Here is a 55,874-nt window from a genome sequence, read left to right as displayed (position 1 = left end):
TTCCGTGTGCTTGACCAAGGGCGTGGGATTGATTCAGGACGAGCATTTAGCAGTGTTCAGCTTGATGCATTTCAAGGACATTCGAGAATTTTAAGACGTAGCGGCGGCGGTTCAGATACAGTGCATGGTCAGGTTGGTGTGGCTCAAGGTGGTAGTTATAACGTGCCTATGGCACAAGGTACTGGAGATGCGTGGAAACCTGGTGAATATAACGATGATGGTCACGGAACTCCACGTGTGGGCTATGAAACTCGCCCACGAAACTTAGCCTTCCCAATTCTTGTAGAGGTATAACCCATGAAATACTGGACAGTTGATAAAGAGACTCGTGAAGTGGTTGGGTCGGGTGACACTGACAAATGGAACATGCCTCGACATGTTTTACTGGTTGAGCCGCTACCTGAGAAAGAAGGTTATGCCATTATTGCAAAATCTGATTTAAGTGGAACCGAATACGTCGTAGACCACCGTGGCAAAGTCATTTACAACAAAGCTAAACCGACGGAATCAAAACAAGTGAAAGATTTGGGCGAGATTGAAGATGGATGGACGCTAACCAAACCACCACACCAATACGTCACTTGGAACGAAGAACTAGATGATTGGCAAACCGATACCCAAGCCAAATACGAAGCCGAAGTTCAACAGGTAGCCAACACTCGCGAAAGTCTCTATGTGCAGATAGTTGATCGCCTTAACAACGAAGCAAAAATGATTCGCCGCGTAGAAGGTGATGAGGTAAAGGCGGCTGAATATGAAGCGCAGGCAGATGCGGCCTACCTGAAAATCCGTGAAGATTACCCTTGGCCTGAAGCGCCTTTAACATAACGAACTTTCTTCCTGGTTAATTCAAAACCCTCAACCTCGCTTCGGCGGGGTTTTTTATTGGAGCTGATTCATGGCTACGAAAAAGCAAGCCGTAAAGCAGGATTACCCCATTCTAAAACCGCTTCGTTTGAACGGACGATGGTGGACTCCTGAGCAAGACAAAACCATTTCTCTTCTGCCAAACCAAGCTTCCATGTTGTTGCTTAACGGCAAGATTGGGAAGCCAACGACCACGGCAGTAAGCATGGCTACTGCCACTAAGAAAGAGGGCTAATAATGCTCGTCCCAATTGAAGATTTTGAACTCAATGGTGTAACCGTTGATACCATCGAGCCTTTGCCGAGTATGGGGCCGCTTGCGTCGCACGTGATTCATCTAACGGGTACCGCAACCAATAAGCACGCAGGTTTGCCATACAACGAACCCACACGCTTGTACAAAATTTCTGATGCAATGCTGATGCTGGATACAACCGGTGATCGTGCAGGTACGCTTCCTTACGTGGTTCGCTATCTAATGGAATTCGTCAAGTGCGTGGTTTATGTCACGGTAGTAGAAGAAGGGGCAGATGCTGCTGAAACCGAAGCCAACGTGGTCGGTGGTACCGATGCAGCAACAGGCGCGGTCACCGGTTTACAAACTATCAAGGCTTGCCCTGAGACACCAACGATTGTAGCCGCTCCCGGCTTTAGTTCTAAACCCATTGGTCAGTCACTTTCGTTGATTGGCCGTGATATTCGTTGCCGCCCGGTTCTGGATGGTCCTAACACCAACGATATGGCAGCAGCTGAATTTTCAGGTGAGTTTGGCGCCGAAGGTACCGGAGAAGATAAGCTGGCGATCATCGATCCTTGGTTCCTGAAAACCTATGACGGTGTTCAACTGCTAATGCCTGCGTCCATCGCTTTGGTCGCGGCCATGGCTTCAGTTGAGGGTTACGAAAGCCCTCAGAATATCGGTGTTTCCTGCGATGAAACTTCGCGCAACGTTTCCTATAAAATCAACGATTCCACTACTCAGGCCAACTTCCTGAACAAGCACGGGGTTGTCACCATTGCCCGTACTCGCATGGGTGGTTATTCGATCATCGGTAACCGTACCAACACCGGGCGATTCATTAGCCATGTCGGGCTCGAAGATTTAATGGCGCGTAAACTGGAAGAAACCAGTCAGCCGCTAATGGGCAAACAGCTCACTGAAGACTTTATGAACCAGGTCATTGACCGCCTGACCAACTGGGGGCAAAACCTCGTCGCTCAGGGGGTGATCCCGGTGTTCAAAGCATTCCTGCACCCAAGTAAAAACAACCTTGAGAACTACACCTCTGGGCGTTGGTACCTGTGTGTGAACTACGGTCGTTATTCTCCTAACGAACACATGGTGTACGAAATGAGCGTAGACAACGGCTTGATTGAAGCGTGGCTAGAGGAGGTCGTCAATGGCTGATCGTATTCGCTTGCGTATTGCGGCATTGGTTGAAGCGGTGCCGCTGATGAATGAAATCATCGACTTCACGCCGCCAGAAATTAACGGCAAGGTGGTTTCAAACGAAGGTGGCCTTGTGGGTTCTGAAGATGTGGTGGGCTTTGAAGCGTTAAAGTGGACGTTAAAAGTGCGAGGCAATCACCTGTTGCTGCAGAACGCGTTGGGTAAGTACTTTATGGACAACGCCCAAATTAACGTCACTGAGAACGGTAAAGATACGTTAACCAATGCCTATGCAGAGGTGTATTCCTTATACGGCCCGATCACCAGTATCAAGAAAGACCCATTGAAGATGGGTGAGAAGCCTTCGGTCACCATTGAAGGTACCTGTAAAGCGTACAAGCTGATTGATACCGGGGTCACCGTTCACGATATCAACACCGAAACGGGTAAAACCGTTGTTGGTGGTGTGGATCTCACAGGCCTGTAACTCTGTAAGTTAATTTTGCCCCTGACTGGAAACAGCAGGGGCTTTTTTGTGGAAGTAAGAAAATGAATCCAGTCAGCGTATTAAAATTTTTCAGCACCAACGCTAAGAAAAGCGAACAGTTGGAAGCGGAACTCGTTGAGCTGCGCCGTGAATTTAAACGAGTAACAACCGATACCAGTGAAGAACAGCTCAAAATCATGCAGCGCAAGATTGATGTGATGGACAAAGAAGCCAATGAGCTGCGCACTGTAAAACTCAAAATCATTACCACTTCGGCTTTCAAAGCGTTGCCGCATATCAAACTTACCCAAATGACTGCGAAGCAAGAATTTGAGCAGCGTAAAGCGTTGATTCTGCATTGTGCAGAGATCACTGAAGAGAAGTTTAACACGCTGCATTCGCCGGACTTCTTAAAGCTGTATGAAGACATTTGCGATCTGATTTTAAAAGCCAGTGATGAGATTAAGGGCGAAAAACTCAGCGGCGATAAGTTTGAATTTGCCTTGCTGCATCCCTTCGAAAACGAAGCAGGCCAGAAGTTTGAGCGCATTAAATTTCAGGTGCCGAAAGTGGCGCACTCTCAAGCCTTAGCCGACATCGAAGATGAAGAAGAACGTGAAGATTTCATGTTCCGCGTTGTCACTGGCTTAACGAAAGAAGATTTCAACTTCCTGTCTCTGAATGATTACCTGGCGCTAAAACCGCAGGTGGGCGCTTTTTTTCAACAATCGGCGGGATACTTTCGCCCAACGATGTTGAATCTCTAATCGATCTTATTCCCATGCACCGAAATACGTCTGAAGCGGAGCTCTTACGCTGGCGGCAGGATGTGGCGGTGCATCGTTATGAGTTGATTTTGTCAAAACTCGGAGCGCGTAATGGCAGATAAGATCAGCTTAGTTCTCGATACCACAGTGAAAGGTCTCGAAGACATTGTTTCTACGACTTCCGCAGCCGAACGTTTAACCGCTGCGATTGTGAAACAACGCGGAGAGGTTATTTCTCTAAACTCTCAGCTCAAAAAAGTAGAGGGATACCAATCTGCGATTAAGCGCATGGAGAAGCTGCGCGAGCAGTCGAAAAATGCAGAGCAGAGTGTTGCAAACTTAGGGCAACAACTTGAAGAGAACAAGCAACAGGCGACCGCTTTAAAAGTCGCTTACAGCCAAACACAATCTGAGATTAAAGGGCTGAACAATCAGCTGAAGAAGGCTTCTGGTGACGGTGCCGAACAACTGCAGCTTCAACTGCAAAAGGCCCGGTTACGTCTTGATTCTCTGAATACTGAAATGCATCAAAGCAAGGTGCGCACGTCTGATCTTAACACTGCCTATAAAAAGGCGAGCCAGCGAGTTACCGATCTCAGCGACAAGCAGACCAAACAGCGTGACAAGCTGCGGAGTCTTGCTTCAGAGCTGAAAGAATCTGGCGTTAACACTCGACGATTGAGTGATGAGCAGAAACGTTTAGAGAAGCAGTCGGAAAAAGCTACTGCAGCGATCGCCAAACAAAATGCGCGCATGAAAGAGATGCAGACGATTCAGTCCCGCATCGACTCACGTAACGCAAAGCTAAGCGAAATCGGCAGTCAGGCGACGTCCTTAGCCATTGCCTCGGCTCCAATGGTCGCTTCTGTCTGGACTGCGGTTAAGAATGAATCGTCCTTTGCTGACGTTAAAAAGGTAGTCGACATGTCGCCAGAAGAGGCGGCGCAGTTGCGTGAGTGGTCGCTAAAAACCCAGGCTTCTAAAGCGGGTGGTGGCCTCAACGCCAATGACATTAACGCCATGTTGGCAGCTGGCGGTCAAAGCGGTATTTCAGACCTGAACGAACTGAAGCGTTTTGTGTTGGATTCGGCCGAGATGGGCGTGGCTTTCGATATGGAGGCTGGCGCCGCTGGCGAAACATTAGCAACCTTCAAAGCGGCTTTGGGGTTGGATCATGAAGGCGCTGTGGGGCTTGCTGGCTTAGCTAACTATCTTTCGAACAACTCCAATGCAAAAGCGAAAGACATTGCGGGTGTGATGGCCCGGCAGGGCGCCAGTGCTCAGTTAGCGGGTTTTTCTACCAATGATGCAGCCGCTTTATCTGCTGCGATGTTGGCGGCAGGTATGGGCGAAGAACGCTCAGCGACTGCGCTCAAAAACATCTCTGGTCGATTAACACTTGGCGGTGCGGCAACAGGGGCACAAAAAGCCGCGTTGGGCTCAATCGGGTTTGATGCTGAAAGCTTGGCTTCAGACATGCAATACAATGCGTCGGGCACGTTCTTAGAAGTATTGGAAGCCATAAAGCAGGCTCCACTTGCAGAACAGAGCGCCCTGATTACGCAGATTTTCGGTGAAGAGTCGAAAGGTGCAGTTGCTTCGTTGGTGAAGAACACGCAGTTGTTCCAAAAGACGTTGAAACTCGCGAGTGAAGATCAGGCTGTTCATACCAAGTCACTAAAAGATGAGTTTGATAGCCGAGTGGCTACGACTGAAAACGGTCTGCAGTTGTTTATGAACAAGCTAAACCGTCTAAGTGTCATTGTTGGTAATGCGCTATTGCCTGCTTTGAACTGGGTGTTAGAACCGCTTGGTTCTATGGTTGATGGTATTGCTGATTTTGCAGCAGCTAACCAAGGTTTAACTGCAGCCGTTGGGGTGGGTATCGTTGGGTTTATCGCTCTGAAAGGGGCGATTCTGGCAGGTAAAGCGGCTTCTTTGATCTTCGGTAACACTATCGACAAGGGCACGCTGTTTCGTAAAGGCTTAAACCGTGAAACCAATGAAAGCGGTCGGGCTGCTCAGTTCGCGGCTAAACAGTTTAGCCGGCTAAATGACACCCTTTGGAATTCAGGGCGTGGTGGTTCTGGTCGTGGCGGTCGAAGTGGGGGAAATCGTTCTACTCGTAGCCGATCACCAAGAACACGTTCACGTAACCCGTTAGCCCGGGCTTATAGCTTCGCTTCTTCGGCGTTTACTCATAACCGCGGTGCGTTGCCACTGGCCTTAGGTGGTGGAGCTCTGGCGATGAGCCCCGCGATGGCAATGGCTCAGGATGCGTTAGATCTTGGCGGTGATCTTGCTGAAGGCATTGGTAAGGGCGGCTTGAATAAATTTATACGCCCACTGTCGATGGCTATTTCTGGCGTCAATATTGCGCAGGCATTATCTGATGGCGATACCAAAGGCGCGATTACGGAAGGTGGCGGTTTGCTGGGCGGAATGGGAGGCGCAAGCCTTGGTGCCATGTTAGGCACTGCCGTTCTACCTGGTATTGGCACAGTGATTGGTGGTTTAGCCGGTTCACTGCTTGGTGACTTAGGCGGTGAAATGTTCGGTGGCTGGCTTGGCGACAAGTTGACGAACCCACCCGATAAGCTGATGGCTTCTAGTGAAGTGAAAGAGAAGATTGAAGAGCGCGAGAAGAAAGAATCCATTGCTCGTTCGCTTCCTCCTATTCAAATTTCCACTCCGATATACCCAAGCGCAGGCATGGACGAGAAACAACTGGCTCAACTCGTCAACCAAGAAGTTACCCTGGCACTTGAACGTGCATTCGGTATGTCTGGACTTGCGATCAACGACTCCCTTTCTGTTTCATCCATTGATAGAGGTTAAGTATGTATCACCTGGTGATTGGTGAATTTGTGTTTGCGGTGGGGGATAAAACCCCCATTAGCAAAATGGAACGTGTTACTCAGGGCGCATACGCAGAAGTGGCGGTGATCAACGGCAGTAAGTCCGAATTTGTTGGGCAACCGTTCGATACCATCGACTTAACCATGGATTGGACCAAATACAGCGCTGCCGAAAAGGTGGATGACTTGCGCGCTTTGGTACTCAAACCGCAACAGGTGAGTGACGGGCAGGGATACAACTTAGGAAAGTGGACGATAAAGCAGATCAAAGAGGGTAAATCCGCCCTTGTTCACGATGGTCGTGCCATGGTGACTCAAGTTTCAATGCAATTAGTGAGATTTCAATAGTGCGAGTAAATGCGAAGGCCGGTGATCTGGTTGTCGATTTGCTGTTTAAACACACCAAACAAGATGACGACCAGATAGAAGCCGAATTCTACAACTTAAACCCCCATGTACGCGGAGCCGTTTTCTCAGAAGACTGCTCCGTTTTCATTCCAGAACGCACAACAAACCAAACGGCACGAAACGTAGTAAGGAGTTGGAGCTAATGCAATTAAGAATTGAAGGCAAACACGCTGCAATGATGATGGAGTTGCTGAAGAGCTGGCAACTGACCGACGGCAACGGCATCGAGAACGATAGCCTTTCTATGACTCTGTTCTCTGAGAATGTGGAGGGCATTCCCGCCAAAGGTGAAAAATATCAGGTCTATATTGGCAATACTTATCGCGACGAGTTTCAGATCTCCAAGCGTTCAATCAGCCTGCGTCCGAGTGAAGTACGTTTGGTGCTGTGTGTCGCGCCATTCAACATATTGGATTCAACCGGATACCGTGAGCGCAAATCGTCTAGTTGGGACAATGCAACGATTAGCCAAATTGTCTCCGATTGCGTTGCTCCTCACGGGTTTACCGTTTTTGTCCATCCTGAATTACAAAATATTCAGATCGAGCATATCGACCGCACGGAGGAAAGTACCGCTGCCTTCATCTACCGTTTGGCCAAAATGTACGATGCGGTAGCAAAGATTGTGGATGGCACGTATGTGATAGCACCTAAAGGAAAGGCAAAGAGTGCCACGGGGAAAGAGATAGAAACCATTACGCTGTCACTTTCTGGTAACCAAGCCAATGACATCACCAATGTCGAGATTGACCTTGATGGCCGTGACGATTTCTTAGGTGTGAAGGGTTATTACCTTTCCACTGATTCGGGTGAGCGTGTTGCCGTAGTGGTTGGGAGTTCTCCATGCAAAGTGATTCGCAATGAATTCAGCACTCAACCCGAAGCTGAGCAGGCTTGTTCTACAGAGTTACGACGGATTCAGCGTGAAGGGCAACGAGTGACCATTTCCGCGCTGCCCAATGAAAAGGCCTTCGCGGAAGGCTTGGTGGTGATTGATAACACGTTCCCAAGTGCGTTTCGTGGCACCAGTTCCATTGATTCGGTGTGCTTTTCTGGCCGTGGTCGTCAGGTGAGCACTATGACTATTCAAGCAACGTTAACGGAGGAATGATGGGTATTCGTTTAAATCAAAAGGCACTGATTTCTCAAACCATCAAGTGCAAAATCTCAGACGCAAAGATCCGACAATATGCCAAAGACCCAAGAGTACAAAGGCTGAAAGATGAGCGTTTTTCTTTATATTTCATGTACAGAAAAGATCGCAGTAAAGGGAGTTGGCAGCTTATTTCATATAAAAATGGTTGTCAGATGAGCCAAGTGTTTGCGAGTTATCCTCAAACGTCAGCACAAAAAGCAACACAACTGGTTAAGCTAAACGTCGAAACAGGCGCTTCGTTGATTGAGAACGACTATTTCCCATCAGTTAATCATCTTTTGGAATGGCACATCAAACGTCAAGAAACACTTAACAAGTTGGCTAATAGCCGAATTATTGCTTTAAAAAGTATGTTTGACTCTCATTTGTGCCGATGCTTTGAAGGGCTCAGTGTAGATAAAGTTAATCATTCCGAAATCGATGAACGGTTAATTGTTCCGATGTTTGGTGCAAACTATTCGTTGAGCTACGTTCGTAGCATGTTCCAGTTCGTCAAAGTCGCTTTCCGTTCTGCTTATGAAGTGAAAAAGCTCAGTACGAACCCGATGAACGATATGAAATGGACCAACTTCATTAAGCAACCCATCAAGCCAAAACCACCCAAATTATTGCCACTGAATACGTTGTCAACGTTAGAGCAAATTGGCGCTTCTCAGCCGATGCATCATGCCTTGTGCACAATGATGCTTTATCACGGTACTCGTATAGGAGAAACACGGTTAGCCAAATGGCGGCATATTAACTTGGAAACCAAGCAGTGGCATATCCCTGCACGCAACACCAAGTCGAAGAAAGACATTGTGTATCCGCTTTCGGATGAAATGGTTGAATATTTGACATCATACAAACAGTGGCAATTGGGCCAATATTACAAAGGCAACAACGTCTTCCCTCTGACCAAGCGTGATAAGTCGCCAATTCATGCTGCATTAGCCAGCCAGATGGTTCGTGAAGTCAGTAAGAGTGAATGGTCGGCACACGATCTTAGAAAGCTAGCACGCACAATATGGGCTGACTTAGGCGTGGATTACCTGGTTGCGGAGTCGCTGCTCAACCACGCTAAAGACAAATTGGATGTGGTTTATATCCACTCTCATGTTGAATTGCAGAAGAAAGACGCCTTAAACACCTACCATCAATGGCTAAAAAATTGCTGGCGAACCTGTCAAGCACCTGCAAGTTTATCTTCGATCTTTCAGTAAAAAGATCTTCTAAATCAGATCGTAATTTCATTCTCATTGGGTATTAAAGAGGAGTAGCAAATCATGGGATTTTTGCACAAAAACACCCCAATCAACGAAGCGCTAGTAGCAGCCGCGCGTCTTGTTCCTCACCAAGTTGCACTGGTGAAACTAAGCAAAACTCAGCTGAAAGTTCTTAACTCGATCATAGAAGGGGAGAAAGTGACGGCGGCCCAAATCTCACAGCGTTGTGATTTATCTGAGAGTTGGGCGAGTACGCTGCTGAAGCGACTTTATGAAAAGCACTACCTCCAAAGAACTGGAGGGGGGCGTCAATGTGGGGGAGTGGAGTTTAGTTATCAGATGAGCTTTAAATAGCAAAATTCAATCTCAGCATTTCAACTAAGTGTCCTTCTAAGACCTCCTGAGCATTTAATAAATCAGGATTCTCTTGGAGGAACATGTAGTGATCCCAAGTGAAGGTTAGTGAATAACCTAGTTCGTTTAGCAGTAATTGAATATGGTCCTTTGCTTTGTTCGGTTCGTAATTTTTAATAAAGCCTTGGATGATAACCAAACGGTGTTGAACATAACTCTGAGTTAATTTTGATGACATAACCTAAATCCAATTTTAGTGAAAGTCTCATTCTATCAGGTGATTAGGTTCTTTTTAACCTTATCGAAGTGCAAACGAGGGCAACTCGCGCGAAATAAAAATTTTTCGGGTCTCTAAGGCACCACCACTATTGATTAAACAACTCTTCTCCTTATAGTGCTCTGTATAAACGTGATGCGTAACGCTATATGAATTAAGAGATTGTCATGGGAAAATATAAAATATTATGGTTGATGTGTGCTGCTGTTGCATTTGTTCAGATAGCTTTAGGTGTGGTTATTCACTATGAGTTGCCTGGTTGGGATGAAAGAAATGCATTTGGCGGCATGTTCGGTGCTGTCAACACTCTATTTTCTGGTTTTGCATTTTGTGGGGTGATTTATGCAATCATACTGCAGAGAAAAGAACTTGAACTTCAAAGAGAAGAATTAAAAGCTACGCGTGAAGAGCTATCTCTTCATCGGGGTGAATTGGCGCGGTCATCGTCAGCTCAAGTAGAACAAGCCGAATTGATGTATCGTGCTGCAAAAATAAATGCGACTAGTACTAGGTTACAGATTGCATCTACTATGTACATTAATCAACGAGATATCCCAAAGGGTTCATTGAATGGCTATGGGGACACTAGTTATAACTCACGAGATGAATTAAGAAATGCTTATAAAGAGTTGCTAGAACTTAGTAAATATTAATTGTAATCATACACCCCAAGCCACAGCTTGGGGTTTCTCTTTCCCGTCCTACCTACGCATAACAACAGCATGCTCTGCAAACATAGCTAATTGAGATAGGGCGGTATCGGCAACGTCCTTTAACTGGCTTACCGAAAAGTAACCAGGTTCTTGAAGTAATTTAGGGATGTCTTCTGTACGGAATACCACACTATCTTCAGGAATGGGCTGTGCAGAAACCACACGGCCATTCTCCATTACCATAAGCATGCGCATTCTGCTTGGTGGCATCACCGGCGTTTCGTGTTGCTTTGTCCAGTATTTCCACAACACATCATCACATTCGTTTTGGTATTGAATCACTTTGTCGCGAATATCTTCACGAACGCGGTTAGGTTGGAGTGTTTGAAGCCAGCCGAAGAGCTTACGAAGAGGGATGCAAACTGAATCGTTGTGCAGATCAATTGAGGGTATGTTCATTATGAACACTCCCCATCGTTCTGGGTTAGATCTTAGTTTTCTTGCTTGTGTTCCCCAACTCATCCCCATACCTTCGACTATGTGCTTCATCGGTGTGTATGGTTCACCATTGTGTTCAACGATAAATAGACTTGAGCCATGAAATGGGACTTTGATTTGATTAGACATAAGTATGTCCTCGTAGCAATAGAGACGTTACCACCACGCTAAGGGACCAAACTTAGGGTGGTGAACTGAACCGGGTTGGTCCTACCGCTTGCTACGCCGCGGCCAGTTATTTAAAACTGCCCGATCCAGCCCACCATAATTCAGATGTGCAGAATCACACGCACAAAAAAACCAGCAAAAAGAGGCTGGCGACTGTACGTCGTAGCAATGAAACTTAAAACGGGGGACCAATCCCGTCATTGGATTTTGCCAATGAGTCTGCATTATTGTCTTTCTTTATTTCTAAATCAAGGATAGCTCTCTTCATAGAGCAAAATCAGCTTAAAAAGAAAGCTTTTTAGGCGAGAAAAACCTCTACGAGTCAGCTCATAAAATGATATCTACATCAAGTACTTAATTGAATTTTTGGTATATTGTTTCATAAAGTCCAAATTAATAGACGTAGTAATTTGAAGGAAGGAACGTGTATGACTGAATTAAATCGTAGAATTGTACATGCCTTGTATTTAGATGACTGGCAGTACGAAGGTGGTAATCGAGCCACGTTGCTAAGGAGCTCTGTACGAGTAAAACCTGATGAATATGAAGTTGAAATGAGAGATCATATTTTCTGTCCAGAGTGTTTTACGAATTTAATACGTGTCCCTCAGGATAAAGACCATACAACATCTAGTATGGAGGCTCATTTTCGTCATCTTGGTCGATATAGTGGCGTTAAATGCCACTTAAGATCTGGTAAAAAAGCCCCCGGCAAAAAGTACACTAGTTTCGAATCAGTTACTCAAGCAATAGATAATGAAGAGTTGGTTATTGTTAATGGATTTATGAAAGACAAGCCAGAACAGCGTCCAGTTGGTACTCCTACTCCATTTGATGAAGCACAGATTGAAGACGTTGATGGTCCTGAGGCTGAAGTACCCCTTGGTGTTCACGATGGTGAGACATTTAAAGTGCCTAGTAAAATCACTTCTCTGAGAGGGATCTGTCGGGACTTTGATAAAAACTATTATAGATACTATTTTTTACCAGGATATCAACATGCAATAGCCTTAACCTCATTGTTGCACAATGTCGCAGATGTGACCGAAGAAGATACTAAACCTAAATTGTATTTTGCGAAGTTAAGGAATTCCATTCATCACGGTAATCCACCAAAAGATAATAATATTCGAATGACCTATTTAGACAAATCTCCGGCCGTTAAAGACTTCTGTATTAAAACGCCACACTGGTTACAGCATGAACATGGAATAGGGGATAATACAGAAGGGCGTTATGTTCTTATTTACGGAAAGGTTACAGAGAACGGTATAGGTCTGTGTTTTGAAGATTTAGGGTGGGGAGAACTAGCCCTAGTTCCGGAGAAATACAACTACCTAATAGACGATGTGTATGCTGCTGCTCATGCAAACGACTAAGAACTTGCGAATATTTACGTGAGAATATCGTTAACTCTTTAGGTGAGCATCAGGAAACATTCAACGATGAAAACGTTATTGGAGAAAACATCTTGATATTTGGTGAAATTGAATCTTTCTTTTCATTAATCGAAAGGATCTACAAACCATTCAAGTCGAAAAAAGAGCAGGAACCATTACAAACAGAATTGTTGTCCACTCGTTTGGTCAAGGCGTTTGAAGCTCATGGCGTGCATAGGAATCAAATTCCTAAAGTTCTGGGGTTTGAGTTAACTGTTAATGATGTTTTTTCAGACGAAAAGTTTCTGAGTGTTTTGACTGAAGAGGTTCTTGATTCCGCGTGTAACTTACTAGGAATAAAGCGTGATTGGTTAGATGGTGCATCTAAAAAAATTTATGAAACATACGATTTCTACAAGCACCCATATGACTTTATTGACTTTATTCATCAGTTAATCGAGCGCTCTGGTACAGACAAGATAGATGGAGTTCTGTTAACAGTCCGTAATAGCGACCGACGGAGCGAAACGTTGCTAATTATTCAAGAAGTAATCGGGCACATTAACGACAAGCCATTCTATCGTTACTACTTATGCAACAACTGGGTGTTTTCATATTGGAAATCCAGAGCGTATTTAACCGCTTGTGTAGCAGTTTGTTGGAAAAACAAAATACACGTTTCTGGAAAGTATGTAACTTCTTCATTTATCGAAAAGTATGCCTATGGATGTAATTTGCTCGCGTTTGGTTCTGAAGGAATATATGAAATCAATGGAAACTCTTGGTACGCGGAAGATCTTGCGCTAGAGCCTGAAGCATATTTAGATGGTGTTGACCCAGAGCTTGAAAACTATGGGCTGAAATCAGCGCTGTCGTTGTGGCTACAGTTAAATAAGCAAGGGCTAATGGATTGTGGGCTTCCTGGTATTCAAGCTTCTAAGAAGTTTGAGCAAGCATTGAACTGCAAAGTCTAGCTGACGTGATTCATCCAGTCCTTGACGATAGTGTTTCGGTGTAAAATGTGGTTTAGTCAGTTCAACTGATATGAAATTTTGAGGGATTATGAAGTTATCAGGCTTTGCTTTTTCTGGGTATCGTAGTTTTGGTGGTGGAAAAGTTGTTATAGCGCCACTGAAAAAAATTAATTTTCTTATTGGCGCAAATAACTCTGGTAAGTCTAATGTCATGCGCTTGCTAAATGAGCAGTCGAAAATTTTTTCCGAGCATAAACACAATTTATCTTCTCTTGATGTTCCCTTGCTGGGAGAGTCCAAACTATCTATCTCAGTAGCAATTCATGAAAGCCAGATTGATGAACTCGCAAAAAATATTTTCCCTCAAAAAAAAATAGACTATGAGTTCTTATTTAATTTTAGATGGTTAATTAATAATTGCTTTATAAGAAATAACTCTGATGGGTTAGTTTGGTTTAATGTCGGTTTAAATGACAGTGTTAGTAGAAACGATATTTTATCTAATGAAGAGGCTGGCAAGATTGCAAAAACTGCAGGAATTGATTGGTCGGACCTAACACAACAATTTAATGCTGGATACTATGGTTACGATGATCTAGATATGAAAGATGTCCTTGAAAATATCGCTTTATGGCAACCAAAATTCAACTTAAAAACTGAACTGATACCCGCTATTCGTAAAATCGGGGCCTCAAGGACTAGTCCTACAGATTTTAGTGGTGAAGGTATAATAGAACGTTTGGCGAAGTTAGAACGACCTGTCATAACAGCGCAGAAGGACAAAGAAAAATTTCTGAGAATAAATAGCTTTTTGAAATCAGTGCTAGAAAACGCTAGTGCCCAAATTGAAATACCTCATGATTTTTCGATGGTCATCGTACACATGGACGGGAAGTCACTACCTCTTGAAAGCCTTGGCACTGGTGTACATGAAGTGATAATCCTTGCTGCTGCGGCGACATTGCTCGAAGACACGATAGTATGTATTGAAGAGCCTGAGCTTCATTTACATCCTATCCTCCAGAGAAAGCTTATTGATTACTTGTCTGAAAATACAAGTAATCAATACTTCATTACTACTCACTCTGCTCATTTGCTTGATGCCACGGAAGCGCAGATATTCCATGTGACTATGAAAGAAGGTATTTCAAGCGTTTCTACGGTTAATAATACAAAAGAACGTTCTAACCTATGTGCAGAATTAGGCTATAAAGCTTCTGATATTCTTCAAGCAAATTGTGTTATTTGGGTAGAAGGACCATCAGATAGGACATACCTGAACTATTGGATAGATGCGAAAGATAAAGAACTAAAAGAGGGCATACACTATTCAATCATGTTTTATGGTGGGCGGCTGGCAAGCCATATTAGCGGCTTTGACCCAGAGGAGTTAGAGGAACATGAGAAAGAACTAATCTCTTTACGGCAATTAAACCGAAATAGTGTAATCATGATTGATAGTGATAAAGAATCATCGCATAAACGTATCAACCAAACAAAGACTCGTTTACAACAGGAGTTTGATAAAGGTCCTGGTTTTGCGTGGATTACCGCAGGGCGTGAAGTTGAAAACTATTTAGATGAAGACAAAGTTGAAGCCGCTGTTCTTGCTATCCACTCTGGTACCGCTAAGGAGCTTGTTGCTAAAGGTAAGTGGGAAAATCTTTTAAACTATCGACGAAATAAGCCTTTGAAGAAAGCCGGTACTAAGGCGATTGATATTAATGTTGCTAGTAAAGTAAAGATTGCTAATTACTACACTGAGAACAACGCTGCAGATTTATCCAAATATGATTTAGATGAACGAATTAGTAGTCTGGCCATGTTTATCCGTAAATCGAATGGCTTATAAATTGGCTAGCACTGTATGCTTAGTGCTGACGAATTGGCACTCAACTCGTTCTTCCTAACCATAATCGCTAAAGCTTCATGAAAACTAGCTAAAAGATGTGTCCTATTTGCGTCTCATATCTTAAGTTTTTAACTATAAAGTTATATTTATCATGCAGTTAAATTTGTTTGCTCATAACCAAAGAAGAAATAAGTTGGCTGGTGTTGCTGCTGCATGTCTCTTTACCAAGTCGCTGATTTAAAAATTATTGAGCGGTTATTAGAACATCCCGTACCGGACATGGCAATCTCCAAACCTCGCCGCAGGCCATGTTCGCTCAGTGATTCAGCAAATAATGCTTGAGCAGAAGAACCGTTTTAGTCCGCATGGATATTGGCCATGGTCAGGAACAAATTTAAACCCGCCGTACTTTATGTTATTTCATGGTTTATGAGCCCGACAGGGTGACTTATATGAAAACATTTGAAATTAGTCGAATACATACGTCAGCCGGAATATTCAGGCTTTCTGGTTATGTGTGCATCTCGGGTGACAGGGTGACGCTGGAATATCGCACTGCTGAGTTTATGGGGACCGACGGTTGGTGTGAGCTCGATATTGAATCCGAACATGCGCGCTCAATACTGGCGGCCATTCAGCCGGAACTGATCGAACATTTAGCCTGAAGCATAGTGGGAATGCGGAGCCGACGATCAAAAAAAGCCGACATCTGAGCGTCGGCTTTTCGTGACTAAGTGTTGGTACTTATGCAGTCGCTTCCTTAGCAGCTTCAGCAGTGTTGTCTGCTGTTTCATTGAGCAGACGGCTGGTGATCGTGCCCGCGGTCATCGCGCCGGATACATTCAGCGCGGTACGCGCCATATCGATCAATGGCTCGATAGAGATCAGCAGCGCCGCGATGGTCACTGGCAGGCCCATGGCAGGCAGAACAATCAGTGCTGCGAAGGTTGCACCGCCACCCACACCAGCAATGCCGAATGAGCTGATGGTGATGATCGCAATCAGCGACAGAATGAACTGAATATCCAGCGGGTTAATGCCCATGGTTGGGGCCACCATCACTGCCAACATTGCAGGATAGATACCTGCACAACCGTTCTGACCAATCGTTGCACCAAAGGATGCGGACAGGTTCGCGATCGCTGGTGACACGTTCAGTTTGGTAATTTGCGCTTCCACGTTCAGTGGAATAGTGGCCGCAGAGCTGCGTGAAGTGAATGCGAATGTCAGCACTGGCCATACTTTCTGGAAGTAAGTTTTTGGATTCACACCCACAAATGACACCAGTACGCCGTGTACGACAAACATCAGTGCAATCGCGATGTAGGAAGCAACGATGAAGCCCAGCAAGTTCAGAATATCAGCGGCGCTTGATGTTGCGACAACTTTTGCCATCAGTGCTGCGATACCGTAAGGAGTCAGCGCCATGATCATTTTAACCAGGCGCATCACGATAGATTGAATTGCTTCCACGAAAGTGCGGATTGGCGCTTCCAGTTGTTCCTTTTCGATCATCACTTTACGAGCCGCAATACCGACCAATACACCGAAGATAACCACCGCGATGATTGACGTTGAACGTGCGCCAGTCAGATCAGCAAACGGGTTGGTTGGAATAAAGCTCAGCAACATTTGTGGAATAGTCAAATCTGCTACGGTTGAAGCGCGGCTCTCAAGTACAGCAATACGTGCCGTTTCACGAGCGCCTTCAGTCAGGCCAGCAGCCGTAAGGCCAAATGCCTGCGTGATCAGAATACCGATCAGTGCGGCAATCGCGGTAGTAAACAGCAGAATGAAAATTGTCAGACCAGAGATTTTGCCCAGTGAACCGTTTTTATCCAGTTTCACCACTGCAGAAATCATAGATACCAGCACCAGTGGCATGATGACCATTTTCAACAGGCCAACGTAACCGTTACCTACAATGGCAACCCATGACAGCGTTTCTTTGATCACATTGCTGCCTTCACCAAAGATCAGTTGAAGGGCCAGACCAAACGCGCTACCCAGCACCAGGCCAAGCAGAACAAGACGAGAAAGGGTGTAGGCTTTTTTCTGTTGTCCAAACAGGAAGAACAGAATGCCGACAAATACCGCGATCGACGCGATAGCTGCAACTGACATAATTTAGAATCCTTAAAACGGGTGTATACCGACCTGAAGAGAAATCCTCAGCGATATTGAAAAGTAGGAACGTATCTAGCGCGCACCATAACGTTTCATATGCGGAATAGAAAATATAAAAACAGCATTATTTAGAACGAAACGTTATGAATGTAGGGAGTTGTACAAATAATTAGCGATCAGATGGTGAAATATTCGTTTCAGTGATATTTCTGCAGCATTCGCTTCATATCGGTGGTGTACAGAACGGAAACCGCCGGAGCGTTGCGGTCAAACAAACTGTAAAGCAGGGCCTGGGCGACCACTTCGGCGCGAATCGGAATCAGGTTTTTCAGCTTGCCCCACAACAGGTATTGTCCCACCTTCATGATGCGTTGCAGCCAGACTTCATCAGGCCTTACCGTGTTGCGATTGCCGACTAACGGGCCGGGGCGCACAAAAGTGACGTGCTCGAATCCCATTTGGCGAATCGCTTCCTCCATTTTGCCTTTGCAGCGCAGGTAATGAGATCGTGAGCGCGGATGCGCGCAGTAACTCGACACCACGGCCAGACGTTGCACACCGATCGCTTTCATCGTCCGTGCGACCTGACAGACTAAATGATAATCCACCGCTTCCAACCCTTGCTGAGAACCCGCCTGTTTGCGTGTGGTGCCCAGGGCTATGACGCCAAATTCAGGAACTACGTGGTGGTTGTCCCAGTTTTTGACTGTAAGTTCGGCACTCAGCAACTCGGTTAATTTTGTATGGGCTTTAAGCGGTTTGCGGGTGAGAGCATACACGCCGTCAATGACTGGTTCCGCGAGCAGTTGTTTTAATACACAGGAGCCGACAAGGCCAGTTGCGCCAGCGATGATCACCTGAGTGGTGGAAGAGGTAGCCATAAGATTAATCGCTTAAAGTCATAAAAAGACCCCGCGAGGCGAGGTCTTATCGGGTGAATGATACGTCAGGTCAGTGACAGTGGGACTTGATTGTGCTTTTTGTTGCCCGACGATTTTGCCGGTTTCTGTTTCTGCGATCGTTGATTAGCAAACATAACATCTCCTTGCTGTGAGTTATCGCTGACGACAGTGCATACCTGCATCATCTGTACCAAGAGTATAGTGTATAAATTGATCAATGGCTTATAGGCGGTGGTTTACAAATCGATCACCCTTTCGGCAAACAAACTGAAGAGAGCGGCAAAGTTTGGTATCCGTCATCGATTGCGGGTAGACTGCAAAACGATGTCATTTTCCTCTCTTTGTTAGCTTACGGATTAGCTCATGTATATTGATTTCAGCCAGTGGGACCCTTCCGCTATCTACCATTTGATGACGCAAACTGTCGTGCCACGTCCGATCGCCTGGGTGCTGACGGAATCGACGGACGAAAACTTCAATCTGGCACCATTTTCCTATTTTACTGCAGTGTCGAGTCAGCCTCCTTTGCTGATGATTTCGATTGGCAAAAAGCCTTCCGGTGAAATCAAAGACACCGCCCGCAATGCCAAAGAGAAAGGCAAATTGGTGATCCATATTGCCGATGTGGGATTGGCTGAAGCGGTTACCAAGACGGCCGCAACACTTGAACACGGCGAATCAGAAGTGGCTGCCAACGATATTGAGCTGAGTGAATTTGAAGGCTTTGCATTGCCTCGCGTAAAAGCATGCCCGGTGGCGTTTGGCTGCACGCTTTACGAAATGCAGGAGATTGGCGCTACACCGCAAACGCTTTTGTTTGCCAAAGTCGAACAGGTTTATCTTGATGAGCGCATCATCAAGATGCAGGGTGAGCGCCTGAATGTCGACGCACTGACGCTCGACCCGCTGTCACGTCTTGGCGGTGGCGAATACGCCACGCTCGAAAAAACATTCACTATTCAACGCCCACAATAATCAGGAATTACACATGTTAGATCTTTCATTCCACGCAGCCATTACCCAGCGCATTGACCAAAAAACGAAGCCGCTGGGCGCACTAGGGCAACTGGAGCAGGTGGCATATCAGTTGGCGTTGATTCAAAGCCAAGGGCAAAGCAGTGCTACGACGCAAATCTGTATTGAGCAACCAACCGTGTTGGTGTTTGCCGGCGATCATGGGATTGCTGATGAAGGCGTGAGCATTGCGCCGAGCGCGGTAACACAACAAATGGTGTTGAATTTTCTCGCGGGCGGAGCCGCGATCAACTGCTTCTGCCGTGCCAACCAAGTGGCGATGAAAGTGGTGGATACGGGGATTTTGTTGCCAGTGGAATCTCAGCATCCGGACTTTATTGTGCAGCGTTTGGGCGATAGAACTGAAAACTTTGCCCATCATGCGGCAATGAGCCGCGAACAAGTAGAGAAAGGTCTGACACTTGGTCAGGCGTTGACCGAACAAGTCATTGATGGCGGATCCAATCTGGTGATGTTTGGTGAGATGGGGATTGCCAATACCAGCAGTGCAGCTGCGCTGCTTTCTGCACTGAGTGGTTTGTCGGCGGAGCAGTGTGTGGGCATGGGCACTGGCATCTCCGAGCAGCAGTATCAGAAAAAGCGTCAGTTGGTAGGGCAGGCTGTCGCTCGCTGCCAAGGCTTGGATGTGAAAGCTGTCTTGGCTGAAGTGGGTGGCTTTGAAATCGTGCAAATGGTCGGCGCGTTTTTGGGCGCATCACGCCGCAACACGCCAGTGGTGGTCGATGGCTTCATCGTGACTGTGGCCGCTTATATTGCCACGCTGCTTGATCCGAATGCGCGTGATGTGATGATTTTTGCTCATCGCTCACATGAGTCCGGCCATCGCGCGGTGCTGGAGTTGTTGGATGCGCAGCCGCTATTGGATTTGGGCCTACGCCTTGGTGAAGGGACTGGCGCTGTATTGGCAGTTCCGTTGCTGCGCGCGGCGGCGGAGTTTTACAACACCATGGCCAGCTTCGCTGAAGCGGGAGTGACGGTGTAATGCCAACGGTGCTCAAGTATCAATGGGAGCTGTTTTTGCTGGCCGTGAGTTTTTTTTCCCGCTTGCCAGTTCCGGCGTCTTTGCCTTATAGCAGTGAACGTATGAATCAGGCCGGGCGCTATTTTGCACTGGTCGGATTGTTATTGGGCACGTTGTGCGCGGGAGTTTTTACGCTATTCAGCCATCTGTTTTCGCCTGCCATCAGCGTGTTTCTGACTATGGTGGTCAGTTTACTTCTGACTGGCGCATTCCATGAAGATGGCCTGACTGATATGGCCGATGGCATTGGCGGTGGCATGACCGTGGAGCGCCGTCTGACCATTATGAAAGACAGCCGCATCGGCACTTATGGCGCTTCGGCGTTGGTGATGGCGCTACTGGGTAAATTCTTGTTTTTAAGTTCGCTGGCTGAACAGATGTCGCTCTTTAGCGTGTGGCTGTTGGGCTACACCTTAAGCCGCGCGGTGGCAGCTTCGCTCATCTACGACATGCAGTATGTGTCCGACCCTGACAGCAGCAAATCCAAACCTTTGGCGAACCGACAGAGCCGTAAAGAGCTGGCATTGCTGCTAGTTAGCGGGCTCATTCCTTGTCTGTGGTTCAGCCCGCAAGTGTTTGGCGGAGCAGTGGTACTGAGTGTGGCGATTCGCTGTGCGCTCAAACATTGGCTGATGAAACGCCTTGGCGGCTTTACCGGAGATTGTCTCGGTGGTACCCAGCAGATTGTGGAACTGAGCCTCTACTTATTGCTGCTGGCCTATTTGCACGTTGGCATCGCGGTGAGCGGAGGCCTGTTATGAGTGTCCATCTGATTCTTGGTGGCGCGCGCAGCGGCAAGTCGAGTTTTGCGGAACAAAAAGCGAAACAGATAGCGGCGCTCGGCGCCGGGCAGCTTAATTACGTCGCGACGGCGATTGCTTTTGACAGTGAAATGCAGCAGCGTATTTTGCATCATCAGGCGCAGCGCGGCGATGAATGGTGTGAACATGAAGCGCCAACGGCGTTAGCCGAGACATTGTCTCAATTTACCCGCCGCGATGTGGTGCTGGTGGATTGTCTCACGCTGTGGCTGAACAACGTGATTTACAATCAGGGCGAAACGCTGAGCGCTGAGGCCATTTCACTGCGAGTCACTGAGCTTACCGAAACGCTCGGCCGGATCGAGGCAACGGTGATTTTGGTGTCAAACGAAGTGGGTCTTGGTGTGGTGCCGCTGGGTGAGGTGTCGCGTCTATTTGTCGATCATGCAGGCTGGATGAATCAGGCGATTGCCCGACAAGCCGACAGTGTGACGTTGATTGCTGCGGGCTTGCCGCTGGCGCTGAAGGGAACGCTATGAACCGTGTTTTCTTGTTGCGTCATGCTAAAACACTCGGCCCACCTGCACTTAACGGCTCTACCGATGTCGCCGTGGCAGACTCAGTGCAGAATGAACTTGCCCTATTGCTCAGCAAACACGGTTTTACTCACACCATTACCTCACCCCTGCGTCGTTGCGCTGATTTAGCGTACAAGCTCAAAGCGCTCAATCCATCGATAACACTGAGCGTCGAAGCGGATTTCCAGGAAATGCATTTTGGCAAGTATGACGGGCAGACCTTTGATGACTTGAGTGCGCATTGGCCGGAGTTAGAGGCGTTCTGGCAATCACCGGCAGACAACCCGCTACCCGGAGCAGAAACACTTCAGGCTTGTCATCAACGAGTGAGTACCGCTTGGCAACGCTGGCTTCCCACCTTACAAGACAACACTTTGGTGATTGCTCATGGCGGAACCATTCGTTTATTGCTGGCGCACGTACTGCAAACCGATTGGTGTAATCCGGTGTGGTATTCATCGCTGGCAATAGGCAATCAGACCCTGACTCAGCTGGATGTTTTCTCTACACAGCCACCGATGGTGACTGTGAGGAACATCGGAATTGAACTCAAAGATAAGCCACTGAACTAATTGAATATAGAGTATCTCAAGTGGTTAGTGGTAGAATCCGCCGTTAGTAATCGATTCATCCGTCAGTTATTGATACATGATGGCTGGGCGCGTGTGTTAAAAAGTGTGCAGTACGGCATTCAGTCCCCTTGGGGCCGGTCTTGATAAGTGAGATCGCTCCAACATAATTCGACTGTACAATTCTTTAACATAACCGCTGTGCAATAAAGGAGTAGCGCATGACGAAGTCCCTCTTTCGCCAATCTTTTCTTTTTGACAGTTTAGATCTCGAGCAGTCTGTCGCCAGCGGAGAAATGCAAACCGCAGCTGGTGTGACGCTGAAACTGCATGAGCGCGGTGTGTTAGAAGTGCTGCCAGCAGAGCAGGACGAATCCACCCGACACATTGTGATTTCCAGTGGTATTCACGGTGATGAAACCGCGCCGATGGAGCTGATGGATAAACTGGTCGATGACATTATTTCTGGCTTTCAACCGGTTAAAGAGCGCCTGCTGCTGATCATTGCGCATCCGAAAGCGACCAACCAGCACACACGCTTCATCGAGGTGAATCTGAATCGCCTGTTTGACGATAAGCCGCATGATTCCAGTGAAGAGCTGGTGATCGCCGACAATCTGAAAATTCATCTGCAAGATTTCTTCGCCGGAACCGAGATGTCCTCTCGCTGGCACCTTGATCTGCATTGTGCGATCCGCCAATCCAAACATTACTCTTTTGCCGTCAGCCCGAAAGCACGCCATGCGGTACGCAGCCACGCCTTGATGGATTTTGTTGAGTCTGCCCATGTGGAAGCGGTAATGCTGTCGAACGCGCCAGCCAGTACATTCAGTTGGTACAGCGCGGAACATTTTGGTGCTCAGGCTCTGACGATGGAACTGGGGCAGGTAGCGCGCATTGGTGAAAACGATCTGCGACGTCTGGTCGCGTTTGATTTGGCGCTGCGTGATCTGGTCGCGCGGGAGAAATCAGAGCATCTGCCGAAAAAGACCATTATGTATCGGGTCAGTCGCACGATTGTTCGCTTACATGACGACTTTGATTTTCGTTTTGACGACAACGTTGAAAACTTCACCTCCTTTATGCATGGAGAAGTGTTTGGCCATGATGGCGACAAACCGCTGATGGCTAAAAACGAAGGGGAAGCGATTGTTTTCCCGAACCGATATGTTGACATCGGCCAGCGTGCGGCGTTGATGGTATGCAAAGTGGATACCCGCTACGAAGAAGATCAACTGGTCTACGATTAAGGGCTGAGCAACCCCGTTGAGGGTGGACAACTAACACTTTCTATTTGATTGGCTTAACGTTATGGTTAAGCCAATCTTCTTTCTGGCGCCGACCATTTACCTGAGTACTGCATGGATTTTAGTCAGCTTCTACAACAAAAACAGCGTCGCTGGCAGCGCGCTGCGCTCATCATGCTGGTCTTGCTTCTGGTTGCCAGTGCCGCCTATGTGATGGTCGGCGAAATCTTCATTTCTCCTTTTTCTGCGATGTCGCCGTTGGAGCAACAGCTGGTGGTTGAACTGCGTCTGCCACGTCTGGTTGCAGCGATGGTGATCGGTGCCGCCCTGGCCGTTTCCGGGGCAACGCTTCAGGTCTTGCTGGGCAATGTCCTCGCTGAGCCGGGGATTATTGGTATCTCAGGCGGTGCCAGTGTGGCGATGGTGATTTTGCTGTTTTTCTTTCCCGCAGCGGCCACTCCTATCGGCTTTATGCTCTCGGCGATTGCCGGTTCGCTGTTGTTTACTCTGTTGCTGGTCTCGATTGCGAAGGCGATGCGCCTGACAACCACTCGGTTGTTGCTGGTTGGGGTCGCGCTGGGGATCTTATCGGGTGCGGTGGTCACCTGGGCTTTTTATTTCAGTGATGATTTGAGCCTGCGCCAACTGATGTACTGGCTGATGGGTAGTATCGGTGGTGCCAGTTGGTACCAACACACGTTATCCTTAGTCGCTGTGCCAGTCATCGTCTGGTTGGTGTTACAGGGTAAAACGCTCGATAAACTGATGCTTGGCGAAACCCACGCCAAGCAACTCGGGGTGGATGTGATAACGCTGCGCTGGAAACTGATCCTCGCGGTGTCGGTACTTGTTGGTGCGGCAGTCGCACTTGGTGGCGTGATCGGTTTTGTCGGATTGGTGGTGCCACATTTGTTGCGCTTGGCACTCGGTACCGAAAATCGCATGCTGCTGCCACTCTCCGCTATCTGTGGTGCTCTGTTGCTGGTTTTTGCTGATACCATCGCCCGTTTGGCCTTGGATTCGGCAGAGCTACCGCTCGGCGTTGTGACAACCACACTCGGCGCGCCTGTTTTCATCTGGATGTTGGTGAAAAGTCATGATTCGCATTAAGAGCTTACACGTGGAATCACGCCTGCTGCCGTTGTCGTTTGACTGTCAGCCGGGCGACATTCTGCATGTTGTCGGCCCGAACGGCAGCGGAAAAAGCACTTTGCTGGCTGCGCTGTCCGGCGTGTTGGACAGTGTTGGTGACATTCACATCGCGGATATGGATGTGCGCGCGGCATCCCTGAGTGAACTGGCGCTGCATCGCGCTTATCTCTCCCAGAGCGAAAAGCCTGCGTTCAATCTCGACGTATTTCAATATCTGGCTTTGTCACTGCCAGCGTGCGCTGCTGAGAAAGGGGATGATGTCAATCAGGTCATTACTTTCATCACTGGGCTGCTGAACATCAACGATAAGCTGCATCGCTCGATCCACCGTTTATCCGGGGGAGAATGGCAACGAGTGCGTCTTGCAGGCAGCTGTCTGCAAATTTGGCCGTCACTGAACCCTTACGCCAAATTGCTCATTCTGGATGAGCCGGCGGCACCGCTGGACATCGCTCAGGAAGGATTGCTGTATTCACTGATTCAGCAGGTTGCCGCTAAAGGCATCACGGTAATCATGGCTAACCACGACCTCAATCGTTCGCTACGCCATGCTGACAAGGTGTTGCTCCTCAGTCAGGGGGTTGTGCACTGTGTTGACACTCCACAAAACGTTCTCACGGAGCAAAATCTGGCTCAAGTGTTTGAAACTTCTGTGAAGCGCGTCGAAGTGGAAGGAAAACCTTACTTAGTTTTCGACTAATTTTGGTGCACAGAGCACAATTTTGGGTCGGCTACCACTTTGGAGTAATCACTCATTTTTACGACATACTCATATTTTTATTTAAAATCAATGGTTTAATAAATTTTAAAAAGTTGGCACGCAAATGGCATTAATAAGATCGATACATTCTCGTTCTTGTTAGGCTTTTTATAGTCTCCTTAGCCACCTTGCTCCCAAGGTGGCCTTTTTTTGTTCTTTTTTTAAGCAAAAACAAAGCATAGTACCAATGTGTATGCACTGATATCTGGGGAATTCGGGATACAAGGGAAGTGATAAACAAAAACGGCCCTGGGGGATTGGGCCGTGAGTGAGAGGTGGACTTGATTAATGCTCTGGGGTTTCCAGTAGTTTAACCGCGCAATCCACAGCATTATGAATGCCTTCAGAACTCTCAAGTTTTCCGGAGCTGGCAGGACCAAGCGCACAAGAATACAACGCCAGTTGCTTATCGAACGGCAAATCTAACTGCTCGTAAAGATTTTGTCGGATCTGGGCGTGTTGTTCAGGTTCTTGGCTAGCAAGGCTAATCAAAGTTTCATAGATAAGCGTTTTCATGTAACTCCCTTTTTATTCTATTGCACGGAGTGCATATGAATTCTATCCGCTTAGCCAAGAAAAATCGCACGTCACAGTCACACAACAAAACATTCAAAAACGATTCACAAGATATGGTACTGTGAAACGCGGTTTATTTGAGGGTTGAGTTAAAAAACAACGCTCAAAGTAACCCAACTCACCAAACTATGTCATCAGGGAGACGTTACGTGTTAAGGGAAATCAACCGAGCGGATTTTGCATCCTTCTGGCCAACATTTTCACGCATCATTCAGGCTCAAGAAACGTATGCCTATGATCCGCACATGACCCAAGACCAAGCATATCAATTGTGGTGTGAAGCGCCGCTGAAGACTTACGTCTATGTTGACGGTGATACCGTTCTGGGAACGTATTACATCAAACCCAACGCGATGGGGCCGAGCAATCACATTTGTAATTGCGGCTATATGGTCGCAGATGAGGCCCGGGGAAAAGGGATCGCGCGCCAAATGTGTGAAGATTCACAGCAACAAGCCTTGGCGCTTGGCTTTGAAGCGATGCAGTTCAACAGTGTGGTTTCGACTAATGAAATCGCAGTGAGCTTATGGCAGAAACTGGGGTTTACGATTATCGGCAGATTGCCTAAAGCCTACCGGCATGGCCGTTTAGGTTATGTGGATAGCCTGGTGATGTATAAATGGTTGAAGTAAAAGCACTGCTTAGTACCAAGACTAAGCAGTGCTGAGCCTCACGAAAGGAGCGTTATCGCTTCAGCCAATAAGCCAGGCACCCCGCGGTCACTGTCATACTCAAGGTGATGATCAGGACGATTCCATCTAAAGCGTCTATGACGCCATACTGCTTGGCCATCACCCCGACAGCCGCAGGCGCGAGACCGCCAAGCAAATATCCTAAGCTTTGAACGATGCCGGACAGACGAATAGCGTCGGTTGGTGTATGCGTTACTGCCAACGGCAGTTGCAGTACCAACGGGAAGAAAATACCAATGCTCATGCTGAGTAATCCTATCAACAACCAAACAGGACCGTTGGCTACATAGCAGATTGGAGCGAGGGTCAACAGCGCCGTGGCCAACAAAACGGTTCTGCTTTCGCTATGACGCAGTGAAGCAACAAACAGCGGATAGGTCAGGCTGGTAAGTGTACCGATGATGATAAACACAAAGGTGTACTGATTGGCAGCAGTTGCGCTTTCGCCCTGAGCGATCAACCATTGCGGCAACCACGCCGCGATGGCGTAATTCAATCCTGATTGAAGGCCAAACAATAGCGTTAACGCGATGATCAGCGATCGTTTAACCACCAGTACAACGTTGACCACAGAGTGAGAATCTTGTTCACGGGATGGCATGCCTGTTGAAAAGGCAATCAGACTCAGCAGAGTTGGCAGGGCCCAAATCGCAAGGCCAAACTCAAAACCGCCCAGAGCGGAGCCAACAGGTGTGGTCAGAATCGCCGCACAGGCAGAACCGATGCCCATGGATGCGGCATACCAACCAATTGCAAGTGGCGTATATCGCCCTGAGTGCTGCTTGATAAAGCCAGACAGCACTGGCCTAATCAGCGCATCACCAATTCCCACCAACAGAGATGTGAACAGCAGAACGCTGAACCAGTATGTCTGCACACGAAGCGTTTCACCAACGGCAACCAACATGAAACCGATTAACAACGTCATCTTTATTCCTGCGCGTTGTGCCGCCCAATGGGCAAGGGGAGAGAGCACCCCCATACACATGACCGGAATAGCGGTCAATAATCCCAATAAACTCTCAGGCACTTGAAAATGCGTTTGAATCTCGGATAGAGCCGGAGCGATGGAGGTGATGCCGGGTCGCAGGGAAAATCCCGCAATAAAGATCAGCGACAGGATGACAAGAAAGGAGGGTTTGTGATTCATAAACAGATATCCGCACTGCGTACTTTGCAGACACATCAACACACAGCGCTCATATACATGAGAACGAGTGCGTTGATTGACGTTAACGCGTACGGATATGTCGTTGGGTATGATAGTGAAGCTCACTGACAAGTCAAATTTTCATAGTGTGACCCAGCTAAATCAATAGGTTTCATATGATTGTTAGAGTGAATGGCTTAAGATGCGCGTAGAGTGATTTATCATGAAAAACAGTGAGTTCACCCAAGCGGGTAAACGGAGTTATCGCGTAGGACAACAACATTCAACATCAGGAGCAGGGTTTGGAACAGGTTAAGGTGGCACAAAAAGAGATTCGGGGACTGACGCTGCGAACGTGCAATGCGGATGAAATGAATCCTCAACGGGCGAAAATACCCGCTCATGTCGCGTACGTCGACGCCAATGTCCATATTGACTATGCGGCTGGCGCCCGTGCATACAGTGTGTACTTCAACTATGCATCGGACGTTAACGGCGAGTTCGATGTGCTGATGGGATCAGATCAGGTAGCAGAAGCAAAAGCCCCCCTGCAGTCTGTCACTATCGAACCGGGTAGTTATCTGAAATTTACTGCCCAAGGTGATTTCCCTGCCGCGGTAATTGAAGCGTGGCAGTCAGTATGGCGTTATTTCAGCGCCGAAGAGTGCGAACACACTCGTGCATACACTACCGATTTTGAGCATTATGAAAATGCGAATACCGTGAGCGTGTATATTGCTTTGCGGGAAGCTTAATGGCTGGTGGGTGGAGTAAAGGACAGCAGATGATGTTGATCACTTGTGTCATCCGTGTAGCGTGGAAACGCATCACATCGTGATTCTGGTGAGGAAGCCGAGTCCTTATCAGGATGGTCCCCATAGAAAATGGAAAGAGTTTATTGCGGGGGCCGTTAAAGGTTGGGCGCTCGGAAGCTTTGTTGCGTCAATGGACGAATTTTCTCGCCACCTTATCTGTGAAAACTGCGGTCATAAAACGATCGAAGACTAGTTCCACCTGATCAAAAAAAGCCAGAGAGTACTCTGGCTTTTTTTATTCGCATACTGAGCTTATTGAGTCAGCTTCGCCAGATCAGCAGGGCGGTAGTAAACCGATTTCAGTACTTTGCCCTGACGAATGGTTTTACCTTCAGAGACAAAATCCTGCGCACATTTTGCGATGATGTAATCGCCTTTCTGCACGGCCATCAGTTTGATGCCTTGTTCTGCGTAGAAAGCTTCAGTTTCTGAGTATTCTTGTTCGTTGCGGCACACTTTACTCATGTTTGAGCTGTGAACTTCGTCCCAGCAAGGAAGGAAGTCGATACCACGGTTCGCAGCAACGTTCAGCAGCAGGTCAATCAAGTAGCTGATCGCCAGGTTATCGCTGACTTTTGCGTCACCCAGGTGCACCAGACGTCCCATCAGTACATAAACGCTATCGACGATCGCATCCGCTTGCTCAGTTTTGTTGTCCGCTTCGGCAAGTTCGGTCAGTTCTTCAATCGCCAGAGAGGTGTGCAGCGTATCTGCTTTGTCATCCAGGCTGGCTGGAGTGGCGACTGGCAGGTCAAATGTGCTACGAAACTCAGTGATGTCGCGGTAAAGGTGATCGTAAATGTCTTGCGTCAGCTTAGATAAATGCATGCTTTCAGTCCGATTGCTTGAAATAAAGCGCCAATGGTAGCAGAGCTTGCCATTGGCGGCTATGTAGAGAAAACGTGTTGTTCAGAAATAATTAAGGCGCTGCAGTGAGCGCCTTAACAGAAGAGATTACAGATACATCTTGGCGAGTTCTGAAGGCTCAACTTCTTTGCCATCCAGATTCGCGTTCCAGTTGGTACCAACCAGCACGCCATCTTCGCCCAGAGTGATCAGCCAATCTTCAACGAAGATATCCAGCGGGATTTCCAGTACTTCGAAATCGGCCCACTCTTCGACGTTATGAAGTTGCGCGTCTTCTTTTGATGACCAGAAAGGCATCACTTCGCTGTCTTCAAACTCGGTCGATTCACAAGACAACCAGCCTTCTTCATTACGCAGACCCCAAACAAGGTTGTTCTCTTGGGATTCTTTGATGAACAATTCAAGGTTGGCTTGAATATCTGTCGTTAATTTGCTCATTTTATTCTCTCACTAAGAATGATGGCGTAAGAGTAGCATTTTCAACGGTTAAATCCCATTAAGATTTGGTGGATGTCCCACTTTTCTACCGTCGAATCCGTTCATTTCACTAGCGGAACAGATAAGGGAACAAGGCCTTACGTTCTGCTTCGGTGAGGTTTGACACGCGTTCAATATTGGTATCGGGAATAGCTTCCGGATTCGGATAATGTTTGAGTACTTTTTCCATACTCTCTTCGCGGATCAGATGAAAGATCGGATAGGGTGCGCGGTTGGTGAGATTTTCCGCATCTTCCGGCTCAGTACCGGCAAAGTAGTAATTCGGATGGAATGTGGCGACCTGAAAAACGCCTTCCCAATCTTGCTGGCGAATCAGAGCTTCGACCCAGTCGATAAAGAAGTTGTAGTCGGTGAAATCTTGCAGCATATCTGGCACAACGACCAGAGTGGTTTCCAGCTCCTGCGGCTCTTTGGTGTCCAGTTCCAGCAGTTGATCAAGAATGTCCTGCAGCAGATCCTCTTCGCGGGTTGCGTTGCTGACACAAATCTTAATTTGTTGGTTGCGCTGAGGTTTGGCCGCAAACGGGCACAGGTTCAGGCCAATCACCACATCGTCTAACCATTGGTTTACGCTGGCGGCGACGGCCTGATTATCGGTAGTTGAGCTCATATTCTTGTCGTCGTTGTTTTAAATTTCGCGGCAAGAATAACACAACTTAGTGAGAAGATTTCAACACTGTGGTTGCGCTGGTCGCTGCATTGCTTTTGTGACGCAGGCTCAGACGCCAACACAGGGTAAACAACACGGCATACAACACCATGCCGCCAGCGGTCACCATCTCCCAGCCGCCATGTTGCCAGCAATACAGCAGATAGAACCCGCCCAGACTGCCGCCGACATAATAGTGCACCAAGTAGAGCGCGGTCGCGGTCGCTTTGGCTTCGGTCGCCTTCTGGCTGACCCAGGCGTAAGCCAATGTATGGGTGAAAAATGCACCAAAGCTAATCAGCATGAGGCCCAGCATCATGAATGGAATCGATTCGACCAGCGCAATCAACATACCGGACATACTCAGCGCGGCGCCCACCACCATACCTGTAATTGGCGGGTAACGTTTGGTCCAGTTAGCGGTGAGTTTTGAACTCAGCGTACCCGCCAGATAGCAGAGGAAAATCAGAGAAGCCAGACCAATTGGCATTGAGTAAGGTTCGGCTACTAAGCGGAAACCCATGACCGAATAGAGGTTAACAAACAGCGCAAAATTGGTGCCGCCAATCAGCATCGCCAGCCAAATAGTGCGGTTGGAAAGGTGTTTGACCAGAGCGCGATTGTGATGGAAAAACATGCCGCGCTGTGGTTTGAAGTTCACTTGAACGGGTAGGCAGGCCAGTACAATCAGCGCGCCGATAAAGGTGAAGCCAGCCATTGCGATCACCGCTTGTTGCCAGCCCAGTGCGTCGGTAAGCAGGCCACCAAAAATACGTCCGCTGATGCCGCCCAATGAGTTCGCAGCGATATAGCCGCCAATGGCTTTGCTGAACGCTTGTGGTGACAGCTCTTCGACCATGTACGCAACCGCAACCGACGCAAACGCCGCCAGCGCCACGCCCATTAGTGCGCGCGCCAAAACTAAAACCCAGAAGTCGCTGCTGATTAGCATCACGGCTCCGATCATCGGCATCGCAAACAGGCCAAGCAGCATCACACGGCGGCGACCAATGGCCTCAGAGCTGATTGCCCAGGGTACTAAACTGACAGAAAGAGCTAAAGTAGACGCTGCGAACAGCCAGTTGATCTGCGTTTCAGAAACGGCGAAATGTTTGGCCATATAAGGCAGCATCGGTTGAAACAGGTAAAGGTTACAGAAAACCAAAAATGACCCAAAGGCGAGGGCGAAGGTTACTTTTCGATACTGGGGGCTGCTCAATTCAATCATGGCGACAACTCAAACTAGGCTCATACGACGATGTGATCAAAGTATCAGTGCAATGCGAATTAATAAAATATATTAAAATTATTGTTGTCATATATTCTGTATATGGAGAAGCCAGACTAAAATGTTTTGGTTATCACCACAGCTTGGAGCCTTATGGAAACCCGTCATCTCAAACATTTTGCTACGGTAGCGCGTAATGAAAGCTTTACCCGAGCCGCACAGGAACTGCACATTGCGCAGCCTGCGTTGAGTATCTCGATTAAGAAGTTTGAGCAGCAACTCGGGGTGGTATTGTTTAAACGCGATGAACGCAAAGTGACGCTCACTCATGAGGGTTCGGTGTTGCTGGAACATGCCACGCGCATTCTGCAGCAAATTGAAGATGCACAACTGGCGATGGATGAACTCAAAGGGCTGGTAAAAGGGGAAGTGCGTCTTGGTGCGCCGAGCATGATGGGATCGTATTTTTTCCCGGAAATCGTGATGGCGTTTAAGAGTCATTTTCCCAATCTTAAAATGACTGTGATTGAAGCGGGTACTCAATCGATTCGGAAAATGTTGTTGTCGGGTGAGCTGGATATCGGCGTAATTCTCAATCACGATCTGCCGCCCGATCTCGAGGTCGATCCGTTGTTGTCGTCACAAATGGTGGCCGTGGTGGGCAAAGAGCACGAACTGGCGCAGCGTAAGCAGATAGAGTTTAAAGAGTTTTTTGAACATGAACTGGTGATGTTCAAGCCCGGTTACTTTCACCGCGAATTTATCGATAAGGTGTGTAAAGAACACAAACTCAGCGCCAATTTTTCTTTTGAAACCAATTTGTTGCCAATGATTTTGAGTATCGTTAAACACGAATACGCGATCACGGCGCTGCTGGAATTGGTCACGGATAACGAACCGGAGGTGAAAGCGATTCCGTTTCACCCGCCAGTCTGGCTCGATTTAGCGCTGGCCTGGCGCAAAGATGGCTACTTGTCTAATGCCGACCGAACTTTTATCGAGTTCGTGAAGCAGTATGTTTAGGGTTTATTTGCTGTTGTAAATACGATCGAAGTTGGTCGGATTCCAGCCAATCATCACGCGGTCACCGATTTTCAGCACCGGTACACTGCGCACACCCATCGCATCGAGTTCTTTGCGGCCGCGTTCCATTTTAGCGTTACACAGACGGTACTTCACCCCTTTAGAATCCAGATAGCGTTGGGCATCTTTGCAGTGTGGGCATTTATCTTTAATGTAAAGGACAACTCGTTTCATGGTGGTGCTCGAAAAGTAGAAAGGCGCAGAGTTTAACGGCGAACGCCAGTTGATGCAAATTGGCGGGATGATTCACAGCCGGGTTTCGGTTACACTTTGCGACCCTAAATTTTTGGCCTGTTAAAGCGTTTCCGTTATGCATCCTGTACTGAAATACATTCAGGGTTATCCTGCCCACATTCTCGAACCGGTTCAGCGAATGGTTGAATCTGGAAAGTTGGTGTCTTGGTTTGAGCAGCGTTATCCTCAGCGTCACGATATTCAGAGTGAAAAAGCGCTGTTTAACTACACGATGGATATCAAAAATCAGTACATGAAAAAAACCGCGCCGCTGAGCAAAGTGGTGTATGACGGCAAGATTCACCTCATTAACAATGCGCTCGGATTACACACTTATGTGTCCCGAGTGCACGGCAACAAAATTAAAGCCAAGAACGAAATCCGTATAGCCAGCGCATTCAAAAACGCACCAGAACCCTTGCTGCGTATGCTGGTGGTGCACGAACTGGCGCATCTACGCGAAAAAGAACACAACAAAGCCTTCTATCAGCTGTGCTGTCATATGGAGCCGGACTATCATCAGCTAGAACTGGATGCACGGTTATATATGATGGTGCTTGAACTGAAGGCGGGAAAGAAAATCGATGTCTAAACCAACACGTCCGTTCACGCGCAAATCGGAGCGCAGCGCTAAGCCGATGGCTAAAGTTCAATCAAGTAGCAAGCTGGCGGGCAAGCCGATGACGAATAAAAATACTCAGGCTCCTCTAAAAGGTAAAGCGGGCTTGCATCCGCGTAACCAGCACAAAGGCAATTACGATTTCCCTGCGCTGTGCAAAACTCTGCCAGAGCTTGAACGTTTTCTGATTAAGAATCCGAAAGGGGAATGGAGTATTCCGTTTTCTGACCCAGTGGCGGTGAAGCTGCTCAACAAAGCATTGCTGGCTCATCATTACGGTGTCACGTTCTGGGATATTCCTGCTGGCTATCTTTGCCCGCCAATTCCGGGGCGCGCGGATTACATTCACCGTGTAGCGGATTTGCTCACTGAAGAGTGCCCCGCACTTAAGCAAAATAGGGTGAAAGCGTTGGATATTGGCGTGGGTGCGAACTGCATTTACCCGATAGTTGGTGTAACGGAATATGGCTGGAATTACACGGGCAGCGATGTGGATCCGGCGTCGGTCAAACAGGCAAATTTGATTGCGCAAGGCAACCCAGTGCTGAAAGGGCGCATTGAATGCCGGTTGCAAAAAAACAGCAAAGCGATGTTCAGTGGCATCATTGGCAAAGATGAGCGTTATGATGTCACCACCTGCAATCCTCCGTTTCATGCTTCTCTGGCTGAGGCTCAGCAGGGCACTGAGAGTAAAATCCGCAATCTGCGCGACAACCAGCGTAAGAAAGGGGTCGCTCAGACTCAGCAGGCCAAAACGGCGCCTGTGTCTCCGACACTGAACTTCGGCGGGCAGAAAGCTGAACTGTGGTGCCCGGGGGGCGAAGCGGCGTTTGTGAAAGACATGGCGTTGGAAAGTAAGAAGTTCGCAGAACAAGTGCTGTGGTTCACGACACTGATTTCTAAGAGCGACAACGTGCGTTGGTTGAAAAAACAACTGGAGAAAGTTGGCGTGCAGTCGATAAAGGTAGTAGAGATGCAGCAAGGACAGAAAGTGAGTCGCTTTGTGGCATGGAGTTTTCAAAATGCTGAGCAGCGCAAGCTGTGGTTGAGCAAAAAATGCTAAGATAAATAACAGGATAAACAGCAGAGGAGGTTGGTCATGGACTTTGAAATCTATACCCCCTGTCAGCCTGATTGGCTATGTGTACCGTTTCTTTCCGTGTTTTCGGTCATTTTGTTGATTGGTCTCGTGCTGTTTATTCGTATCTTGTATCGCGAATACCAAAAAATTCAACGCTCTACTAAAGTTCGCCGTTTGCGCCGCACGCACTATCGCGATCGCAAAGGCGGCAAAGATGGCCGTCCAACTAACATTGGTAAACGGCGCTAATTATTATGGAGAAAGAGCATCCAGCGCTTGCTGATACTTTTTCTCCAGTGCTTTATTACCCGCCTTTTCTTCCAGTTCAATCAAGAGTTGTAAAGACGCCTTTTGGTAACCATAACGCTGATGAAACGCCAGCAGTTTGATTCTCGCTTCTGTGTAATCTCCCCGTTTTATTTCCAGCTTCGCCAGTTGCAGTAAAGACCGAACCCGTGTCGGATCGTGGTCGACAGCACGTTTGAAGTAATAGGCGGCTTTTTCTGGGTCGCCGGATTTGAGTGAACAAAACGCGGCGTTCTCATAGCTGGCGGAAATCAGGTAATAGTAAGGCTGTTCGACAGCGCGGTTAAAGTACTTATCGGCCTGCTGATATTCGCCGTGTTTGCATAGAAAGGTGCCGTAATTGTTGAGCACATTGCCGTTTTTAGGATGATCCCGCAGTGCCGCGCGGTAGGTGTCTCGGGCTGAGTCGGTTTCGCCAACGGTTTCAAAGTAATGCGCCATCGACAGCTGTGAGCGGTAATAGTGCGGCGCGTGCTGCATCGCTTTTTCTAGATTTTCATGCGCTTTGATCATGCTGCCGTTTTCTAAGTAACCCAGCCCGAGTGCGATACGTGATTCGGCCATCTCAACCGGATCGCTTTTCAGATCGCTGTTGTCTGACTCCTTCACCGTAATACAGCCAGTTAAACTCAATACGCACGCCAGTATCCATACATGTTTCATTCGCTCACTCCTTTTCAATGCACAATCATAAGCACATCAGCAAGTTAACCTAGGTAGCGGCAATAACATTGCGAGTCAGTTGGCAAACATACGAGAGTCAATCGCAAAGGATGCGAGGCGAGTAAAAACGTAACGTGCGCATAAAGAAAAGGCCGCTGAAGCGGCCTGAGAGATAGACTTAATCGTCTTTGGTGAATTTGTCTTCGCTGAAGTGCTCCAGATCGTACGGCGTTTGTTGGTACACGCAGTAGTTGAGCCAGTTCGCAAACAACAGATGACCATGGCTACGCCAGCTGGCGCGCGGCTTGTTGTCCGGATCGTCATTCAGGTAGTAGTTGACCGGAATTGCCGGTTCCAGACCTTCCCCCAAGTCGCGAATATACTCATGGTGCAGAGTCAGGGAATCGTATTCTGGATGACCAGTGACGAACACATTGCGTTTGTCTTTGGTCGAGGCCAGATATACCCCCGCCACATCCGAGGTGGCCAGAATATCCAGATCGGTGTGAGTTTCTAAAAAACCCGGCTCAAAATCCGCGTAGCGTGAATGAGGCGCAAGGAACGTATCATCAAAACCTCGGGTCAGCGGATGATAAGGCTGCAGGGTTTCATGGTGATACACGCCAGAGAGCTTCTCGTCACGGGTGCGTTTCGGCAGGTTGTACAACAGTTTCAGGCCAGCTTGCGCCGCCCAGCACACATACAGTGTGGAGGTGACATGCTGTTTGGCCCATTTCATGATCCGTTGTAGGTGATCCCAATACACCACATCCTCAAATTGCACCAAACCTAAAGGCGCGCCAGTAATGATCAGGCCATCGAAGTTACGGTGGCTAACGATTTCAAACTGACGGTAGAACTCATTCAGGTGCTCTTCTGGAGTGTTTTTGCTTGGGCGATCATCAATGCGCAACAATTCAATGTCCACCTGAAGTGGCGAGTTGGACAACAGGCGCAGGAACTGCGTCTCTGTCTCAATCTTTTTCGGCATCAGGTTTAAAATCAAAACTTTAAGCGGACGAATTTCTTGCGTGGAGGCACGCGATTCTGGCATCACGAAGATATTTTCATTGCGTAGAACATCAGTTGCAGGCAATTGATCGGGGATCTTAATTGGCACAGCTTTCTCCCTAAGCGTTACGTTTGGACGTCTATACATCTAGACTTATAACCCAACTCCCTAAAGTTGTCGATAGCAAAATGCAGCCGGCTCGAATTTAAGTTAGTATGAAAGCCACGATTTTCCTATTCCAAACCCACTATGCCACTCACTCTGACCCTGATTCGCGGCCTGCCAGGCTCCGGCAAATCCACCCTTGCGAAAACCTTGCCCGGAGTGCATCTGGAAGCGGACATGTTTTTTGAGAACGCACAGGGCGAATATCATTACCGCCCGGAATTGATTTCCAAGGCGCACGAGTGGTGTCAGCGGGAATGTGAACGCGCATTGGCGCAGGGGAATAGCGTGGTGGTGGCGAACACGTTTGTGCGTCATTGGGAAATGACTGCATATAAAAAACTGGCGCGAAAATATCGCGCCAGATTAGTTACCAAAGTCTGTCGGGGGGATTTCCCGAATGTTCACGGTGTCGACTCCGCCACTATCGAGCGTATGCGCCAAAAGTGGCAGGACTAAAGCGATTAATCGCGGTGCGCCAACTCACCTTGACCGGTGCGTGTAAACTGCCACCAAGCCAGCGTGCCCCAGGCGAACGTTTGCAGCCACAACAGTGTCCATTGAGGCGCTATCTGACGCCATTCTGAGCCCATCTGGTTTAACGCTAAAAAGCCCTGAATCCCCGGCGTACTCGGAAACAGTTTTGATATCCAAACCAGCGGGGCTGGAATTGCTTCAACAGGCCAGATAAAGCCAGCTGAAAATACCAATGGCATTGAGCTGATCAGTACTACCAGTGTCACCAGTTCCCGGCGCGGCGTTAATGCACCAAGCCAGATGCCGATAAAACAGGCACTGAGCAAGAAGGGCAGCAAGAGGGTGAGGAGCTGTCCGCCACTGGCGAGGGTGTTCACTCCGTGGGTGGTAAAACTCGCCCCGAAGTAGTACATGCTGAGCAGATAATAGATTGCGATGATGATCGCGCTGCGCACCAGAATCAAACGCAGTGGTGACACGCGGCTCCAATAGCCCCGGCCCTGTTTCTGTGTTCCCACCATCAAACCTGACGACATCGCCAGCGTTTGTTGCAAAATCAGCACGAAGACGGCCGGAACGACATAATCGACGTAGCCCATACGTGGGTTGAAGGTCGGCTTGAGATTGGACTGCATGGCTGAATAGTGATGGGCAGCCAGTGCCATCGGCTCACCGTCGATCACCAGACGCGAGACTTTGGCTTTGGCCGACAGTGTGCCGCCCGCCTGCGCCAGGCCCTCTACAATCGTGCCGTAGACCAGAAAATAGGACGCATCACCGGCATACGCCAGTGTCGGGCTTTTACCCAGCAGCAAGTCTTTATAAAAATGTTCCGGGATCACCAAAATTCCGCTGACTTTGCCATCGAGAAAAGCGTGTTTCGCGTCTTCAATAGAATGGTCCCGTTGAACCACCTGCACCTGAGGTGTGGCATCCACCATTCGCTCCAACTGATAGCTGGCCTGGCTCTTGTCGAGATTGACCACCGTGATTTTTTGCTCGCGCGGCGTTTGATGGCTGTAGGGAAGCGGATACAGGAACGAATAGAACACCACGCCGCCAATCATGGTGAGCATGACCACCGGATTGGTCAGCAGGGCTTTGAGCTCGGCTTTAAACAGTTCAAACAGGGTCATGAGTACTCCTTACTGTTTGCTCTTTGCTTTGATGCTTGCGAATTAACGCTAACGTCAGCAGCAGTGGCAGCACATAGCCCACCATTGGCCATAAATGGGACAGCGATTTTGCTGCGCTCAGTCCGTAACTGACTTGACTGACCTGGACTTCAATATAGTGACTGATGGGCAGTAGGCTGCGCCATGCCTGAGCCAGAGAACCCATATCGGAGGTCGGAAAGGTGATGCCCATGAAGGCAAAGCTGGGCGCGGTGAACGCACCAGCAAAACTCATTGCGCGCGCTGGATCGAGCGTGAGGAAGTAGAACGCGGCGCCCATGATCATGCAGGCTATGGCTGTCAGCATTTGTGCGCCAATCAGTACCGCGAAACTCCCATGCATCGGCCACTGCAGCAGTGAGTAAAACCAGATGAGAAACGCCGCGCCTTGCAGCACAAACATCGGGTAGTAAGGCAATAACGTACGAGTCAGATTCAACAGCGGTTTGTCACCCAACCAGGCTTTCAGTCCGTATTCGCGATAGTTGGCAGTCAGAATCAAAATGGTACTGACTACAACCACAATCTGCCACAATGCCGGCACAATCGCAGACACCAGAAACTGGGCGTAGTTGGTGTTTTTGTTAAACAGCGCCGTAATTTGCGTGCGTACCGGAACGGAACGGCCCATGGCGCTCAGTGTGGTTTGTTCACCGGAAGCGAGTGTTTTCACCACGTCAATCTGAGCGTTGAGTGTTCCCTGCGCTTGCACTACCGCTGAGTTAATTAAACGACCAACCAGAATGTACTGACTGTTGTAAAAAGTAGTGACTCTCGGCTGTTCGCCACGATAAATGGCTTTATCAAACTGATAGGGAATCACCACATACGCATAAATGTCGCTGGTTACCATGTCATCTTTAGCTTGAGCCACGTTCTGATATTGGCGCGTGACTGACAGCGTTGACGTGGCATCCAGCTCTCTGACTAACTGACGTGAAAGCTGGCTGTGTGACAAATCGACCACACCAATCGGCAGGTTCTGAACCACACCCGCAGAAAAGATCCACCAGATGGAACCGGCCAGCAGAATAGGTACCCAAGTCAGGCAGGCCAGTAACCAGTGATCATGACGCAGCAGTTGCCATTGCGAGGGGATAGCGCGGCGCATCACTTACAACTCAACCACCACGCTCATGCCCATGCGCAGATTCGTTTCTGGCGCAGTCGGGCGAGCTTCTACTTCAAAGGTACGCAGGTCAAAACCTTGCGCAGCATCAGTTGAGCGCCAAGTCGCGAAATCACCCATCACAGCGACATGGGTCACTTTAAACTCCACCGACTTGTTCAGCGCAGGCAGATAGGCATTAAACGTGGTGCCTTTCTGGAAATGGCTCAACAGATCCTCACGCACGTTCAGCACTGCCCACGAATCTTCGCGATCAACCACCGTCACCACAGGAAACCCCTGAGGAGCCAGTTCGCCGCTTTGCATTAACACCTGCGACACTTCACCATCAAACCAGCTTTCGATTTTGGTGTCTGCGGCATAAGCTTCTACTTCCGCTACGGCACCTGCGGCCATACGCGCTTTCTCCTGCGCGGCTTGTTTGGTTTCTGCGCGAGCGCCTTCTTTGGCCATTTCATACATCTGGAATGCCGCACTTTCGGTGTATTTCGCCGCTTGCCACTGAGTATTGGCCTCATCGCGTTTCTGTTCGGCAACCACGCCATCTTTATACAGGTTGTTCACGCGCAGGTAGGTTTTCTCTGCCAGTTCAGCCGCGGCTTTGGCTTTCATCCATTGGTCTTTCGCGGCGCGAATCTGTTGCTCGCGAGCGCCATTTTCGGCTTCTTGTGCCAGCGCGCCAGCAGCTTTCTGACCTGCGATGGCTTGCTCCAGTTTGGCTTCAATTTCCGGGCTGTGCAGGGTGAAAATCAGCTGACCTTTTTTCACTTCATCGCCTTTACGCACGTAAACCTGATCGATTCGCCCCGGTACTTTGGACGAGATGCTGTATTGCTGAGATTCAATCTGGCCTTGCAAGCGCACAGGCTCTGGTTGGTAGGCCTGATAAAAGCTGTAACCAATCCAGCCCGCGGCTGCTAAGACAGTGACTGCAAGAAGAGAGGATTTTGCCGCTTTCATGAAGGATCCTTTTGCGTGTTGAACTGGTTATTGGAATGCTGAGTGACCAGAGGAATCGCACTCTGGGTGTATTGCGGGAAGGTGGTCATTTCGCTGGAGATCGCCAGAAGTTTGGTGAGCGAAATCAGATAATTAAATCCGGCCGCCGCTTGTTGGGTACGAATGCTGGCTAGATAGAGTTCGGCATCCACCACATCCAGAGAGGTCGATAACCCTTGGCTGAACGCTTTCTGGCGCAGAGAGAGGTTCTCCTCTGCCAATTTCAGGCTTGAATTGAGCCCTTGAACTTCTTCCAGTGCCTGCTCGGCCTCTTTGTAGGTTTTCTCAACCAACACACTGAGATCTTGCTTGGCTTGCGCGCGCAGATATTTTACCTGCGTTACGGTGCTGCTGGCGGCCTTCACTTGCGAGCTGCGGCCTGTGTTTTCAATCAACGGCACGTTGACGCCCACTCCAACCATCCAGTCTGGCGCGATTTGGCTGGCAAGCGAGTCATCTTCGTAGAGGTTGTAGGTCCCGTAAAGATAGACCTCAGGATAGTATTTGCCTTTTTCCGCTTTGATGAGGCTGGAGGCCTGCTTCTCTTTGGCTGCCAGCATATCCAGTCCCGGATAAGTAGCCAGTGTTTGATCAATGAAAGCGCTCATTGGCGGCAGGCTGTTATTAATAAACAGGCCGCCACTTGGTTCAACGGTTTGATTCTGGCTGAGGATTTGTGTCAGTGCGCTCTGCGCGATATCGAGATCCTTTTGTGCTTTTTTACGCTCGACGGTGGCTTTGTCCAACGAGGCATCCGCCTGCAGGCGTTCGACATGTGCGATCTGGCCTTGCTGCTCGAGTTTAATGGCATTGTCGCGATGTTTGGTCAGACCTTGCTCTACGGCGATGCGGGTTTGCAGTACTTCTCTGGCGAGGACAACACTGAAATAGTATTTGGCGAGATCTTCATAGCGAGCTTGGGTTTCCATCGCCAGCTTGCTTTGCGCTTCTTCTTTTTTTCCTTCCGCTGCATCTTGCGCCGCAGTAATACGACCACCTGTGAAAATGGGCCACACGGCGCGAATGGAAGAACTGAACACGTCGCGCTCAGTAATGGTAGAGGTCAGCGAGCCCAGAGAAGCGAATAAAGGGGCATAGGCCGCGAGGGAAGCAGGAATCCCACCGGCGCTGTCGACGATTTGCTTTGCTGATACAGTCACATCCTGATCAAGACGAGTGTAATTGGCACCAACCGTCACGGAAGGCAAATTCAGATTCGATGTCGAGTCTTGCAGGTGTTCAAAGTGTTCGACGTTGGCTCGTTCAGCAGCTAATGAATTATTGTTTTGCTGCAATATTTCCCAGGCTTGCTGGAAAGAGATAGGCGCAGCGAATACTGACGAGGTCCCCAACAGCGAACACATCAGCATACTGATGGATTTCACTTTCATGCTTTAGCTCAGAATAGGGTTTTAGAGTTAATGCTCTATATTATAGATTTTCTGCCTGACGTGACAGAATTTTAAAAAGCCATCAGCAGTATATAAGAAAGTGCAACAGATGTAATAACGCGCTGACCCGGTTTGCGAAGTCAGCGCGATGTTAAATGCGGGGATAAGAAGGGCACAAGAAATCAGCACGCCAAATAAGCTTTTTGGTTCCTTGCATCGTGATCAACACGTCTCTGCCGGACATTTGAGGAAATGCGAGCAGTACGCGCAGTTGATCGTCGTCTTCGGTTTCGAGTTCATAAGCACGCACATGAGTAAATGTTGAGTGCAGATTCTCGAACAGCATGTCGTGAGACAAGCATATCCCGAAAGCATCTCTTTCCATGGTGAGTTTCCTTCTGACTATGTAGTGGTTAAGCCGCAATCACGATTTGAATAGTTATGTATAAGTTGTGATTGTTTTTACAACGCTTCAGTCCTCACTGCCCATTGAGTATATCGGCTAATCACTCAAACGAACTAAAAATAACCTAAATGTGGTGTGATCCATGCCACGTTTTATGGGTGCAAAAAATTTTAGTTTGTTGATGATTTATTGCTCACTTTGAGGCGTTTTTTTAGTCGCTAAATTTCCTTATCGAAATGAATAGGTTGGGGACTATCACAGGGCTCACAGTTCTCAGCCGCACTTTTCGCCCTGTTGTTAAATAAGTGTTAGCTTTGTGCGCAACAAGGAGAAATCGATGACATGGAACAGCATCAGCTTCCGAAAACGAATGCTGATCATTATGACTTTATCCGGTTTGATTGAACTGCTGGTGCTGGTGGCGGCGGGTTTTGTTTACATAAAACATGCACAAGAAGAAGAAATGGGGCTAAAGGCGCTGGGCGTGGCTTCGTTTCTGGCCAGTTCGCCAGCTGTCATCGATCTGATCCAAAAAGGCGATGCTTCTGATGCTCAACAAGAGCGTTTTCGGGATCTGACTCAGCTCATCGGTGCCGCGTTTATCGTGATTGGTGACGAGAAAGGTATTCGACTTGTTCATCCGCTTGACCGCCGTATCGGCAAACCGATGGTAGGGGGCGATAACGAACGCGCACTGAATAACGGTGAAGCTTACGTCTCGTTTGCACAAGGATCCCTCGGTAAGTCGGTGCGCGGTAAATCGGCGGTGCTTGACGCTAATGGCAATATCATCGGTGTGGTCTCGGTCGGTTATTTGCTGGAGCGCCTGCAAGATCGCATTGAGCCGTATCTCATTTACCTGATCGGCATTACTTTTCTGGTGGTCGCCGCGAACGGAGTGGTGTCGAGCTATGTCTCCCGCCGTTTCCAGAAAGCGATACTGGGTTTTGAGCCGGAAGAGATTGGCCGCTTGTATGTCGAACTTGACGTAACGATGAGCACCATCAAAGAGGGCATTCTCAGTATCGACGACAAAGGAATACTACGCTCGATAAACAAAAGTGCCTGTGAAATTCTCGGTATTGATCGTGACAAAGCCCTCAACCGTTTACTCACCGATTCGCTGCCGGACAGCGATCTGTATACGGTGCTGGAGTCAGGCGAGATAGACCACGACATTGAACTTTATCTGAATAAGCAGCGTTTGATTGCCAACCGCAGCCCGCTGATTGTGGATGGTAAAGTTGTGGGGGCGGTATCGAGTTTCCGTTTACGCGATGAAATTAATGATTTGACTGAGCAGCTGTCGCAAACCAAAGAGTACGCAGAAATGCTGCGTTCACAAACCCATGAACACCGTAACAAGCTCAATACCATCAGTGGTTTGGTACAAATGGGCGAACTGGAAGCGGTACAGCAGTTGATTGGGCAGGAAACCGCGCATTATCAGAGCTTGATTGAGTTCTTGCGCGAGACAGTGAAAGATCCGCTGATTGCCGGCATGTTGCTGGGTAAAACGGAACGTGCGCGTGAAATTGGTTTGGAGCTGCGCGTGGATGAGGGATCTCATCTTGCGGCGCTGCCTCAGCGTATTAACGCAGAAGATATCGTGACCATTTTGGGAAACCTGATCGATAACGCCTTTGATGCCACGCTGAGTGTCATTCGCAGCGAGCAGCCTATCCCGCAAGAGCGACGTATAATTGATGTATCTATCAGTGATTACGGCAATGAAATTATATTGGAAGTCGAAGACCAGGGTTGTGGACTTCCCACTGATGTCGATCCGGAAGTGCTGTTGCAAAAAGGGATTTCCAGCAAAGCCAAACAGAACCGCGGCGTCGGCCTGTTCTTGGTCAAACAGCTGTCGGATAGATATCAGGGACAATTAGAAATGGTCAGTGATAAGGAATTTGGTACACGTATGACGGTTTATTTGCCGAAGGAAGAAATGCAATGAGTACCCGGGTATTGATCATTGAAGATGATGTCGCGATTGCTCAATTGCATCACAAATATCTCAACCAGATCGGCGGCTTTGAAGTGGTAGGGATTGCCACAACTCAGGCAGAAGCAGAGTTGCAGCTCGACGTTCTAAAGCCGGATTTGGTGTTGTTGGACGTCTATCTTCCGGATGGTACGGGCCTCGATATATTGCAGTGGGTGCGTGGCCGCAATGAGTGTTGCGACATCATCTTAATCACTGCCGCCCGTGATGTGGAAACGCTGCAGCAGGCTATGCGCGGAGGCGTAGTGGATTACCTGCTTAAACCGGTCATGTTTCCGCGTCTTGAAGCGGCGCTGAACAAGTATCAGGCCCGTCAGGTTGAGCTTGGCCGGGTCGCCGATCTTGATCAGGGAATGGTGGACAAAATGCTCACCGCACACACTCAATCCGAGCCCGGTCAGCAGCGACTGCCGAAAGGGATTGATTCGGTCACGCTGGACAAAATCCGTCATCTGTTTCGCCAACCTGTCAGCCTGACCGCTGATGAAGCGGGGGAACGCATTGGGGCCAGTCGCACCACGGCGAGGCGCTATCTTGAATATTTGATTGGTTCTGGAGAGCTGGAAGCCGACGTGCGTTATGGCAGCGTAGGGCGTCCGGAGCGCAGCTATAAGAAAGTCCTACGCCATTGAACGAACGTATCGTCTAGACGAACCTTCTATCCCTATCTACAGTTAAATTCAGACGTCGTCTGAACAATCAGGTAGGGTGTTATGAAGATAGGTAACACGTTCGTTAAAGTGATTTTTGTTTGGGTATGTTCGTTCTCCGGTGCCTTTGGCGCCACTTTGGATTCTCTGACCTATTACACGGAAGAGTATCCGCCTTTTAATTTCCATCAAAATGGTCAGGTGACGGGTATTTCGGTCGACCTGCTTCTTCAGGCTGCTCAAGTCGCAGGCATTACTTTGCCGCGCGATCACATCGTTTTGCAGCCTTGGGCGCGCTCTTATCGTTCGACTATTTTGCGTCCGGGTTCCGTGCTGTTTTCCACCACTCGCACTCAACATCGGGAAGATCTGTTTCACTGGGTCGGCCCGATTGACGACATCAAAGTCGTCATCATTGCCCGCAAAGGCAGTGGTATTGAGGTGGATAGTCCGCTGGACATGGCGTCTTACCGCATTGGTATCATTCGTGATGACGTGGGTGAGCAGATGCTGCTGCAGTTTGGTGTGCCACGAGAATCGATGCAAGAAGCGGCGTATGTCAGCGTACTGGCTGAGCAGTTGCTCAAGAAACGCATTGATTTAATTGCTTATGATGAACGTTCAGCACAGTGGTGGATCAAACAAGCGGGCTATAATGTCGAAGATTTTGAAACTGTTTATGTCCTCAAAGAAGGATTGTTGTACTATGCGTTTAACAAAAACGTCGATCAAAGCTTGTTGAACGACTTACAAAAAGGTATTGATACAATTAAAAATACCACCGGTAAAGATGGCGTGAACCTGTATCAGGCGATCTTGAACAAATATCGATGACTGGCCTTAAAGATGTAACCATTATGAGCAACCCAAGCAGTACAATCTTATTAGAAAGCGGCACCAACGAATTAGAGATTATCGAATTCCACTTGGAGAAGCTGCTGCCGAGCGGTCAAACCAAAACCTGTTATTACGGCATCAACGTGGCCAAAGTGCGTGAAGTGATTCGCGTGCCGGAAACCACGGACTATCCGAATGCGCAGCCGCACATGATAGGGGTGTTTTCATCACGGGAGATTCTCACGCCACTGGTGGATCTGGCAGGCTGGCTCGGTGTACCGACTCGCAAAGAGATCGACAACAAGTTCGTCATCGTGACCGATTTCAACCGCATGACCAACGGCTTTCTGATTGACAGCATCAGCCGCATTCATCGTATTTCCTGGAACGATGTGGAATCGCCAAGCCAGTTCTTAGAATCTGGTGAGCAGGATTGCGTCGTTGCGGTCGTGCGCAAAGAAGGCAAGTTGATCATGATTCTCGATTTTGAAAAGATCATTGCCGACATCAACCCGGAACTGAGTATGGAAAAATACGATGTGAAGGTAGACCGCTCGGTGGATCTTAACCAGAAAATGGTCGGCAAACGTAACGCCAAAACAGTCATGGTGGTGGATGATTCCGCCTTTATTCGCAGCCTGATTCAGGACACCCTGAGCACCGCAGGTTATAACGTGATTGCGTGTAAAGATGGTGGCGAAGCGTACGAAAAGTTGATGGATATTCAACGTATTGCCAAAGAAGAGAACCTGCCAGTGAGCGAGCTGATCGATGCCATCGTGACCGACGTGGAAATGCCGCGTATGGACGGGATGCACTTGGTCAAACGCCTGCGTGACAGCGAAGTCTATACAAAGACACCTATCGTGATGTTCTCCTCCCTGATGAGTGAAGATAACCGTCACAAAGCCATGACGCTTGGTGCCAATGACACCATCACCAAGCCTGAAATCGGCAAACTGGTGAGTATGATGGATAACTATATTTTCGGTTAAGCGCGAATTAGTAGTAAAAAACGGAGCCAAGGGTTCCGTTTTTTTATGTGCAAAACTCGAAACCTGCCCGCTGCGCAGCTTGGGATTAGGATCATAAATTCCGGCACTCACGCGAATGTAACTTTCTTTCAGTTCCAGCCGCGCTTCAACCTACCGAGTGTTACCCGCTTCACTGAAATGGCCAGTGATATGAAACTCATCACCACTTATATCCCTGCCGAATGTGAACTCTCCCAATATTTTGATTTCTCATCCTTTTCATCTACGCCCATACCAGGGAATTGCAAGGGGGAGGTCATCAAAAGCTGTCCAATTATAACGTTATTGTGCGTAGTCAGGTGCATATGACGGCGCATGTCAGGGTTTGCTGCCATTTCGTTTTTGAGCAGCACCCAATAACGTAAACCTTATGGACAGAACGATGAATACAAAGCTAACGAGAATAACCATCGCGTTTGCTTCACTGGGACTCTTGGCCGCCTGTAATGATGGCAGTTCCAGCGAAAGCCAGACGATGAGCGTTCAGGCGATGGATGGCTATTTGAATCAGGCTGTGGTGTGGCTTGACGTCAACGGCAACTTTGAACGTGACAGTGATGAACCGCAAGCCACTACCGGCGAGCAGGGGCGTGCGGAGATTGATCTTTCCGCCTTCAATGGTGACCCCGACAGTTACACCTTGATGACAGAAATCATACAGGGACAAACCATTGACGAAGATCTGCCCGGTGTGACTGTGTCACGCGGCTACATGATGTCGGCACCGAAAGGCTATCGTCAGATCACACCGCTCACCACTATGCTGCATGCCAAAATGGAAGATGGTCTGAGTGAAGCGCAAGCTCTGGCCGCGCTGCGCGAGGATCTCAATCAACCGGATCTGGACCCGAAAGCGAACTACATCGCTGATGGCAATACACTGGTGGCACAGTCCGCGAAAGCTATGGCGCAAATGATGCCGGAGCAGTTCGATGCCAATCTGATTGGTCAGCATGCCGAACAAATGGCGCAAGGAGCCAAAGCGATTGGCGAGGAAATCAAAAACGCGCGCGAAAATGGTGGTGAAGTCGATCTTGGCAATAAAACGCTGACTTTCGATGAAAATGGCCGTCCTGTCATCATGGTCGATAGCGACAAAGATGGCGTTGCCGATAACGTGGATGCGTTTCCGCATGATCCGAATGAATCCGTAGACAGTGACAACGACGGCATTGGTGATTTCGCCGATAGCGACGATGACAACGATGGTTGGTCAGACGCAGATGAACGCCGTCTGGGCAGCGATCCCTATGATGCCAGCAGTGTGCCTGCGGATCTGGACAATGATGGTATCGCTGACGTTGACGACACTGATATGGATAACGATGGCGCGTTGAACAGCGATGATGCTTTTCCGCGTGATCGTTTTGAAAGCACCGATACCAATGGCGATGGCTTGGGCGACTTCGCTTCCAGCGATGATGATGCCGATGGTATTCCGGACAGTATTGATCCTCAGCCGAAAAATCCTGACAACGCGACAGAGACGCCGACCCCGACATACAGCGAAGCGGTCGTGTATTACCATCGCTTGGATGCCAACTACGCTGGATGGGGATTGCATCTTTGGAATGGCGGCAGCTGCGATTCGGTTGCCGACGAAACCTTGAGCAGCGTAAGCTGGGGCGCGCCACTAAGCTACACGACTATCGACGGTGACTATGGCGCTGAGTTCCATATTCCGCTCAAAGCAGAGCATGGCAATTGTATGAACTTCATCATTCATAACGGCGATGACAAAGCGCTGGGTGGTGATGACCTGAAGCTGGATTTTTCCAAAGGTAACACGCTCTACACTGAGCATGGCAGTAGTGTCCTCAAATACTCGCCGAATGAACAAACGACGGTCACGATTGAAGGGGCATCAGCGCACTGGATGGCAGCTGATTCCATCGCCTGGCAAACCACTGATGGCGCCAGCAGTTATCAGTTGTGGAGCCGTGCTGCGGGCAATGGCGATATCAACGAGCCATCGCAGTTCGTTGCTTATCCGCTAGCGCAAGCGGGAGTGGTGAGCAGCACTCACTATCCGCATTTGAGTGGCCTGGTGAATTTTCAACTGGACGTGACGGCTGAACAGGCTAAAGCACTATTGAAAACCGAACTGCTGGCCGTTGCACTCAATAGTGAAGGGCTAGTGTTGGCAGCCACGCAGTTGCAAATCCCTGGCGCCGTGGATGCGTTGTACACCGGCGGAGAGAACGATGCGGATGAAGCGAAGCTGGGTTCCTGGCTGGCTGACGGCAAAGCACATTTTGCTCTTTGGGCACCCACCGCACAAAGCGTGGAGCTGTATCTTTATGATGCGGATAAAACGCTGCGTCAGGCGTCGCCTGTTATGATGAGCGAAGACCCGGCGACGGGTATTTGGCATTATCAGGGCGATGAAGCCGCCTTGAATCAGGTCTACTATCGTTATCGCCTGCGTGCTTATCATCCGAAAACCCGTCAGGTGGAATGGATGATGACCACCGATCCTTACTCACTCTCTCTCAGCACCTCCAGCCTTTACTCACAACTGGTCGATCTGGAATCGCCGCAGAGTAAACCGTCAGGCTGGGACAACCAGATGGTTCCCGAACTGAGCGCGCCGGAAGATAACATCATTTATGAAGTGCACATTCGTGATTTCAGCGCCAGCGATACCAAAGGTACACCGGAACTCAATGGCAAATACCTGGCATTTTTGGAAGAACAACGTGACAGTGTCGCGCACCTGAAAAGCTTGCGCGATGCCGGCCTAACGACGGTGCATCTGCTGCCAAGTTACGATCTGGCGTCCATCCCTGAAGAGAGTCGCCGCCGGGTCGATCTTAATGACACAGTCGCTAAGCTGTGCGATCTCAATCCAAGTGCGACATTGTGCAGCAATGGCACGGATCGCGGCGCGACAATTTTGTCTCTGCTGGAGCAGGCGGATCCTGCCACCGAACAAGCGCAGGCATTGATGGCCGACATTCGTCCGCTCGACAGTTTTAACTGGGGTTACGATCCATACCATTACTCGGCGCCGGAAGGCAGCTACGCCGTAAACAGTGAAGGATTGGCACGCATCAAAGAATACCGCCAGATGGTGCAGAAGCTGCACGAGTTTGGTTTCAGAGTCGTGCAGGATGTGGTGTACAACCATACCTATTCATCGGGGCTGTACGATAAATCGGTCCTCGATAAAACGGTTCCGGGTTATTACCACCGTTTGAACCCGGTGACAGGGGCGGTGGAAAACTCAACCTGTTGTGATAACACGGCTTCTGAGCATCGTATGTTCGAAAAGCTGGTGGCTGACAGCGTGAGTATGTGGGCCAAAGAGTACAAAATCGATGGCTTCCGTTTTGACTTGATGGGTCATCTGATGAAGTCCAGCATGCTCAAAGTGTATGAACAGGTGAAAGCGGTCGACGAGGATACCTGGTTCTACGGTGAAGGCTGGAACTTTGGTGAAGTGGTCAATGGCGCACGCGGTGAAAACGCCACGCAATGGCAGATGGCTGGAACCGGAATCGGGACTTACAACGATCGTCTGCGTGATGGTGTGCGTGGTGGCGGCCCGTTCGACAGTGGCGCAGATTTGCTTAATAACCCTGGTTTTGCCAATGCTGGTGACCGATTCAGTGATGAGCTGAAATCACGTATGGATCTGATTCGCTACGGCATGGCGGGAAATCTGCAAAATTATCCGCTGAAAACCTACAGCGGGATGGTGGTATTGGGTAAGGATTACCTCTATGGCGACCAAGGAGCCGCGTATACGTTGGATCCGCAAGAGTCGGTAAACTATGTCTCCAAGCATGATAACCAGACGCTGTGGGATTTTAACCAATACAAAACGGATGCGTCAGTCTCGTCGGCTGATCGCGCGCGAATGCAGATTGTCGGGCTCGCGCCTGTGCTGTTGGGGCAAGGCGTGCCGTTCCTGCATATGGGATCAGAGCTGCTGCGTTCCAAATCCATGGCTCGTGACAGTTACGACAGTGGTGACTGGGTCAACCGGGTTGATTTCAGTAAACAGACCAACAACTGGAACGTCGGTCTGCCACGCGCTGATAAAGATCAGGCGAACTGGAGTGCGATTCAGTCAATCATTAGCAATCCGAATACGGTGGCCTCACCGAAAGACATTGCCTGGAGTGATGAAGCATTTAAGACGCTGCTGAAAATTCGCTCTGGTACACCGCTGCTGCGTTTGCTGACGCAGGATGAAATTGTTACACGCGTACATTTCCACAACACGGGGTCGGATGCTCTGCCGGGCCTGATTGCGATGTCGGTGGACGACGGTATTACCTCCGGCGCGGATCTTGATGCCAACTACGATGCGATTGTGGTGATCATCAACGCCAACACGGCAGCACAAAGTATCACGATGGATGAAGCGTCTGGATTCAGTTTGCATCCGCTGCTGGCCAATGCGTCCGATTCGGTGGTGCGCAGTGCCAGTGTCAGCGGTCATACTTTCTCCTTCCCCGGGCTCACTGCCGCGGTGTTTGTTCTGCCGCAACAAGGCGAGCAGGGCACGGGTATTCAGGTTGCGTCACAACAAGCCGACCAGGCCCCTTACGGGTCAACCACTGTGTATCTGCGTGGTTCGATGAATGGCTGGGCAACCAGCACCGCTTTTGAGTATGTCAAAGAAGGGGTTTATCAGGTCAGTGCCTACCTTCAACCGGGTGAGTACGAGTTCAAGTTTGCCAGCGACGATTGGGCAACCGTGAACCTCGGGTTTGGCTCAGTGACAGACAACAGCGGACTGTTGCAGGACGCTGGTGGCAACTTCAAACTCACGCTGAGCGAAGCAGGGCTGTGGCACTTTGTACTGAATGCTTCGGATACTGCGCATCCGAGTCTCTCGCTCAGTCAAACGGATTATGCCTGTTATCAGGATGACGCTCCGGCCTGTAACCTGCGTATTTATCAGGTGATGGTGGAGTCTTTTGTTGATGGCGACAGCGGTGCAGACTACGGCGTCGGCTATGGCAGTTCGCATCACAAAGGCGACTTACAGGGCATCATTGATAGCCTCGATTACATCGCAAGCTTGAATGTCAACGCCATCTGGCTTACCCCTGTGTTTGATTCGTGTGCAGGAACAGGTACAGACAACAAACTCGATGCGACTGGTTATTTTGCGTGTGATTACTTCAATGTCGATCCGAATTTTGGGACCAATGCACAACTGAAAACGCTGATTGATACAGCGCATGCTAAGGGCTTGTACGTGTTCCTTGACGGCGTTTTCGGTCACACTCATGTCAACACCGTCAAAGCTTCACCAACCGGGAAACTGCCGCAACTCAAAGCGGGTGAAAGCGGTTATCCGGGGCAATTGGTGGTGTACCCGAGCGCGGACAGTGAAGCCTTCTTCCAGGAAGTGGCGACGTACTGGATCAGTCAGTATCACATTGATGGCTGGCGTCTGGACCAAGCATATCAGGTACCGCTGGCAACCTGGCGCAACCTGCGCTCGGCGGTTGAAAGTGCAGCGGCGGCCAACAAAGCAGCTGGCGCGCAGTGGGGTACGCTGGGTTATATGGTCGGTGAAGTGTGGAGTGATGCTAATTCCATTACCGAACAGGCTTATGGCAGTGATGATGCGCCCGCTCTGGCTTCAGCCTTCAACTTCCCGCTGCGCTATGGCCTGGTACAAGCTTTGGCGGTTGAGGAGTCGGGGGCGTCAGCTAACGCACGAGCGCTCGATGCGTCTTGGAATACGCGTAGCCTGTCACCGTATCACGCCATGCCAAACCTGATGTTGGGCAACCACGATTTGGTGCGCTTTGGTGATTTGATTCAACGTGGCAACCTGGGCGATTTCTACGCACGCTATCAGGCAGCCATGACATTCCTGACGGCTTATTCCGGACCCATCACACTCTATTACGGTGAGGAAATTGGCGATGAAGTGGCAGATTTTGCGACAAAAGTGACAGATAACTGCGCCGAGCAAGGGCTGTGTGATGACCATGTCTCACGCTCCAGCGGGAAAGTTGATGGCGTGACTGATGTGGCCCTGACGGCTGAGCAGCAAGCATTTAAAGCCACGGTGTCCGAGCTGATGGCGATACGGGCACAGCATCCGGCATTGTATAACGGTGAGCGTCGGAACCTGTGGATTGACGATAATGTCTATGCGGATCTTAAAGTCAGTGGTGAAGAGCAGATAGTGGTTGCGCTCAACACGTCGACGTCGGCGCAAAGCCTGACGATTGACATGGGCAAACTCAAGCCAACCACACAACTGCGTGATTTGCTGACGAATGAAGTGATCGCAACGACCGAGACCACGACAACGGTTTCGCTCCCCGCCCTGACCGGCCGCTTGTTACTGGTTGAGTAAGTATTCTTTGTATAAAGTGAAAGCCCGCTTCGGCGGGCTTTTTGTTTCTCGAAATGCCCAATCCTCAAAACTGAAGGAATAAACTGGCCTTTCCGCAAAACTTCGGTTATCTATAAAAGCGTTACGTCTCATTTAGTTACTTGCCACTACTGGCAGTTCAAAGCGCTATGAATAAAAGCTGATGGAGCACCATGACTAACATTTTCATCATTGTTGCATTGCTGGTGGTATTTTTCGTTGTGATTCAAAAGTACGTCATCCGTCACGACGATACCAAGGATTACGCCTATAAGCGCAAAGGGCCGGTGCTCAATATGGCCGAAAGCACCTTTTATAACGCATTGAAAACGGCAGTAGGGGAGCACGGTGTCGTACTGACCAAAGTCAGCATGGCGCACGTGGTGACGCCCGCTAAGTTGCAGAACAAAAAGCAGTGGTTTATTGCCAGTAACCGCATTGCACGCAGCTATTTCAATTTTGTGGTGTGTGATGCCCGCACCTTAGAACCACGCGTGGTGGTAGAGCTTGACGATGGCAAGGAACTGAACAAGTCAAAGATTGAACGTGAAAAACTGCTGATGCACGTGTGCAAAACCGCCAACATTCCACTCATCGGCGCCAATATCAAATACAGTTATCAGGTCGGGAAGCTGCGCCGGTTGTTGGCCGCGCATATTGATCTGATCGAAACCGATAAAGAAGTTCGCTTTTGTAAGCGTTGTGGCAGCCCGATGGTAATAAAAGTTGCCAGCCAAGGCGAATTTAAAGGCCGCCGCTTTTTTACCTGCAGCCGACAGCCGCACTGTACTTATACAGAAAACTATAACGTGGTGTTTGAACTGGATGATGACAACGAGTCGAATGATATCGAGCCGTTAAACTGATTCGGTTTGCATGGTGTGTTCGCGCTTGTCGGAAATTTGGCATAAACGCACCTGATTACGACCGTTTTTCTTCGCTCGATACAATTCTACGTCTGCCAGTTTCAACAAATCGCTGAGGTTATCGCCATCCCGGTATTCGCAAATACCGACACTCAAGGTCAGTTGAATGCGTTGATTACGATAGTTGTAGAGGTGCTGCCCAATCACGTAACGCAGGCGCTCACCGACGCGTTCTGCCTGTTCCAACCCTTGGTCAAACAGAGTGACACAAAACTCTTCTCCGCCGATCCTGAATAAGTTGTTGTCTCCCACGATCTGGCTCAGCAATTGCGTGGTTTCGATCAACACTTTGTCGCCGGTATCGTGGCCGAATTCATCATTAACCTGTTTGAAGTAGTCCAAATCGATGATGAGCAGGCACAGTGAGGAGGCGTCGTCTTTGTTCTTCTCGAAGTGGTTGAAGGCAGAGGTCAGCGATAAGCGGTTGTGTGCTCCGGTTAATGAATCCCGGGACGCCAGATAGGTGAGGGAGTTTTCAATGTTGTGACGGTTGGTCTCGTAAATGTGGGAAACCGTCCAAACGCCCACATAACACAGGATCAAATTGACTAACGTCGCTACCGTATCAAACGCGTCGACTTTGGTAGCATTGTGGTAGACGTTAAAAATCTGAATGATCAGCACCACGCCCGTCATCAGTCGTCCATGCGATTGTCCGAGCAAGACATAAAGCAGAATCGGGCAGAATATCGTCCATAGGAATAAACCGTTACCCAGCGGTTGCATGAAACTGCCCACACCAATAATAGTAATGAGGAAGTAGACATAGTACTGAATATGACGATGGGTATGTTTATGAGCGGTTGCCAGTCGATAAATATAACCAGAGTAGAAAGCGAATAAAAACTCCAGTCCTGCCAGCACATAGGCTTCGTTGTAGGATATGTTGAAGATGGTGAAGAACAGGGCAATCCCAGTCAGGAACAGGCTGAGACCCGCCAGTACTGACGCTCTCAAAGTATGCGAATTGTCAAACAACCTTGCATCCATGTTCTAACGTCTCAATTGCATAGTTCCTAGCCAATAAGGCGCTATACTACCCCTTTAGTTTAAGCAATCAATACTATTTTTGAATACGAATCACAAAAGGAGAGATAGTTCTAATTAGTGCCGGAAATTTAATTGTGATGTAACTCAGTTAATTGTTGTGAAATGGGATAAAAAAACAGCAAACTGTCGATGTAAAAGCCAATCGATTCAAAAACAAAGAAATTTGACTTGCGCGTCTGAAAATCTGTCGTTAATATCCTCCCCGTTCTCAGGTAAAGCGTCCGTAGCTCAGCTGGTTAGAGTATCGCCTTGACATGGCGGGGGTCGGTGGTTCGAGTCCACTCGGACGCACCATGAGAAAACACTCAGCAAGTGTATAAACATGCAGTGTGCGTCCGTAGCTCAGCTGGTTAGAGTA

At 48.8% G+C, this 55,874-nt stretch carries 56 protein-coding genes, 1 tRNA gene and 1 pseudogene; 39 read left to right on the top strand and 19 right to left on the bottom strand.

What is annotated here, in order from left to right; genetic code table 11:
- The 11 genes and pseudogenes from JIG40_RS22780 to JIG40_RS12740 all read left to right on the top strand — a co-directional run.
- Window positions 1–294 (top strand): annotated as a pseudogene (locus tag JIG40_RS22780) (hypothetical protein); the annotation flags it as partial.
- A gap of 3 nt (window positions 295–297) precedes the next feature.
- Entirely contained in the window at window positions 298–828 is a 531-nt protein-coding gene (locus tag JIG40_RS12785) for a hypothetical protein (protein WP_199465430.1), read from the top strand.
- 70 nt (window positions 829–898) lie between these two features.
- Window positions 899–1,102: a hypothetical protein gene (locus tag JIG40_RS12780; RefSeq protein ID WP_199465429.1), complete on the top strand. Its 204-nt coding sequence runs from the start codon at window positions 899–901 to the stop codon at window positions 1,100–1,102.
- A gap of 2 nt (window positions 1,103–1,104) precedes the next feature.
- Entirely contained in the window at window positions 1,105–2,274 is a 1,170-nt protein-coding gene (locus JIG40_RS12775) for a phage tail protein (protein ID WP_199465428.1), read from the top strand.
- Window positions 2,267–2,743 carry a phage major tail tube protein gene (locus JIG40_RS12770; RefSeq protein ID WP_020327540.1) on the top strand — a complete coding sequence of 159 codons (477 nt, stop codon included), beginning with the start codon at window positions 2,267–2,269 and terminating at the stop codon, window positions 2,741–2,743. Before JIG40_RS12775 ends, JIG40_RS12770 begins: the two co-directional genes overlap by 8 nt.
- A 62-nt stretch (window positions 2,744–2,805) precedes the next feature.
- Window positions 2,806–3,510: a phage tail assembly protein gene (locus JIG40_RS12765; protein ID WP_244662672.1), complete on the top strand. Its 705-nt coding sequence runs from the start codon at window positions 2,806–2,808 to the stop codon at window positions 3,508–3,510.
- A gap of 111 nt (window positions 3,511–3,621) precedes the next feature.
- Window positions 3,622–6,348, top strand: coding sequence for a phage tail tape measure protein (locus JIG40_RS12760; protein ID WP_199465427.1), 2,727 nt, complete (start codon window positions 3,622–3,624; stop codon window positions 6,346–6,348).
- A gap of 2 nt (window positions 6,349–6,350) precedes the next feature.
- Entirely contained in the window at window positions 6,351–6,716 is a 366-nt protein-coding gene (locus JIG40_RS12755) for a phage tail protein (RefSeq protein WP_020327537.1), read from the top strand.
- A gap of 202 nt (window positions 6,717–6,918) precedes the next feature.
- Window positions 6,919–7,887: a contractile injection system protein, VgrG/Pvc8 family gene (locus JIG40_RS12750; RefSeq protein WP_199465426.1), complete on the top strand. Its 969-nt coding sequence runs from the start codon at window positions 6,919–6,921 to the stop codon at window positions 7,885–7,887.
- Window positions 7,887–9,134 carry a site-specific integrase gene (locus JIG40_RS12745; protein WP_199465425.1) on the top strand — a complete coding sequence of 416 codons (1,248 nt, stop codon included), beginning with the start codon at window positions 7,887–7,889 and terminating at the stop codon, window positions 9,132–9,134. The genes JIG40_RS12750 and JIG40_RS12745 overlap by 1 nt, the downstream gene beginning before the upstream one ends.
- Window positions 9,135–9,197: 63 nt before the next feature.
- Window positions 9,198–9,491, top strand: a complete 294-nt coding sequence (locus JIG40_RS12740; protein ID WP_199465424.1) for a helix-turn-helix domain-containing protein — start codon at window positions 9,198–9,200, stop codon at window positions 9,489–9,491.
- On the opposite strand, the gene JIG40_RS12735 is transcribed toward JIG40_RS12740, so the two are convergent.
- Window positions 9,484–9,729, bottom strand: a complete 246-nt coding sequence (locus JIG40_RS12735; protein WP_199465423.1) for a hypothetical protein — start codon at window positions 9,727–9,729, stop codon at window positions 9,484–9,486. The two genes, JIG40_RS12740 and JIG40_RS12735, sit on opposite strands and share 8 nt — an antisense overlap.
- A gap of 206 nt (window positions 9,730–9,935) precedes the next feature.
- Between JIG40_RS12735 and JIG40_RS12730 the strand changes: the two genes are divergently transcribed.
- Window positions 9,936–10,421 carry a hypothetical protein gene (locus JIG40_RS12730; protein ID WP_199465422.1) on the top strand — a complete coding sequence of 162 codons (486 nt, stop codon included), beginning with the start codon at window positions 9,936–9,938 and terminating at the stop codon, window positions 10,419–10,421.
- Between the two features lie 48 nt (window positions 10,422–10,469).
- Here the strand turns inward: JIG40_RS12730 and JIG40_RS12725 are convergent, their stop codons facing one another.
- Window positions 10,470–11,048: a phage antirepressor N-terminal domain-containing protein gene (locus JIG40_RS12725; protein WP_199465421.1), complete on the bottom strand. Its 579-nt coding sequence runs from the start codon at window positions 11,046–11,048 to the stop codon at window positions 10,470–10,472.
- A 467-nt stretch (window positions 11,049–11,515) separates the two neighbouring features.
- On the opposite strand from JIG40_RS12725, the gene JIG40_RS12720 reads away from it, so the two are divergent.
- From JIG40_RS12720 to JIG40_RS12705, 4 genes are all read left to right on the top strand, one after another.
- Window positions 11,516–12,466 (top strand): hypothetical protein, encoded by a 951-nt coding sequence (locus JIG40_RS12720; RefSeq protein ID WP_199465420.1) that lies wholly within the window; start codon window positions 11,516–11,518, stop codon window positions 12,464–12,466.
- A 92-nt stretch (window positions 12,467–12,558) separates the two neighbouring features.
- Complete coding sequence (locus JIG40_RS12715) at window positions 12,559–13,440, top strand: hypothetical protein (RefSeq protein ID WP_199465419.1); 882 nt, start codon at window positions 12,559–12,561, stop codon at window positions 13,438–13,440.
- Window positions 13,441–13,528: 88 nt separating this feature from the next.
- A complete protein-coding gene (locus JIG40_RS12710; RefSeq protein WP_199465418.1) occupies window positions 13,529–15,292 on the top strand; it encodes an ATP-binding protein in 1,764 nt (587 codons plus the stop codon).
- 452 nt (window positions 15,293–15,744) lie between these two features.
- Complete coding sequence (locus JIG40_RS12705) at window positions 15,745–15,957, top strand: hypothetical protein (protein ID WP_075989234.1); 213 nt, start codon at window positions 15,745–15,747, stop codon at window positions 15,955–15,957.
- A gap of 79 nt (window positions 15,958–16,036) precedes the next feature.
- On the opposite strand, the gene JIG40_RS12700 is transcribed toward JIG40_RS12705, so the two are convergent.
- Both JIG40_RS12700 and JIG40_RS12695 read right to left on the bottom strand, forming a co-directional pair.
- Window positions 16,037–17,416 carry an L-cystine transporter gene (locus JIG40_RS12700; protein ID WP_199465417.1) on the bottom strand — a complete coding sequence of 460 codons (1,380 nt, stop codon included), beginning with the start codon at window positions 17,414–17,416 and terminating at the stop codon, window positions 16,037–16,039.
- Window positions 17,417–17,616: 200 nt separating this feature from the next.
- Entirely contained in the window at window positions 17,617–18,300 is a 684-nt protein-coding gene (locus JIG40_RS12695; RefSeq protein ID WP_199465416.1) for an NAD(P)H-binding protein, read from the bottom strand.
- A 384-nt stretch (window positions 18,301–18,684) separates the two neighbouring features.
- Between JIG40_RS12695 and JIG40_RS12690 the strand changes: the two genes are divergently transcribed.
- The 8 genes from JIG40_RS12690 to btuD all read left to right on the top strand — a co-directional run bounded on the left by JIG40_RS12690 (window position 18,685) and on the right by btuD (window position 25,384).
- Window positions 18,685–19,296: a flavin reductase family protein gene (locus tag JIG40_RS12690; RefSeq protein WP_154184500.1), complete on the top strand. Its 612-nt coding sequence runs from the start codon at window positions 18,685–18,687 to the stop codon at window positions 19,294–19,296.
- A 13-nt stretch (window positions 19,297–19,309) separates the two neighbouring features.
- A complete protein-coding gene (cobT, locus tag JIG40_RS12685) occupies window positions 19,310–20,338 on the top strand; it encodes a nicotinate-nucleotide--dimethylbenzimidazole phosphoribosyltransferase (protein WP_199465415.1) in 1,029 nt (342 codons plus the stop codon).
- On the top strand, window positions 20,338–21,138 hold the full coding sequence (locus JIG40_RS12680) for an adenosylcobinamide-GDP ribazoletransferase (protein WP_199465414.1): 801 nt from the start codon (window positions 20,338–20,340) through the stop codon (window positions 21,136–21,138). The genes cobT and JIG40_RS12680 overlap by 1 nt, the downstream gene beginning before the upstream one ends.
- Window positions 21,135–21,677, top strand: coding sequence for a bifunctional adenosylcobinamide kinase/adenosylcobinamide-phosphate guanylyltransferase (gene cobU, locus JIG40_RS12675; protein WP_020432556.1), 543 nt, complete (start codon window positions 21,135–21,137; stop codon window positions 21,675–21,677). Before JIG40_RS12680 ends, cobU begins: the two co-directional genes overlap by 4 nt.
- Window positions 21,674–22,288 (top strand): histidine phosphatase family protein, encoded by a 615-nt coding sequence (locus JIG40_RS12670; RefSeq protein ID WP_199465413.1) that lies wholly within the window; start codon window positions 21,674–21,676, stop codon window positions 22,286–22,288. Before cobU ends, JIG40_RS12670 begins: the two co-directional genes overlap by 4 nt.
- Before the next feature lie 218 nt (window positions 22,289–22,506).
- Entirely contained in the window at window positions 22,507–23,535 is a 1,029-nt protein-coding gene (locus tag JIG40_RS12665; protein ID WP_020327518.1) for a succinylglutamate desuccinylase, read from the top strand.
- Window positions 23,536–23,646: 111 nt separating this feature from the next.
- Window positions 23,647–24,642 (top strand): vitamin B12 ABC transporter permease BtuC, encoded by a 996-nt coding sequence (gene btuC, locus JIG40_RS12660; protein ID WP_020327517.1) that lies wholly within the window; start codon window positions 23,647–23,649, stop codon window positions 24,640–24,642.
- On the top strand, window positions 24,629–25,384 hold the full coding sequence (gene btuD, locus JIG40_RS12655) for a vitamin B12 ABC transporter ATP-binding protein BtuD (RefSeq protein ID WP_199465412.1): 756 nt from the start codon (window positions 24,629–24,631) through the stop codon (window positions 25,382–25,384). The genes btuC and btuD overlap by 14 nt, the downstream gene beginning before the upstream one ends.
- A gap of 345 nt (window positions 25,385–25,729) precedes the next feature.
- Here btuD and JIG40_RS12650 read toward each other — a convergent pair whose 3' ends face one another.
- Entirely contained in the window at window positions 25,730–25,960 is a 231-nt protein-coding gene (locus JIG40_RS12650) for a PAS factor family protein (protein WP_020327515.1), read from the bottom strand.
- 209 nt (window positions 25,961–26,169) lie between these two features.
- Here JIG40_RS12650 and JIG40_RS12645 point away from each other — a divergent pair, with 209 nt between their 5' ends.
- The gene (locus JIG40_RS12645) at window positions 26,170–26,652 is read left to right on the top strand and encodes a GNAT family N-acetyltransferase (RefSeq protein ID WP_024374154.1); all 483 of its coding nucleotides are present in this window, start codon (window positions 26,170–26,172) and stop codon (window positions 26,650–26,652) included.
- A 52-nt stretch (window positions 26,653–26,704) separates the two neighbouring features.
- On the opposite strand, the gene JIG40_RS12640 is transcribed toward JIG40_RS12645, so the two are convergent.
- A complete protein-coding gene (locus JIG40_RS12640) occupies window positions 26,705–27,862 on the bottom strand; it encodes an MFS transporter (RefSeq protein ID WP_180953967.1) in 1,158 nt (385 codons plus the stop codon).
- A gap of 302 nt (window positions 27,863–28,164) precedes the next feature.
- On the opposite strand from JIG40_RS12640, the gene JIG40_RS12635 reads away from it, so the two are divergent.
- Window positions 28,165–28,617 (top strand): GyrI-like domain-containing protein, encoded by a 453-nt coding sequence (locus tag JIG40_RS12635; protein WP_020432547.1) that lies wholly within the window; start codon window positions 28,165–28,167, stop codon window positions 28,615–28,617.
- Between the two features lie 43 nt (window positions 28,618–28,660).
- Entirely contained in the window at window positions 28,661–28,870 is a 210-nt protein-coding gene (locus JIG40_RS22875) for a hypothetical protein (RefSeq protein WP_244662671.1), read from the top strand.
- A 59-nt stretch (window positions 28,871–28,929) separates the two neighbouring features.
- Here the strand turns inward: JIG40_RS22875 and JIG40_RS12630 are convergent, their stop codons facing one another.
- The 4 genes from JIG40_RS12630 to JIG40_RS12615 form a co-directional block, all read right to left on the bottom strand.
- A complete protein-coding gene (locus JIG40_RS12630; protein WP_024374151.1) occupies window positions 28,930–29,505 on the bottom strand; it encodes a nucleoside triphosphate pyrophosphohydrolase family protein in 576 nt (191 codons plus the stop codon).
- 126 nt (window positions 29,506–29,631) lie between these two features.
- A complete protein-coding gene (locus JIG40_RS12625) occupies window positions 29,632–29,982 on the bottom strand; it encodes a DUF2750 domain-containing protein (RefSeq protein ID WP_020432542.1) in 351 nt (116 codons plus the stop codon).
- A 109-nt stretch (window positions 29,983–30,091) separates the two neighbouring features.
- Window positions 30,092–30,652, bottom strand: a complete 561-nt coding sequence (locus JIG40_RS12620) for a DUF1415 domain-containing protein (RefSeq protein WP_020432541.1) — start codon at window positions 30,650–30,652, stop codon at window positions 30,092–30,094.
- A gap of 46 nt (window positions 30,653–30,698) precedes the next feature.
- On the bottom strand, window positions 30,699–31,919 hold the full coding sequence (locus JIG40_RS12615; RefSeq protein ID WP_024374149.1) for an MFS transporter: 1,221 nt from the start codon (window positions 31,917–31,919) through the stop codon (window positions 30,699–30,701).
- Window positions 31,920–32,072: 153 nt separating this feature from the next.
- Between JIG40_RS12615 and JIG40_RS12610 the strand changes: the two genes are divergently transcribed.
- On the top strand, window positions 32,073–32,942 hold the full coding sequence (locus tag JIG40_RS12610; RefSeq protein ID WP_199465411.1) for a LysR family transcriptional regulator: 870 nt from the start codon (window positions 32,073–32,075) through the stop codon (window positions 32,940–32,942).
- 3 nt (window positions 32,943–32,945) lie between these two features.
- Here JIG40_RS12610 and JIG40_RS12605 read toward each other — a convergent pair whose 3' ends face one another.
- On the bottom strand, window positions 32,946–33,176 hold the full coding sequence (locus tag JIG40_RS12605) for a glutaredoxin family protein (protein ID WP_020432537.1): 231 nt from the start codon (window positions 33,174–33,176) through the stop codon (window positions 32,946–32,948).
- A gap of 136 nt (window positions 33,177–33,312) precedes the next feature.
- On the opposite strand from JIG40_RS12605, the gene JIG40_RS12600 reads away from it, so the two are divergent.
- The 3 genes from JIG40_RS12600 to JIG40_RS12590 all read left to right on the top strand — a co-directional run bounded on the left by JIG40_RS12600 (window position 33,313) and on the right by JIG40_RS12590 (window position 35,185).
- On the top strand, window positions 33,313–33,828 hold the full coding sequence (locus JIG40_RS12600) for a M48 family metallopeptidase (protein WP_020432533.1): 516 nt from the start codon (window positions 33,313–33,315) through the stop codon (window positions 33,826–33,828).
- A gap of 88 nt (window positions 33,829–33,916) precedes the next feature.
- Window positions 33,917–34,918 carry a 23S rRNA (adenine(1618)-N(6))-methyltransferase RlmF gene (gene rlmF, locus JIG40_RS12595; protein WP_244662673.1) on the top strand — a complete coding sequence of 334 codons (1,002 nt, stop codon included), beginning with the start codon at window positions 33,917–33,919 and terminating at the stop codon, window positions 34,916–34,918.
- A 36-nt stretch (window positions 34,919–34,954) separates the two neighbouring features.
- Entirely contained in the window at window positions 34,955–35,185 is a 231-nt protein-coding gene (locus tag JIG40_RS12590) for a hypothetical protein (protein WP_020327489.1), read from the top strand.
- Window positions 35,186–35,188: 3 nt separating this feature from the next.
- On the opposite strand, the gene pilW is transcribed toward JIG40_RS12590, so the two are convergent.
- Entirely contained in the window at window positions 35,189–35,905 is a 717-nt protein-coding gene (gene pilW, locus JIG40_RS12585; RefSeq protein WP_199465409.1) for a type IV pilus biogenesis/stability protein PilW, read from the bottom strand.
- Window positions 35,906–36,083: 178 nt separating this feature from the next.
- Window positions 36,084–37,025: a homoserine O-succinyltransferase gene (metA, locus tag JIG40_RS12580; protein WP_020327487.1), complete on the bottom strand. Its 942-nt coding sequence runs from the start codon at window positions 37,023–37,025 to the stop codon at window positions 36,084–36,086.
- A gap of 141 nt (window positions 37,026–37,166) precedes the next feature.
- On the opposite strand from metA, the gene JIG40_RS12575 reads away from it, so the two are divergent.
- Window positions 37,167–37,541 (top strand): ATP-binding protein, encoded by a 375-nt coding sequence (locus JIG40_RS12575; RefSeq protein ID WP_154184490.1) that lies wholly within the window; start codon window positions 37,167–37,169, stop codon window positions 37,539–37,541.
- Window positions 37,542–37,546: 5 nt separating this feature from the next.
- On the opposite strand, the gene JIG40_RS12570 is transcribed toward JIG40_RS12575, so the two are convergent.
- From JIG40_RS12570 to JIG40_RS12550, 5 genes are all read right to left on the bottom strand, one after another.
- Entirely contained in the window at window positions 37,547–38,695 is a 1,149-nt protein-coding gene (locus JIG40_RS12570; RefSeq protein ID WP_199465408.1) for an ABC transporter permease, read from the bottom strand.
- Complete coding sequence (locus JIG40_RS12565) at window positions 38,682–39,845, bottom strand: ABC transporter permease (RefSeq protein WP_199465407.1); 1,164 nt, start codon at window positions 39,843–39,845, stop codon at window positions 38,682–38,684. The genes JIG40_RS12570 and JIG40_RS12565 overlap by 14 nt, the downstream gene beginning before the upstream one ends.
- A 3-nt stretch (window positions 39,846–39,848) precedes the next feature.
- Entirely contained in the window at window positions 39,849–40,823 is a 975-nt protein-coding gene (locus JIG40_RS12560) for a biotin/lipoyl-binding protein (RefSeq protein WP_020327484.1), read from the bottom strand.
- Entirely contained in the window at window positions 40,820–42,253 is a 1,434-nt protein-coding gene (locus tag JIG40_RS12555; RefSeq protein WP_020327483.1) for a TolC family protein, read from the bottom strand. The genes JIG40_RS12560 and JIG40_RS12555 overlap by 4 nt, the downstream gene beginning before the upstream one ends.
- Window positions 42,254–42,404: 151 nt before the next feature.
- Entirely contained in the window at window positions 42,405–42,638 is a 234-nt protein-coding gene (locus tag JIG40_RS12550; protein WP_020432526.1) for a hypothetical protein, read from the bottom strand.
- 358 nt (window positions 42,639–42,996) lie between these two features.
- Here JIG40_RS12550 and JIG40_RS12545 point away from each other — a divergent pair, with 358 nt between their 5' ends.
- From JIG40_RS12545 to JIG40_RS12520, 6 genes are all read left to right on the top strand, one after another.
- Complete coding sequence (locus JIG40_RS12545) at window positions 42,997–44,619, top strand: sensor histidine kinase (protein WP_020327481.1); 1,623 nt, start codon at window positions 42,997–42,999, stop codon at window positions 44,617–44,619.
- Window positions 44,616–45,299, top strand: a complete 684-nt coding sequence (locus JIG40_RS12540) for a response regulator (RefSeq protein WP_020432525.1) — start codon at window positions 44,616–44,618, stop codon at window positions 45,297–45,299. The genes JIG40_RS12545 and JIG40_RS12540 overlap by 4 nt, the downstream gene beginning before the upstream one ends.
- A gap of 81 nt (window positions 45,300–45,380) precedes the next feature.
- Window positions 45,381–46,151, top strand: a complete 771-nt coding sequence (locus JIG40_RS12535) for a transporter substrate-binding domain-containing protein (RefSeq protein ID WP_020327479.1) — start codon at window positions 45,381–45,383, stop codon at window positions 46,149–46,151.
- Window positions 46,152–46,174: 23 nt separating this feature from the next.
- Window positions 46,175–47,149, top strand: coding sequence for a chemotaxis protein (locus JIG40_RS12530; protein WP_199465406.1), 975 nt, complete (start codon window positions 46,175–46,177; stop codon window positions 47,147–47,149).
- A 421-nt stretch (window positions 47,150–47,570) separates the two neighbouring features.
- Window positions 47,571–53,522 carry a pullulanase-type alpha-1,6-glucosidase gene (gene pulA / locus JIG40_RS12525; protein ID WP_199465405.1) on the top strand — a complete coding sequence of 1,984 codons (5,952 nt, stop codon included), beginning with the start codon at window positions 47,571–47,573 and terminating at the stop codon, window positions 53,520–53,522.
- Between the two features lie 191 nt (window positions 53,523–53,713).
- Window positions 53,714–54,406 carry a DUF2726 domain-containing protein gene (locus tag JIG40_RS12520; protein ID WP_020327476.1) on the top strand — a complete coding sequence of 231 codons (693 nt, stop codon included), beginning with the start codon at window positions 53,714–53,716 and terminating at the stop codon, window positions 54,404–54,406.
- Here the strand turns inward: JIG40_RS12520 and JIG40_RS12515 are convergent.
- Window positions 54,398–55,456: a GGDEF domain-containing protein gene (locus JIG40_RS12515; protein WP_024374661.1), complete on the bottom strand. Its 1,059-nt coding sequence runs from the start codon at window positions 55,454–55,456 to the stop codon at window positions 54,398–54,400. The genes JIG40_RS12520 and JIG40_RS12515 overlap by 9 nt on opposite strands.
- A 277-nt stretch (window positions 55,457–55,733) precedes the next feature.
- Here JIG40_RS12515 and JIG40_RS12510 point away from each other — a divergent pair.
- Window positions 55,734–55,810: transfer RNA gene (locus tag JIG40_RS12510), tRNA-Val, on the top strand.
- Window positions 55,811–55,874 lie beyond the last annotated feature (64 nt).

It is taken from the genome of Vibrio sp. bablab_jr001 (genome assembly GCF_016464285.1).
Taxonomy (GTDB): Bacteria; Pseudomonadota; Gammaproteobacteria; order Enterobacterales; family Vibrionaceae; genus Vibrio; species Vibrio fluvialis.
This window is presented reverse-complemented; position numbering and strand designations above follow the sequence as displayed.

What these genes read in the sequence shown, in the direction of transcription:
- JIG40_RS12785 (WP_199465430.1), top strand. Translation starts at nt 298, where the DNA reads ATGAAATACTGGACAGTTGATAAAGAGACTCGTGAAGTGGTTGGGTCG.
- JIG40_RS12780 (WP_199465429.1), top strand. Translation starts at nt 899, where the DNA reads ATGGCTACGAAAAAGCAAGCCGTAAAGCAGGATTACCCCATTCTAAAA.
- JIG40_RS12775 (WP_199465428.1), top strand. Translation starts at nt 1,105, where the DNA reads ATGCTCGTCCCAATTGAAGATTTTGAACTCAATGGTGTAACCGTTGAT.
- JIG40_RS12770 (WP_020327540.1), top strand. Translation starts at nt 2,267, where the DNA reads ATGGCTGATCGTATTCGCTTGCGTATTGCGGCATTGGTTGAAGCGGTG.
- JIG40_RS12765 (WP_244662672.1), top strand. Translation starts at nt 2,806, where the DNA reads ATGAATCCAGTCAGCGTATTAAAATTTTTCAGCACCAACGCTAAGAAA.
- JIG40_RS12760 (WP_199465427.1), top strand. Translation starts at nt 3,622, where the DNA reads ATGGCAGATAAGATCAGCTTAGTTCTCGATACCACAGTGAAAGGTCTC.
- JIG40_RS12755 (WP_020327537.1), top strand. Translation starts at nt 6,351, where the DNA reads ATGTATCACCTGGTGATTGGTGAATTTGTGTTTGCGGTGGGGGATAAA.
- JIG40_RS12750 (WP_199465426.1), top strand. Translation starts at nt 6,919, where the DNA reads ATGCAATTAAGAATTGAAGGCAAACACGCTGCAATGATGATGGAGTTG.
- JIG40_RS12745 (WP_199465425.1), top strand. Translation starts at nt 7,887, where the DNA reads ATGGGTATTCGTTTAAATCAAAAGGCACTGATTTCTCAAACCATCAAG.
- JIG40_RS12740 (WP_199465424.1), top strand. Translation starts at nt 9,198, where the DNA reads ATGGGATTTTTGCACAAAAACACCCCAATCAACGAAGCGCTAGTAGCA.
- JIG40_RS12735 (WP_199465423.1), bottom strand. Translation starts at nt 9,729, where the DNA reads ATGTCATCAAAATTAACTCAGAGTTATGTTCAACACCGTTTGGTTATC.
- JIG40_RS12730 (WP_199465422.1), top strand. Translation starts at nt 9,936, where the DNA reads ATGGGAAAATATAAAATATTATGGTTGATGTGTGCTGCTGTTGCATTT.
- JIG40_RS12725 (WP_199465421.1), bottom strand. Translation starts at nt 11,048, where the DNA reads ATGTCTAATCAAATCAAAGTCCCATTTCATGGCTCAAGTCTATTTATC.
- JIG40_RS12720 (WP_199465420.1), top strand. Translation starts at nt 11,516, where the DNA reads ATGACTGAATTAAATCGTAGAATTGTACATGCCTTGTATTTAGATGAC.
- JIG40_RS12710 (WP_199465418.1), top strand. Translation starts at nt 13,529, where the DNA reads ATGAAGTTATCAGGCTTTGCTTTTTCTGGGTATCGTAGTTTTGGTGGT.
- JIG40_RS12705 (WP_075989234.1), top strand. Translation starts at nt 15,745, where the DNA reads ATGAAAACATTTGAAATTAGTCGAATACATACGTCAGCCGGAATATTC.
- JIG40_RS12700 (WP_199465417.1), bottom strand. Translation starts at nt 17,416, where the DNA reads ATGTCAGTTGCAGCTATCGCGTCGATCGCGGTATTTGTCGGCATTCTG.
- JIG40_RS12695 (WP_199465416.1), bottom strand. Translation starts at nt 18,300, where the DNA reads ATGGCTACCTCTTCCACCACTCAGGTGATCATCGCTGGCGCAACTGGC.
- JIG40_RS12690 (WP_154184500.1), top strand. Translation starts at nt 18,685, where the DNA reads ATGTATATTGATTTCAGCCAGTGGGACCCTTCCGCTATCTACCATTTG.
- cobT (WP_199465415.1), top strand. Translation starts at nt 19,310, where the DNA reads ATGTTAGATCTTTCATTCCACGCAGCCATTACCCAGCGCATTGACCAA.
- JIG40_RS12680 (WP_199465414.1), top strand. Translation starts at nt 20,338, where the DNA reads ATGCCAACGGTGCTCAAGTATCAATGGGAGCTGTTTTTGCTGGCCGTG.
- cobU (WP_020432556.1), top strand. Translation starts at nt 21,135, where the DNA reads ATGAGTGTCCATCTGATTCTTGGTGGCGCGCGCAGCGGCAAGTCGAGT.
- JIG40_RS12670 (WP_199465413.1), top strand. Translation starts at nt 21,674, where the DNA reads ATGAACCGTGTTTTCTTGTTGCGTCATGCTAAAACACTCGGCCCACCT.
- JIG40_RS12665 (WP_020327518.1), top strand. Translation starts at nt 22,507, where the DNA reads ATGACGAAGTCCCTCTTTCGCCAATCTTTTCTTTTTGACAGTTTAGAT.
- btuC (WP_020327517.1), top strand. Translation starts at nt 23,647, where the DNA reads ATGGATTTTAGTCAGCTTCTACAACAAAAACAGCGTCGCTGGCAGCGC.
- btuD (WP_199465412.1), top strand. Translation starts at nt 24,629, where the DNA reads ATGATTCGCATTAAGAGCTTACACGTGGAATCACGCCTGCTGCCGTTG.
- JIG40_RS12650 (WP_020327515.1), bottom strand. Translation starts at nt 25,960, where the DNA reads ATGAAAACGCTTATCTATGAAACTTTGATTAGCCTTGCTAGCCAAGAA.
- JIG40_RS12640 (WP_180953967.1), bottom strand. Translation starts at nt 27,862, where the DNA reads ATGAATCACAAACCCTCCTTTCTTGTCATCCTGTCGCTGATCTTTATT.
- JIG40_RS12630 (WP_024374151.1), bottom strand. Translation starts at nt 29,505, where the DNA reads ATGCATTTATCTAAGCTGACGCAAGACATTTACGATCACCTTTACCGC.
- JIG40_RS12625 (WP_020432542.1), bottom strand. Translation starts at nt 29,982, where the DNA reads ATGAGCAAATTAACGACAGATATTCAAGCCAACCTTGAATTGTTCATC.
- JIG40_RS12620 (WP_020432541.1), bottom strand. Translation starts at nt 30,652, where the DNA reads ATGAGCTCAACTACCGATAATCAGGCCGTCGCCGCCAGCGTAAACCAA.
- JIG40_RS12615 (WP_024374149.1), bottom strand. Translation starts at nt 31,919, where the DNA reads ATGATTGAATTGAGCAGCCCCCAGTATCGAAAAGTAACCTTCGCCCTC.
- JIG40_RS12610 (WP_199465411.1), top strand. Translation starts at nt 32,073, where the DNA reads ATGGAAACCCGTCATCTCAAACATTTTGCTACGGTAGCGCGTAATGAA.
- JIG40_RS12605 (WP_020432537.1), bottom strand. Translation starts at nt 33,176, where the DNA reads ATGAAACGAGTTGTCCTTTACATTAAAGATAAATGCCCACACTGCAAA.
- JIG40_RS12600 (WP_020432533.1), top strand. Translation starts at nt 33,313, where the DNA reads ATGCATCCTGTACTGAAATACATTCAGGGTTATCCTGCCCACATTCTC.
- rlmF (WP_244662673.1), top strand. Translation starts at nt 33,917, where the DNA reads ATGACGAATAAAAATACTCAGGCTCCTCTAAAAGGTAAAGCGGGCTTG.
- JIG40_RS12590 (WP_020327489.1), top strand. Translation starts at nt 34,955, where the DNA reads ATGGACTTTGAAATCTATACCCCCTGTCAGCCTGATTGGCTATGTGTA.
- pilW (WP_199465409.1), bottom strand. Translation starts at nt 35,905, where the DNA reads ATGAAACATGTATGGATACTGGCGTGCGTATTGAGTTTAACTGGCTGT.
- JIG40_RS12575 (WP_154184490.1), top strand. Translation starts at nt 37,167, where the DNA reads ATGCCACTCACTCTGACCCTGATTCGCGGCCTGCCAGGCTCCGGCAAA.
- JIG40_RS12570 (WP_199465408.1), bottom strand. Translation starts at nt 38,695, where the DNA reads ATGACCCTGTTTGAACTGTTTAAAGCCGAGCTCAAAGCCCTGCTGACC.
- JIG40_RS12565 (WP_199465407.1), bottom strand. Translation starts at nt 39,845, where the DNA reads ATGCGCCGCGCTATCCCCTCGCAATGGCAACTGCTGCGTCATGATCAC.
- JIG40_RS12560 (WP_020327484.1), bottom strand. Translation starts at nt 40,823, where the DNA reads ATGAAAGCGGCAAAATCCTCTCTTCTTGCAGTCACTGTCTTAGCAGCC.
- JIG40_RS12555 (WP_020327483.1), bottom strand. Translation starts at nt 42,253, where the DNA reads ATGAAAGTGAAATCCATCAGTATGCTGATGTGTTCGCTGTTGGGGACC.
- JIG40_RS12550 (WP_020432526.1), bottom strand. Translation starts at nt 42,638, where the DNA reads ATGGAAAGAGATGCTTTCGGGATATGCTTGTCTCACGACATGCTGTTC.
- JIG40_RS12545 (WP_020327481.1), top strand. Translation starts at nt 42,997, where the DNA reads ATGACATGGAACAGCATCAGCTTCCGAAAACGAATGCTGATCATTATG.
- JIG40_RS12540 (WP_020432525.1), top strand. Translation starts at nt 44,616, where the DNA reads ATGAGTACCCGGGTATTGATCATTGAAGATGATGTCGCGATTGCTCAA.
- JIG40_RS12535 (WP_020327479.1), top strand. Translation starts at nt 45,381, where the DNA reads ATGAAGATAGGTAACACGTTCGTTAAAGTGATTTTTGTTTGGGTATGT.
- JIG40_RS12530 (WP_199465406.1), top strand. Translation starts at nt 46,175, where the DNA reads ATGAGCAACCCAAGCAGTACAATCTTATTAGAAAGCGGCACCAACGAA.
- pulA (WP_199465405.1), top strand. Translation starts at nt 47,571, where the DNA reads ATGAATACAAAGCTAACGAGAATAACCATCGCGTTTGCTTCACTGGGA.
- JIG40_RS12520 (WP_020327476.1), top strand. Translation starts at nt 53,714, where the DNA reads ATGACTAACATTTTCATCATTGTTGCATTGCTGGTGGTATTTTTCGTT.
- JIG40_RS12515 (WP_024374661.1), bottom strand. Translation starts at nt 55,456, where the DNA reads ATGGATGCAAGGTTGTTTGACAATTCGCATACTTTGAGAGCGTCAGTA.